A 41,568-nucleotide genomic window follows, 5' to 3' on the forward strand; every position below is an offset into this window, starting at 1 on the left:
GCGTCTTGACGGCTTCCGGATTGTAGGTGAGGCCGACGACCTGAAAGAAGGGGGCAGGGCCCATCGGCTCCTGGGCCTCGGCGATCAGGTCCTTGTAATAGGCGCTCTTCTCGACGGGGTATGGCTCGACCAGATCCTGGCCGATTGCGACCAGGGCCGGGCCGGGATCGTGCAGCATGACGTCAATCGGCGGATTGGCCTTGGCGGCGTTCACCTTGGCGATCTGGTCGACCGAGAGCATGGGGTCGAGCACCATCGCGGCATCGGCGTTCGCCTTGCGAAAGGCCGGCACCAGCACGGCCTTGTGCGCCTCCTCCCAGCTTCCGGTGAAGGTCGCAAACACCAGCGGGCGGGCCTGGGCGTAGCTCAGTCCGGGAAACGCCTTCATGGCGCCGAGTGTGAGTGCGGTCGTCATCAGGCTTCGGCGGTTCATGATCATGGTCGAACTCCCTCTGGACAAAAACTGAATTCAAAGCGTTGCAGGAAAAGCGTTTGCGAGCGACGGGGCGAGCGGCGCGAGGCGCACCGCGGCGCCGCTCTCCAGGGTGCGCGTCTCGCCGATGCGCGCCTGGGAGATCTTGACGCCGGAGCCGTCCGCGGTGGTGACCTCGTGGACGACGGTGGCTCCTAACGGCAGCGACATGCCGACCACGCCGGCAAAGCCGGTCTCGTCGCCAACGAATTGCAGATGCTCGGGGCGTATGCACACGGTGACGCGGCCGCCCTCGGTGAGAGCGCCGCCGGCGGGACGCGCAATGATTTCCGCGCCGGCATCGAGGCGGACTTTTGCGGCCGTGCGGTCTGCCGAGACGACCACGCCGGGCATGCGGTTGCTGGCGCCGACGAACGTGTTGACGAACAGGGTCTGCGGCCGGTCGTAGACGTCCGACGGCGACCCGAACTGCTCGAGCTTGCCGTGGCTCAGGACGGCGACGCGGTCGGCCATCGACAGCGCTTCTTCCTGGTCGTGGGTCACGATCAGCGTGGTAATGCCGGAGACGCGCTGGAGCCGCTTGACCCCGATCTGCATGTCGAGCCGCAGATTCTTGTCGAGCGCGGCAAAGGGCTCGTCGAGCAACAGGATTGACGGCTTGATCGCGAGCGCGCGGGCCAGCGCGACGCGCTGCTGCTGGCCGCCGGAGAGCTGCCGTGGCAACCGTTCCGACATGGTCGGCAGCTGCACCAGATCCAGCAAGCGCTGTGCTTCGCGCTGGCGGGTCGCCTTGTCGATCCCGCGCGCGGCAAGCCCATAAGCGACGTTCTCGCTGATGCTGAGATGGGGGAATAGTGCGTAGTTCTGGAACACGATGCCGACCGCGCGGCGGTTCGGCGGTAGCGCGTCGACGATGTCGTCGCCGATGATGATCCGCCCCTGCGTCTGCGCGATGAAGCCGGCGATGATGCGCAGCAGGGTAGTCTTGCCGCAGCCGGAGGGGCCGAGCAGGGCGATGATCTCGCCCCCTTTGATGTTGAGATTGATGTTCTCGACCGCGAGCGCGCCGCTCGGATAGCGGTGGGTGACGGCGTCGACCACGAGCGATCGGCCGCCTTGCGCTTCAGCCATGGTGTTGCCTCCCGTTGCCCCGGAGTAGAAAGCAAGTCTCATGCCCGCACCGGTCGCTTTTCGCCGCGAGGTTTGGCATGGTGGGGTGATGACGTCGGATCGATCGGTTTGCGACCTCACTGCCACGGCCCTCGCACGCGCCCTCGCGAAGGGCGAACTCTCCTCGCGCGACGCGGTCGAGGCGCATCTGGCGCGGATCGCGAGTCTTGATAGCCAATTGGCGGCCTTCGTGACTGTCGATGCGGAGGGGGCCCGCCGTGCCGCTGATATCTGCGACGCCGCGCCAACGCGGGTCGGCCCGCTGCATGGGGTGCCCATAGGGATCAAGGACCTCACCGACACTGCGGGGGTTGCGACCACGTACGGATCGGCTCTGTTCCGCGATCATATTCCGGCCGAAGACGATCTCGTGGTCGCGCGATTGCGGCGCGCTGGCGCGATCATTCTGGGAAAGACCAACACACCCGAATTCGGCTTCGGCGCGGTCTGTACCAACAAATTGTGCGGGCCGACGCGCAATCCGTTCGATCCGGTACTGACTTCGGGTGGATCTTCCGGTGGCTCCGCGGTTGCGGTCGCGGCCGGCATGGTGCCGTTGGCCCATGGCACCGATTTCGGTGGCTCCGTGCGCACGCCCGCAAGTTTTTGCGACGTCGCCTCGATCCGGCCGACGCCCGGTCGCATCCCGGCGCCGCATCGCCCCCTCGGCTGGGACATGCTCGCCACCCACGGTTTTCTCGCCCGCGGCGTCGACGATCTCGAGCTTGCGCTGTCGATCTGTGGGGGAGGCGATGTGCACGACCCACTCTCGATCGGTGTCGTCAATGAGGATCGGCCGGTTGCAGTGCGTCCCCGGATCGCAGCGACGCCCGATTTCGGGATCGCGGCCGTCGCGCGCGATGTCCGTGCACGTTTCGCCGCGGCCTGCGAGGCGCTCGGAGCCGTGGCCGATGTGGTGCCGTCCGCGCCCGATTGCGGCGGTGCGATCGAGGCATTTCGGACGCTGCGCGCCGCGCACATCGCCAACGGCTATGGCGAGCTGCTGAAGTCGCGCCGCGCCGAGCTGACGCCCACCGTGATCTGGAATATCGAGGCGGGCGCAAAGCTCTCCGCGGAGGACTATCTCAATGCCGAGCGTCGCCGCACCGCGATCTATCGCAGCTTTCGCGAGCTGTTCAGCCGCGCCGATTTCCTGGTAGCGCCGGCGGCGTCCGTTTTGCCCTGGCCGAATGAGATCAGCGACGTCACCACGATCGATGGCGCGGCGCTGGAGACGCCGATCGATTATCTCGCCGTCACCTTCATCGTGTCGCTGGTCGGTTTCCCGGTGCTGACCCTGCCGGCCCCCCGAGCGGAGAACGAGCTGCCGTTCGGTATCCAGATCATTGCACCGCCGGGATGCGAATCCCGCCTGTTTGCCTTCGGCCGTGCGATTGAGAACAAGCTTGGTTTTTCGCATCGCTGGCCGCAGCTCCCCTAGTTATCGCGATGCTCGAGCCGGGCGGCGAGCGCATCGGCAAGACCAAGGGTGGGTTTGGCAGCGGGCCGGCGGTACGTGCCTGCGGTTGCCTTGCGCAGGCGAAGCGCGACCAGGGCCTCGGCCTGCTTCACCGACGCGATGACTTGATCGACGACTGGGACGGGGATCCGGTCGGCCACGCGCTCGGCGAGGCCCGAGAGCGGCGCACCTGCAAAAATCAAGACGTCCGCGTCGTCCTCCACGATCGCGCGCCGGGCGAGATCGACCAGCACATCCTCCTTCTCGGTGCCGACCTCGGAGATCGCCTGGAACGGCGTATCGAGCATGCGGATGCCGGCGCAGCGCTCCCACAGCCCGTGGGCGCGGACGCATTCCTCGTACCAGGGGCCGAGCGCCTGGGCGAAGGTGACGATGGCGAAACGCCGTCCGGCCATGCAGGCGGTCAGCATCGCCGCTTCCGCCATGCCGACCACGGGAATGTCGAAGGTTTCGCGCGCGGCGAACAGGCCGGGGTCGCCGAAGGCGGCGATGATCGCGGCGTCGACCTTGCGATGCTGCCCGGCCAGCATCTCCAGCGCAATGGCACCGCCGATCTGTGCCTCGGTGCGTGTCGAGATATAGGGCACGCCGCGGGTCGCGGTGCAGGGGATCAGCTCGGTCCCGGGCGCAGCCGCGCGCTGCCCGACATCCGTCATCAACTGGGTGACTGCGGTGCTGGTGTTCGGGTTGAGCAGCAGCAGCTTCATGATTGCGCCGCCGTCTGCTTGGCTTGAGAGGCCGCGATGACTTCGAGCAGCGCCGTGCCGGTGCGCCGAACATGGGCGCCGAGCAGGCGTCCTGCGGTTTCGCTATCGCGCGCCTCGAGCGCGGCCAGGACGCCGGCATGCTCGTCGACCGAATTGCTCCAGCGCCGGTCGGCGCCGAGCGCGAGGTAACGCGCGCGCTCGGCGCGGGAGATCAGCGTCACGTGCGCCTCGCGCAGCGGCGTGTTGCGCGCCATGCGGACGATGGTGTCGTGGATCTCGCCGTTGATGGCGAAGTACTCGTCGAGCTTGCCGTTGCGATGATGACCTTCCATGCGGGTCTGAAGCGTGCGCAGGCGGGCGAGATCGCGCTCGGTGGCGCGCTCGGCGGCGAGCTCGGCGGCCAGCCGCTCGATGCCGGCCAGCGCCTCGAACAATTCCGAGATGCCGTCGACGGCGAGGTCGGCGATGCGCGGGCTGCGGTTGGGGCGGAGCTCAATCAATCCCTCGGCCGCGAGCACTTTCATCGCCTCGCGCAGCGGAGTGCGCGATACGCCCAGCTCCTTCGACAGCCTGGTTTCCTGGGTCTGCGATCCCGGCGGCAGCTCGCCGCGAATGATCATCGTCCGCATCCGCGCGGCGGCGCGCTCATGCAGGCCCATCCGTTTGAGTTTGGGCGACTTTCGGCCCGGGTTCGGTTCGGATTTTTGCGGCACGCCGGCCTTCCTGCTGACGTGCGATCGTAGCTAATTTCCTTCACGTGAGGTGCCCAAATAGAAGACGTATGTGGCTCAAAACACGTGCATATCGAATAAATTGTATGCAGCATGCAGATTGCGGGTTGCGTGGACCGATGCGGACGCGGATGATCCTTTTGAGGAAGCCGAGGAGCGCTTTCGCCGCAACGGAGCGACTGCGATCGATGTCAATTGTGCGCAAACGCCTCGGCATGATCACGCCGTCCTCCAATTCGGTGCTGGAGCCCGTCACCAGTGCGATGCTCGCCGGCGTGGCCGATGTCACCGCGCATTTCTCGCGTTTCCGCGTCACCGAGATCGCACTCGACGCCGCCGCGCTGAACCAGTTCGACGCCTCGGTGATGCTGCCTGCGGCGGACCTGCTGGCCGATGCGAAGGTCGATGCCATCGCCTGGAACGGTACGTCCGCAAGCTGGCTCGGCATCGGCAGAGACCGGAGCCTTTGCGAGGCAATCACGGTGCGCACCGGCGTGCCGGCGACGACCTCCACGCTCGCCTGCATCGATGCCGCTCGCGCGCTCGGCGCCAAACGTGTCGGCCTGGTCTCGCCCTATACCGACGACGTGCAGCGGCGGATCGGTCACGTCTGGGCCGAGGAGGGGATCGCCCCGCACGCGGAGCGGCACCTCGGACTGCGCGACAATTTCTCTTTCGGCGAGGTCGCGCCTGCGACGATTGCTGGCATGATCCGCGCTGTGGCGGCTGACGGCGCCGATGCTGTCGTCATCCTCTGCACCAACCTCGACGGCGCCGCGCTGGCGGCTTCGCTCGAACGGGAATTGAATGTCGCGGTGGTCGATTCGGTAGCGGTCACGCTGTGGCGAACCCTGGAGCTCGCCGGCGGCGATGCCGGGGCTCTTGCCGACTGGGGGCGGATCTTCCAGACATCGACGGTCATCAAGTGATGGAGACTCCTGTGACGCAGCTCGATCTTGCTATTCGCGGCAGTACCATCGTGACGGCCAGCGACGAGTTCCGCGCCGATATCGGCATTCGCGACGGCCGCATCGTCAGCATTGCCGATCATCTCGAAGGCGCAGCGCGCGAGATCGACGCGACCGGGCAGCTGGCCCTGCCGGGCGGGATCGACAGCCATGTCCACATCTCGCAGGCCTCCGGCCCCGACGTGGTGATGGCCGACGACTTCGCCTCAGCGACCCGTTCGGCAGCCGCCGGCGGCAACACCATGGTGCTGCCGTTCGCGCTGCAGGAGAAGGGCACGTCTCTGCGGACCTGCGTCGAGAACTACCGCAAGCTTGCCGAAGGCGAGTGCTATATCGACACGGCGTTCCATCTCATCATCTCCGATCCGACCGCGGTCGTGCTCGGGCAGGAGCTGCCGGCCCTGGTCAAGGACGGCTACACCTCGTTCAAGGTGTTCATGACCTATGACGACCTCGTGCTCAGTGACAAGCAGCTGCTCGAGGTCTTCGAGGTCGCGCGCCGCGAGGAGGCGCTGGTGATGGTCCATTGCGAGGGTTACGACGCCATCCGTTTCCTGACCTCCAAGCTGGAACGCGAGGGCCATATCGCGCCCTATTATCACGGCGTGTCGCGGCCACAGGCGGTCGAGCGCGAAGCCACGCATCGCGCCATCAGTCATGCCGAGGTGATCGGCGTTCCCATCATGATCGTGCACGTCTCCGGGCGCGAGGCGATGGAGCAGGTGCGCTGGGCTCAGCAGCGCGGATTGCCTGTTCATGCCGAGACCTGCCCGCAATACATTACGCTGACGGCTGACGACATGAAGGGTCTGAACATGGACATGTCAGGCGCGAAATATGTCTGCTCGCCGCCGCCGCGCGACGCGGAAAGCCAGCAGGCGATCTGGGAAGGCATCACCACGGGCGTGTTCCAGACTTTCTCGTCCGATCACTGCCCGTTCCGTTACGACGATCCCAGGGGCAAGCTGACGCCGAACGGCCGCACCTCGTTCCGCTGGGTGCCGAACGGCATTCCAGGTGTCGAGACCCGGCTGCCGATTCTGTTCTCCGAAGGCGTGTCGAAGGGACGGATCAGCCTGCAAAAATTCGTCGAGCTGACCGCGACCAACCATGCGCGCATCTACGGCCTCTATCCGCGCAAGGGCTCGATCGGCGTCGGCTTCGATGCGGATATCGTGCTCTGGGATCCCAAATTGAAGAAGCCTATTCGGCAGGCCGATCTGCATCACGGTTCGGACTACACGCCATGGGAAGGGTTCGACGTCACCGGATGGCCGGTAACGACGATCGCCCGTGGCCGGGTGGTGTACGAACACGGCAGGATCGTCGGCGACAAAGGCGCAGGCGACATTCTCAGCCGCGGCAGGTCGAGCCTGATCTGATCGGACTCAACGCGTTGCTGCTCAGCTATGGCGCCCGTGCGCGCGGCGCGAGGGCCGTCTCAAGTCCACAGATCATGCCGGTCATATGTTCGTATCCAGCCTTCGCATGCGGCAAAACGAATCTAATCAATTCGGACAAGGTTGTCAGGCCGTCCCCCATAAGGCGACGTCCTTGACACGATTCTCGAAGCTGCCTGGTGGCGTCGTCCGACCTGTGCCGGGCGCTCAGCCGCGCGGAATGAAGCCGTTCAACGAAGCGTCATGGCGCAGATGTTCGACCAGCCCGGCGGCATCGCGGCCGCCATTGCGCTTGGGATCCTTCATTTGCGCGCAGATCTCGGCGCCGCTTTTTCCGAACCGGATGAAGTCAACGGGAGCGAGTTGCCAGTCGATGCCGGCGCGGGGCGGAGCGGGAGCCGGTTCGTTTACTTGCGTCGAAGTCATGTGACAGGTTGAGCAAGGGATCGCCTCCTTGTCTTTACGGCTTTCTCCACCGTGGATGTTCATGCCAGCGGGCAGCATCCGCGCTCTCCTGCATGAACAGTTGATAGACGGTTGCCGGCGCGTCGCCGGCCCTACTTGCCGGCGTGGGCGCGGAGCTGATGTCATGGCTGGATTCTCCCGCACGTCAATTTGGGCAAGTATCAGTTCATTCGGATTTGGCTAGGCGGCCATTCGCAACAGATCGACGATGTCGGCTTCGCTTTTAAAAGGCCGCGGATTGGCCTGCACGAAGCGATGATTGATCGCAATCTTGCTGATCTGCTCGAACTTGTCTTCGCCGATCCCGACGTCGGCAAGGCGACCGGGTAGTCCAAGTCTCCTGGTGAATTCTGCGAAGGCGGCTGCCGCTTCCATGCCCGGCTCGCCAAGAGCCGCTGCTAAGCGCGTTTGCGCATCCTCTGTGAACGCCTTGTTGTAGCGAAGTAGGCTCGGCATGATGACCGGTGTGCAATAATAGTGTGGTACGCCGAAGGTCCCGCCAAGCACGTGGCCGATGCCGTGACTGGCTCCCATCGGGACCCGCGCCTGGAGGCCGAAAGCGGCGAGCCACGCGCCATATTGAGACAGTCGACGCGCCTCCAGATCATCGGGTTGCTGCAAGGTCCGTTGCATTCCCTCCCGAAGCGTGCGGATGCCGGCCAGGACCACCTCGTCGCTAAGCGGCGTGCCGGCGGGTGAGCACAATGCTTCGATGCCGTGGTCCATCGAGCGCGTTCCCGATCCCATCCAGAGCTTCGAGGGCGTATGGACGGTAAGGGCAGGGTCGAGAATGATCGCCACCGGCATCATCAGAGAATGGAAGAAGATCTGCTTCAGCCTGCTGCGTTCATCGGTGACGAGCGCTGCTGCATTGTATTCGCCGCCGTTCAGCGTGGATGGCACCGCGATCTGTCGAACCTTTGGCGATCGGAACGGAGAGACGGTGACGCCCGGGCCCATGGGAAATGGATCGAAACCCGCTTCGTCACGGATGTCATGTTCCATCGCCATGATGACGATCTTGGCGAGATCGATCGCCGAGCCTCCCCCGACGGCGACCACCAGGTCGGCTCCGGCGTCTTTGGCTTGACGGGCAACCTCGGCAGCTTGCTTGCGCGTGGTGTGCTCTGCAATTCCATCGAAGGTCGCGACATGTCTTTCGCCGAGCGCACGCCGGATCTTCTCGATCTCGTCGGTCTTGGTGTTCAAGGTGCGGCTGACGATCAGGAAGACGTGCTTGGCATCCAGCCGCACCGCTTCATCGTTCAAGGCCTCAGACGCAGCTTTGCCGTAAACGACACGGTCGATCGCCGGAAAATTGTGTATCCCTGCTTTGCGCATTTGCGTTCTCCCTGTGAGTTATCAAGCACCGATCTTCAAGCGGCGACAGTGTCGCGAATCTGTCGCGACGCCGTTTCCAGAAAGGCCTGAGCGAGATCGGGATCGTTGACGACGCGTGAGAGTGTCAACGCTCCGACCATCGTCGAAAGAATGGCCATGGCTTTGCTCCTGGATTCCTCGTCGCTCGTTTCGGCAATCAGGCGGCTGAGGATTTCGATATGCGCTTTGATCCCGCCTTCGAACGACGCTTTCACCTCGCTGCTCTGTCTGGCCACATCCGAGCCGAGCGCCACGATCGGGCAACCGTCCATCTTTTCGTCGCGATGATCCGTGCTGAGATAGAACCCCATCACCGCCCCGAGGGGATCCTCAGGGGCCGCGGCGATGGCGGTCGACCATCGCAGCGTGGCGCTCTCCAGCGCGCGCGTCGACGCCTGCGCGGCCAGGTCCTCCTTTGACTCAAACTGCTTGTAGAATGCGCCTTGGGTCAGCCCGGCAGCTTCCATCAGGTCCTTGAGGCCGATGCCGTCAAATCCCCGCGACCGAAACAGGCGGCTTGCGACATTGATGACGTTTTGCCGGTTTTCCTCAGCCTGAATGCGACTCACTCGCATCATTGGTCTCCCCATTTTAGATTGCGTTCGACATCTATTATCCGATATAGAGCTCGAACGCAATCTATCTGGCATGAGGCCACGTTATGAAAAAGCGACAGATGATCGTGCTGGGGAGCGTCCTGATCGCGGGATGCGCGGTGGCCGCATTCGTTACGCTTCGCGCGCCGGCGGCCTCGGCCGTGAGCGATCCGAGGCAAGAAGCCCCGATCGTCAGGATCACGGCCGCGGCGCGGGTGACCGGATCGGAGCGTGGCTTCACCGGCATCATCGGGGCGCGGGTGCAGAGCAGCCTCGGTTTTCGCGTTCCCGGCAAGATCGTGGAGCGGCTTGTGAATACCGGTGAGCAGGTCAAAGCCGGTCAGCCGCTGATGCGGATCGACGAAACCGACCTTCGTCTTGCGGTCACGGCGAAGCGCAACGCCGTTGCTGCCGCGCGCGCGTCCGTCGTGCAGACCGAAGCGGACGAACCGCGATACGCCAAGTTGGTGAGCAACGGCTGGGCTTCCCGACAGCGCTACGAGCAAGCCAAGGCCGCGCTGGATACGGCCGAGGCGCAGCTTGCGAGCGCTGAAGCCGATGCACGGGTTGCCGAGAACGAGGCGACGTACTCGATCCTGGTCGCGGACGCGGACGGAACGGTGGTCGAAACGCTTGGCGAGCCCGGGCAGGTCGTTTCGGCCGGCCAGACGGTTGTTCGGATTGCCAAGGCCGGTCCTCGCGAGGCGGTGGTCGCGCTCCCTGAAACGATCCGGCCGGCAATCGACTCCGTGGCCGAGGCCAGCGTGTACGGAGTAGCCGAAGGGTGGCGCTATACGGCGCGTTTGCGGCAATTGTCCGACGCCGCCGATGCCCAGACCCGAACCTATGAAGCCTGGTATGTCCTGGACGGTGAAGCCGCGGCCGCACCACTTGGCGCGACGGTGACCATTCGGCTACCGAGCCAAACGAGCGAGCCGCAAGTTCAGGTGCCGCTCCGAGCAGTGCTCGATGATGGCCGCAAGACCGGAGTTTGGATCCTCGACAGCGCCACCTCAACCGTACGCTTTCGGCCGATCAAGCTTGTTCGGGTGACCGACGAAACCGCCGTGATCTCCGGCTTGAATTCTGGTGATCCAATTGTTTCGCTCGGCGCTCACCTCCTGCAGGAGGGCGCTCGTGTCAGGACCGCCGCTGAAAGCCGGAGCAACTGAAGAGTCTCAATCGTTCCGCCCCAGCCGCTGGAGAAGCACATGTACAGCTACATCGTCGAGCAGGAAATCCGAAAGACCTTCGACCATGTCAACAACCATCGCTGGGATGAAGCGGTGAAGGCGGTCGCGCCGCACATCCATCACCGTGTTTCCGGCCATCACGCGTTGGGCGGGGAGCGCCACGACAAAGCGGCCCTGCGCCGCTGGTTCGAGCGGCTCGGACGCGTCCTGCCCACGCTCCATATCAGGGTCAACAACGTCTGGGTGAAGGGCTGGCCCTGGAACACCACCGTGTTTGTCGAATGGGACGGCACCGCAACGCTGCTCGATGGCGACGGCTCGTACGTCAACCGCGGTCTCCACGTGTTCACCCTGCGGTGGGGCAGAGTCCATGCCCTCGAGGAATTTCAAGATTCACAGGAAGCCGCGCGCGGGCTTGACGCCCAAGCGGCAGCTGGCCTCAAGGAAGCTGCCGCCCAGCCAATTGTAAGTTAGCAGATGAACCTTAATCTTTCCGCGATCGCCGTTCGCGAACGGGCCGTTACCCTGTCTTCATCATCCTGCGTTCGGGTTCAACGCCATTCTTGGCCTGATCGGACTGGCAGGCATCCTGATGCGCAATACCCTGATCCTGACCGAACAGATCAAGGAGAATCGTGCTGCCGGCCTCGATGACTATCACGCCGTCATCGAAGCCACCGTGCAACGCACCAGGCCGGTGATCCTGACCGCACTTGCCGCCGTGCTGGCCTTCATTCCTCTGACGCATTCCGTGTTCTGGGGATCGATGGCCTATACGCTGATTGGCGGCACGGCAGTTGGCAAGGTCCTGATCCTGCTGTTCCTTCCTGCGCTTTATGTGGCCTGGTTCGCATCAAGCCAGCCCCGGACGAGCTCTATGAGCGTTCGGCGAAGGATGCAGAATTGCGAACAGCAATCGCCGCCGAGTAGGGCTCGGCGAAATCTATCCCTGCTGCGCCGTGGGTGCCTGGCTAGATAAGCCAGGCACTGCGTGGTCTCGCGGCGGCCTTATAGTTCAAAAAAAGAATGTGTGCAGCAGCATGGAAATGCGCCAGCGATCCTGTCCTAGAACAGCCGAAAACGCGGCCTTATACGCAGGATTTAGACCAAATTATTTCCAAGTACGAGGACGGGGCCTGTCGTCCAAGTCACGGCACGTGAGCATCTAATCGCTTGACGAGTTCAAAAAAAGAACTGTAGGCTGCGCACGAGATGGCCGAACGCAACGGCCGCGACGTGCCGGATTTACGGCTGGACCTGTTCTGCGCGATGCCTCTTCGCAAAGGGCGCGACGAGCCGCCACCGGCGCAACAAAACAAAGCCGCACACTCGAGAAGGGGTGCAAGATTGGGAGGACGCAATGCTGGTGAGATGGAAGATCGTCGCGGCTCTGGCTCTATTCCTGAGTGGTCCCGCATTCGCCGCCGACGAGCCGGGAATCTCTGCTACCGAAATCAAGATTGGCGGGGTTTTTCCCTTCAGCGGACCGGCATCATCGATCGGTCTCGTGGGCAAGGGGCTCATGGCCTACGTTCAGGCGTTGAACGACCGCGGCGGCGTCAAAGGACGCAAGATCAACTACATCGCCTATGACGACGGATATAGTCCTCCCAAAGCGGTGGAGCACGTCCGCAAGCTGGTTGAGAGCGACGAAGTGTCGTTCATGTTCGGCCAGCTCGGAACCCCCGGCATCTCAGCCACTGCAAAATACCTTAGGGCCAAAGGGGTACCGAGTGTCGCCATCGTCAGCGGCTCGTCCAAGTTCACGGACGTCGCCGATTACCCGCTGATCACCACGGGTCTTGTCAGCTACGACACCGAAGGAAAAATCTACGCCAAATACCTGACGAGAACGCTACCGAACGCCAAGTATGCCATCCTCTATCAGAACGACGATCTCGGCAAAGATTACCTCGCTGCCTTCAAGGCGTTTCTCGGCAAGGATTTCGACCGCAAGGTCGTCAGTGCTTCCTACGAGGTCACTGAACCGACGATTGATTCGCAGATTACCAATCTGAAGAGCTCGGGTGCCGAGGCCTTGGTGATCGCCGGGACGCCGAAGTTCGCGGCGCAAGCCATCCGGCAAGCTTCGGTGATCGGCTGGAAGGCGACCGTGATCATCAATTTCCCGTCCGGATCGGTCGGAGGCACGCTTGCACCGGCCGGGCTCGACAAATCGGTCGGCGTGATGGTCGGCACGACCAACAAGGATGTCCTGGACGAGACATGGAAGGACGATCCGGGCATGCGGGCTTACCGGGCATTTTTCGACAAGTATCTGCAGGGCGCCGATATCACCAACGGCAGCTATCTGACCGGCTATCAGCAAGGCGTCCTGCTCGAGCAAATCCTCAAGCAATGCGGTGATGATCTGTCGCGGAAGAATATCCTGGCGCAGGCGAAGAACCTGAAAGACGTCGTCGTTCCGACTGTGCTGCCCGGGATCAAGGTCAACACGAGCGAGACCGAGAACATGATCTGGACGCAGATGCGGCTGCAGCGCTGGACCGGCACGACGTGGCAAGCGTTCGGAGACGTCCTGGACGCCAGGTCGGAGTGACGCTTGGCGCAGCCCGTTCTATCCATCCGCGGCAATTCAGGAGATCGTTTTCGATGTCGACGAAGCCATTGACGTTTGCGCCAAGGGAGCTCTCCGTCGAGCGCCGGACCGACGGCACGCTCATATTGAGGTCGCCGCTCGAATTGGGGCCATGTGACTGGCGCGTCACCGATTTTCTGCCGCGCTGGGCAGCCGCGGCTCCGCAGCGAATATTCCTCGCACAGCGCAATGCCAAAGGGGGATGGGACGAGATCACCTATGGCGAAGCATGGTCGCAGGTCCAGGCGGTCGGCCAGAGTCTGATGGACATGGGCGCAAAGCCGGCTGACAGGCTGGCCGTGCTTTCGGGCAACTCCATCGAGAACGCGGTGATCTCCTTTGCGGCGATGTCGATAGGTGTCATTCTGGCGCCTATATCGCCGAACTACACGCTGATGCCCGGCGGCCTTGCGCGCCTCAAGGACATCGCGCAGGTGCTGCGTCCGAACTTCGTTTTCGTTCAGAGTGGACGCGACTTTTCCGCGGCCCGTTCCATTCCCGAATTGGCAGACTCGACCTGGATCAGCGTCGATGGCGCGCCGGAGACGACGCCCTTCCGGGTCCTGACGGATCGAACGGACCGTGAAGGATTCACGCGTGCGTCGGGTGCAATCCCCAGCGACGCCGTTGCAAAAATTCTCTTCACCTCCGGTTCGACCGGCCTGCCAAAGGGCGTGCTGAACACGCATCGCATGATGGCGAGCTCGCTGCAAATGGGGAGCCTGCTGGTGTCGCCTCCGGAGGCGCCGGTTCAGGTCGAATGGCTGCCGTGGCACCATACGATGGGCAGCAACGTCATTCTTCACGGCATTCTCAGGAACGGCGGGACGCTCTACATCGATGACGGTCGGCCGCTGCCTCAGCTCTTTCACAAATCGGTGGCGAACCTCAAGGAGATCTCGCCGACGGCGATGTTCAACGTTCCCGCCGGCTATAACCTGTTGTGCGATGCCATCGAGAACGACTTCGCCCTCGGCGCCAGCATCTTCAAACGGCTGGATCGATTGAGCTACGCGGGGGCTGCCATTTCGCAAGGAACGCTCGAAAAACTCTATCGGCTGACTTCATCGGTCACGGGCCGGCGGATTCCGGTGATGTCGGGGTACGGGACGACCGAAACGGCGCCGACAATCAGCACGACGCATTGGGCAACGGATCGGCCGGGCGAGATTGGCCTTCCCGCGCCGGGCGTGCAGCTGAAACTGATCCCTGTTTCCGACACGTACGAGGCCAGGGTCAAGGGCCCCAACGTCACCCCCGGTTATCTCGGCAGAGCCGATCTGACGGAGAAGGCTTTCGACGAGGAGGGGTTCTACCGCATCGGCGACACCGTGTCGTTTATCGATCCTGAGAAGCCGGAGTTCGGTCTGCGTTTCACCGGCAGAATTTCGGAGAACTTCAAGCTCGCGAACGGCACCTGGGTTGCGATCGGCAATATGCGTGCCGCCATCCTGGCCGCAACGCGCGGCGTCCTACTGGACATTGTCGTTGCCGGAGAAAACCGTGATGCCTGCGCGCTGCTGTGCTGGCTGAATCCAACCGAGGCGGCGCGGATTTCGAACGCGCCGGCTGCGGATTTGACCTGCGACCCCAAGGTGATCGAATTCCTGAGACATCGTTTGCAGGAATACAATGAGGCCGTCGGAAGCAGCGAAAAAATCTGCACGTTCACCCTGCTGAAGGATCCGCCCTCATTGGCCGCGGGAGAAATCACCGACAAGGCCTATGTCAATCAACGTGCTGTGCTCAAGCACCGGGCTGAACAAGCGGACCGTCTCCACTGCAACGAACCCGACGCAGCCGTGATTCGAGTCTGATTCAGTGCCTGACGCCGGTGGCCGGCTCAAGCGGCGCTGCGGCGCGCCTTTGCCTTCGGCTTGTCAGGTGCGGCTGTCGTCAGCGGGCTTTGGGCGCCGGGGCCTGGATGGGTATGAACCTCCTTGGCCGAGAGCGGCTCGCCGCATTCAGAGCACACCATGACCGGGTCGAAGTCCTTTCCGCACTTGCGGTGCTGGTGCAGCAGCGGCCGGCCGCGCTCGTCGACCATGTGAGTGTCGCCCCAATGCACGAGCGCCATCATGATCGGATAAAGGTCGAGACCCTTCTGGGTCAGGATATATTCGTGCCGCTTTGGCGCCTCCTGGTAGGGAATGCGGCGCAGAATGCCCTGCCGGACCAGCTTCTTCAGCCGTTCGGCGAGGAGATGACGTGTAATTCCGAGCGCCGACTGGAATCCTTCGAAGCGCCGCGTGCGCAAAAAACATTCGCGCAGGATCAGAAGGGTCCAGCGGTCACCGATCACGCCGATGGTTCGGGCCATCGAACACGGCTCTTCCTCCAGTTCTTTCCACTTCATCCGTATTCTCCAGTCATCCCAGCGAGACCCGCTCGAATCGCTGCCGAGGCCGCCATATTTGCCTTGCATTCTAGATAGGTACTGAATTCCAAACAATACCCGATGAAACGGTCAAACCAGCATAAATCTAGCCGAATTTGACAGTTCGTTTTTAGAACTGTAGAAGTGAGAACAGGCAAGCCATGCGATTGGATCGCCGGTCCCTGACCATCCAATACGCTCTGCGGGAGAAAGCGGTCATGACCCTCAAGGTTGAATTCCAGTTCGATTTCGGCAGCCCAAACGCGTATCTGGCGGAGGTCGCCATCCCCGGGATCGAGCGGCGGACCGCGGTAAAATTCGAGTACGTCCCGGTCCTGCTCGGCGGGATCTACAAGGCGACCGGCAACATGTCCCCGTTCGACTCGCTTCGCGGGATCAAGAACAAGCCGGAATACCAGGCGCTCGAGACCCAGCGGTTTATCCGCCGCCACAACATCACGAAATTTCGTCAGAATACCTTCTTTCCAGTCAACACTTTGATGCTGATGCGCGGCGCCGTCGCGGCCCAGTTCGAAGGCGTATTCGAACCCTATTTCCGCGCCGCCTATCATCACATGTGGGAGGAGCCCAAGAAGATGGATGATCCCGAAGTGTTCCGGACCGCATTTGCCTCCTCGGGGATCGACATCGACAGGCTGGTTACGCGCGCGCAGCAGGATGACGTCAAAAAGAAGCTGATTGACCTGACCAATGACGCCGTCGCCCGCGGTGCCTTCGGCTCGCCGACATTCTTCGTCGGCAAGGAGATGTTTTTCGGCAAGGATCAACTCCGGGACGTCGAGGAATCGATCGTCGAACAGACCCGGCAGCCCGTTTCCAAGACCGGCTAGTTACCGACTTGGGGTCCGTGCGGGTTGAGGCGAAGGGCTGGCGGTAAGCCGGAGTTTATCCTCAGCCCGTCGGCAGAAAAACAATCCAGGGAGAGTGAAATGGCTGGTCCGCTTAGCGGCGTTCGTGTCCTCGATCTGACCGGCGTGGTGTCGGGCCCGTTTGCGACCATGTTTCTGGCGGACCAGGGCGCCGACGTGCTCAAGATCGAGCCGATCGGTGGCGATATCACCCGTCGCAGCCGGGCCACCATCGACAAGGACGGCGAGTTCTCCGCGCTGTTCATCTCGTCCAACCGCGGCAAGCGTTCGCTCTCGATCGACGTCAAGAGCCCCGCCGGGCACGAGGTGCTGGCCAAGCTGGTCGCGCAGGCCGATGTTCTGGTGCAGAACTTCCGGCCCGGCACCATGGAGCGCCTCGGCCTCGGCGTCGAAGAACTGCGCCGGCGTCATCCGCGCTTGATCTATGTCTCGATCAGCGGCGTCGGCGACACCGGGCCCTATGTGAAGAAGCGCGTCTACGATCCAATCATTCAGGGCCTGTCGGGCTTTGCCGATATCCAGTCGCAGCCGGTCACCAATCGCCCGCAGATGATCCGCACCATCGTGTGCGACAAGACCACCGCCGTGTTCACCGCGCAGGCGGTGGCGGCGGCGCTCTACGCGCGTGAGAAGACGGGGCAGGGGGATCATATCCAGGTCGCGATGCTGGACGCGATGATTTCCTACCTCTGGCCGGAAGGCATGATGCAGTACACGGTGGTCGGAGCCGAGGCCGCTGCCGCCGATCCCAACGACCGCCCGGATCTCGTGTTCAAGACCAGCGATGGTTACATCACGGCCGGCACCATCTCAGATTCCGAATGGCAGGGCTTCTGCCGCGCGTCCGGCGATCCCGAACTCGCCAACGATGCCCGGTTTGCGACCCCGTCCGCGCGTTCGGTGAACGCCACGGCGCGCATCAACAAGATGGCGGAGTATATCGGCCGGCACACGACCGCCGAATGGCTGGAGCGGTTGGACGCTGCGGATGTCCCTTGCGCGCCGATCCTGCGGCGCGGCGAGATCATCCACAATGAGCAGGTCGTGGCGCGCGGAATCATCGCGGAGTTCGACCAACCGAAGGTCGGCCGTGTGCGCCAGCCCAAGCCCGCGGCTCGCTTCGAGGTCAACCAGGCTGCCATCGGCGGACCGGCCCCGCGCGTCGGGGAGCACTCGCGCGAGGTGCTTCGCGAACTGGGCTACGATGATGGCGCGATCGACGATATGGTCGCTGCACGCACGTTACGCGTGGCCATGTAGGTCGATGCACTTCGCGCGTCCGGCGAACGGTTCTCAGGCCTTGGCAGGCGTCGGTTTAATTGGTGCGCGCGGAGCATTCGCGGCAACCGCTCGCTGGTAAGCCTCCCGGCTTCGCATGCGCTCGAGATAGGGCTGCGCATTGTCGCAGATGCCTACCCCGTAGGCGATCGCCCAGTCCAGGCACGTCGTCAGCAGGATGTCGGCGCTGCTGAATCGCTCGCCCATGATAAAATGTCGGCCGTCGGCCAGCGCGACCTCGACATGGCGCAGCTGCGCCCGAAAGTATTCTGCGGCTTGAGCTACGACCTCCGGCGCGACGCCGTAAATTGGGCCGAGCGCATCGGCGCTGTGACGGCGCATCACATACAGGCTGGTGGAGTCGAGCTCGGTGACGATAAAGAAGCACCATTCCAGCCACGCGGCATAGTCGCGGGTGGATTCAGGGATCAATGCACGCTCCGGCGTTGAGTACATCCGCGACAGATAAGCGACGATCGCGGCGCTCTCGCCGATGCGGAAATCACCGTCCTGCAGCAGCGGAATCTTCTGGCGCGGATTGAGCCTGGTATATTCGGCGGTCTTGGTCTCGCCGGTCCGTGGGCCGATCGGTTTGATCTCGTAGGCCAGCCCCAGCTCGTGCATCGCCCAGTGCGGCCGAACGGTGCGGCTTGTCCCGACGCCCCACAAAGTGAGGTCTGGATTGTCGCTCATGTCACCATTTCTCTACGGCGGGGCGAAGATCGAGTTCATGGGTCCAGCCGTCGCGGCTTTGCTGATGGGCAAACCAATACGCTTCGGCAATTGAGGAGGTCTTGGTCAGGCTGTCGGGCGGGATCTCACTGGCCTCGATCCCCCTGGCCGCTTTCATGCGCTGATGAATAGCCTCGCTATCGACGCCAGCGTCGATGATGAGATGGACGACGTGAATGTTCTTGGGCCCGAGCTCGCGCGCCATCGCCTGGGCCAGCGCGCGAAGGCCGAATTTTGCCGACGAGAACGCGACAAATCCCTTGCTGCCCCGGATGCTTGCGGTCGCACCGGTAAAAAGAATGGTGCCGCATCGGCGCGGCAGCATGACGCGCGCGGCTTCGCGTCCGACCAGGAAGCCGGCGTAACAGGCCAGCTCCCAGGCCTTGAAGAAGAGCTTTTCGGTAGTCTCCAGCAGGGGCTTGTTGACGTTCGAACCGGCATTGAACAGGCAGATCTCGATCGGACCGATGTCGCGCTCGACGCCCGCGAATAGCTTCTGGACTTCTGCTTCCTGACGGGCGTCGACGCTGAAGGCGTGGATGTTGTGGCCTTTCGCCCTGAGCTCGTCGACAAGCGCCTGAGATTTGGTCGGATCGCGTCTGCAGATGCAAATAGTGTAGCCGCCGCTGGCAAACCGCCGCGCAACGGCAGCGCCGATGGCATCACCCGCGCCGACCAGCATCGCGACCCCGCGACTTTCTCCCATGCTGCCTCTCCCATAAGTTCTTATTTGATACGCTAGGGGTATCGGTTGGAAGTCCGGTTGTAAACGGTGTTCTCAAGAGCGCCGGAACAGGGCAGCAAGCTTGCCGTTTTCTGATCCGATCGTGACAACAAAATAGCGATTGACGAGTTCTAAAAAAGAACGCATGCTTCGCTTCGAGGCGCAATGCTGAAAAAGGCGCCGATGTTTTTCAGTCGGGAGGCGGTTAGTCGTGGCGAAGCTGTCGCAAGCACTCGGTCTCGATCAAACCGCTTTTCGGTTTGCTGGCCGCATCGACCAATCGACAGATCGCCATCTTGCCAAAGCGGTGGACCAGATCGGGCCGATCGAGGACTGCGCCACGACCATGGTAGCCTCGATCGGCGCGATGGCGAATCCCGATCGTTCTGGTCTCGCTCAAAAAATGTGGTCCACCAGGGCCGATAGAACTGCTTCGCACACAGCGCGCCTAACCTAACTGGGAGAAGTTCCTTGAAAAAGAGAAATGCAACCGTCGCCGTGATCGGCGCGGGCGATTTCATCGGCGGCGAGATCGCCAAGAAATTTGCCTCCGAGGGCTTTACTGTCTTCGCGGGTCGCCGCAACGGCGACAAGCTGGCGCCGCTGGTCAAGGAGATCGAGGCTGCCGGCGGCGAGATCCACGCACGTTCGCTCGACGCGCGCAAGGAGGAGGAGATCGTCTCCTTTCTGAGCGACGCCGACAAGCACGCACCATTGGATGTCTGCATCTTCAATATCGGCGCCAACGTCAACTTCCCGATCCTCGAGACGACCGAGCGCGTGTTCCGCAAGGTCTGGGAGATGGCCTGCTACTCCGGCTTCCTCGCCGGACGCGAGGCGGCTCGGCTGATGCTGCCCCGCGGCCAAGGCAGCATCTTCTTCACCGGTGCGACCGCTTCCTTGCGCGGCGGCAGCGGCTATGCCGCCTTTGCCAGTGCCAAATTCGGGCTGCGCGCTGTGGCGCAGGCGATGGCGCGAGAGCTCGGCCCGAAGAATATCCACGTCGCCCACCTCATTATCGATTCCGGCGTCGACACCGAGTGGGTCCGCCAACGACGTCTGGAAGCGCTCGGGCCCAATGCGCTCGATGATCCGGACCTGCTGATGCCGCCGGCTTCGGTCGCGACGTCCTATTGGCAGCTCTATCAACAGCCGAAGAGCGCCTGGACCTTCGAGATGGAAATCCGCCCCTTCGGTGAGAAGTGGTAGGACGCGCCCGATGGAACTCGCACTGTCTCCAGAAGACGCGGCCTTCCGTGATGAGGTGCGCGCTTTCATCGCCGAAAACTATCCGAAGGAAATGCGCGTCTCCAACCCGGAGACCGACCTGACCAAAGAGCAGTCGTTGCTCTGGCACCGTATTCTCTACAAGAAGGGCTGGATCGCGCCGCTCTGGCCCAAGGAATATGGCGGTCCCGGCTGGTCGATCACCCGGCGTTTCATCTTCGAGCAGGAGACCAGCCGGGCCGGGACGCTGCCGCCGCTGGCGTTCAGCGTCACCATGGTTGGTCCCGTCATTTACACCTTTGGCAATGATGCTCAGAAGCAGAAGTTCTTGCCGCGGATACTGTCGGGTGAAGACTGGTGGTGCCAGGGCTATTCCGAGCCCGGCTCGGGCTCGGACCTCGCCACAGTCCGAACCAAGGCTGTGCGCGACGGCGACCATTACATCGTCAACGGTCACAAGACCTGGACCACGTTGGCGCAGCACGCCGACTGGATCTTCTGCCTGGTGCGTACTGATCCGAGCGCAAAGCCTCAGGCGGGCATCTCGTTCCTCCTGATCGACATGAAGTCGCCAGGCGTGAACGTTCGTCCGATCATCACGATCGACGGATCGCACGAGGTCAATGACGTCTTCCTCGAGGATGTCCGCGTCCCCGTCGAGAACCTGATCGGCGAGGAAAACAAGGGCTGGACCTACGCAAAATTCCTGCTGGGCAACGAGCGCACCAGCATGGCCGGGATCGGCCGGTCGACGCGCTATCTCGACCGGCTGAAGAAGATCGTGAAGGCGGAGATCGCAGCGGACGATCCGGCGCATCTCGAATTTCGCAAGGAGATCGGCCGGCTCGAGCTCGATGTGCTCGCGCTCGAGGCCACCGAGCTGCGGGTCGTTGCCCAGATGGCGCGCGGCATCGATCCAGGGCCCGCGGCCTCGCTGTTCAAGATCCGCGGCACCGAGATCTTCCAGGGCATTACCGAGCTCACACATCGTGCCATCGGCAACTACGGCCTGGCGCTTCGCGAGCAACCGTCGGGCGCAAACCAGTTCATGCCGGGTGCCGATTACGGCCACACAGCGTCGGAGAAATACCTGAACGCGCGCAAGCTCAGCATCTACGGTGGATCAAACGAGATCCAGCGCAACATCATCGCCAAAGCGGTGCTCGGTCTCTAGCAACAGCGCAACAAGAGGATCGGATGGATATCCAGTTCACGGAAGAGCAGGAACTGTTGCGCTCCAGCGTACAGCGTATGCTACGCGACCAATACAGCTTCGAGGCGCGCCGCAAGATCGTGGCCAGCGAAGAGGGCTGGAGCCGCAAGCAGTGGGGCGCTTTTGCGGAGCTTGGCCTGCTCGCGGCGCCATTCTGCGAGGAGAGCGGCGGACTTGGTGGCGGCCCGCTCTCTACTATGATCGTTGCCCAGGAGTTCGGCCGCCACCTTGTCGTGGAGCCGTACATGGAGACGGTCGTGCTGGTCGGCGGCTTGATCGAGCAGGCAGGGACGAAAGAGCAGAAGCAGGCCTTCATTCCCGATATCATCGCCGGACACAAGATCTGGGCGCTGGCCTGGACCGAAAAAACCTCGCGCTTCGATCTCGCCAATGTCGCGGCCACGGCGCGGCGAGAGGGAAAGGACTACACGCTTAGTGGTGAGAAGACCGCCGTCATAGCGGCGCCTTGGGCCGATTATCTCATCGTCTCCGCCCGGACTGCCGGCAAGCGCGACGATTGTGGCGGCGTCAGCCTGTTCGTCGTCGACGCCCGGGCGGCGAATCTCGAATTGCGGAGCTTCAAGACCATCGACGGCCGCCGTGCCGCGGAGATCACTTTCCGCGATGTGCGGGGCGAGTTGCTCGGCAGCGAGGGCGAAGGCGTCGCCCTGCTGGAAGGCTGCCGCGACAGGGCCATCGGCGCGCTCTGCGCCGAGGCGGTCGGCGCGATGGCCGAACTGAACTCCGCGACGCTGGAATACGCCAAGGCCCGAAAGCAGTTCGGCGTCACCATCGGCAGCTTCCAGGTGTTGCAGCACCGGATGGTCGACATGTTCATCGCGCATCAGGAGGCGCTTTCCCTGATGCAGCATCTCAATCTCAGCCTCGGTGCCGGCGAGAGTGGTATCTCGCGCCTCGCCTCCGGCGCCAAGTCGAGGGTCGGCTATGCCGGCAAGTTCATCGCCGACCAGGCGGTGCAGCTCCACGGCGGCATGGGCATGACGGACGAATTGAACGTCGGTCACTACTTCAAGCGAATCTCCTCGATCAATATCCAGTTCGGCGATCCCGCTCACCACTTGCTGCGTTATGTGCAGCTCGACGCGGCAGCGTAACCAAAGAGGCAGCCATGACGACAGAGGCAGTTATCGTTTCCACCGCCCGCACCGGCGTCGGCAAGGCCTATCGCGGTGCGCTGAACAATACCGAGGGGCCGACCATGGCCGGCCATGTGATGGCCGAAGCGGTGAGGCGCGCGGGTATTGAGCCGGGCGAGGTCGAAGACGTGGTGATGGGTTGCGCGATGCAGCAGGGCACCATGGTGATGAACGTCGCACGCAAGGGGGCGGTTCGTGCCGGCCTGCCGGTCACCGTCGCCGGCACCACGATCGATCGGCAGTGCGCCTCCGGCCTGCAGGCGATCGCGGTCGCGGCCCGCTCAATCGTGCTCGATGGCGTCGAGATCGCGATCGGAGGCGGCATCGAATCGATCAGCCTGGTGCAGAACGACCACATGAACAGGTTCCACGCCGTCGACGACGAGCTGATGGCGATGAAGCCCGAGATGTACATGTCGATGCTCGACACTGCCGAGATTGTCGCCGAGCGCTACAAGATCGGTCGCGACCGGCAGGACGAATACAGCCTCGAATGTCAGCGCCGCATTGGTGCCGCGATGCAGGCCGGTCGCTTCAATGACGAGATCGTCCCGATCACAACGACGATGGCCGTCGTCAGCAAGGACACCAGGGAGGTCTCCTATCAGCAGGTGACGCTGTCGAAGGACGAAGGGCCGCGCCCCGAGACCACGGCGGAAGGACTGGCGAAGATCAAACCGGTGTTCGAAGGCAAGACCATCACGGCCGGCAATGCGAGCCAGCTCTCCGACGGAGCATCGGCCTGCGTGCTCATGAGCGACAAGACCGCCGCCAAGAAGGGCCTTAAGCCGCTCGGCATCTTCCGCGGCTTCGTCGCCGCCGGAGTCGAGCCGGACGAAATGGGCATCGGTCCGGTCGCGGCGATCCCGCGCCTTCTCAAGCGCCACGGCCTGAGGATCGATGACATCGATCTTTGGGAGCTGAACGAAGCCTATGCTGTCCAGGTGATCTACTGCCGCGACAAGCTCGGCATCGATCCGGACAAGCTGAACGTCAATGGCGGCTCGATCGCGATCGGCCACCCCTACGGCATGACGGGCAGCCGGCTTGCGGGGCATATCCTGATCGAGGGGCGGCGGCGCAAGGCGAAGTACGGCGTGGTGACCATGTGCATCGGCGGCGGCATGGGCGCGGCCGGCCTATTTGAACTCGTCAACTGATCGGAAAGCGGAGAAAGCGCACGTGAAGACAGCAATCACTGAACTGTTCGGCATCCAGCATCCGATCATCCAGGGCGGCATGCATTATGTCGGCTTTGCCGAGCTTGCCGCCGCGGTCTCGAATGCCGGCGGTCTCGGCATCATCACCGGCCTGACCCAGCGGACGCCGGAGCTGCTGGCGAGGGAAATCGCGCGCTGTCGCGACATGACCGACAAGCCGTTCGGCGTGAACCTAACCTTCCTGCCGAGCTTCACTGCACCGCCTTATCCGGAATATATCGCCGCCATCAAGGAAGGTGGCGTCAAGGCGGTGGAGACCGCCGGCCGCAGCCCGGAAGCGTACATGCCCGCGCTGAAGGCTGCCGGCATCAAGGTGATCCACAAATGCACCTCGGTGCGGCATTCGCTGAAAGCCGAGAAGATCGGATGCGACGCCGTCAGCGTCGACGGCTTCGAATGCGGCGGCCATCCCGGCGAGGACGATATCCCGAACATGATCCTGCTGCCGCGTGCGGCGGATGAACTGAAGATTCCGTTCATGGCCTCGGGTGGCATGGCGGATGCGCGCAGCCTCGTTGCTGCGCTTTCGATGGGCGCCGCCGGGATGAACATGGGCACTCGCTTCGTCGCAACCAAGGAAGCTCCCGTCCACGCCAACGTCAAGCAGGCCCTCGTCAAAGCCACCGAACTCGATACCGTGTTGGTGATGCGCGCGCTGCGTAACACCGAGCGCGTGCTCAAGAACAAGGGTGTCGATCAATTGCTCGAAGTCGAGCGCGAGAAGGGGACGAGCCTCAAGATCGAGGACATCCATGAGCAGGTCGCGGGTGTCTACCCCAGGGTGATGGTCGACGGTGACATGGATGCCGGTGCTTGGAGCTGCGGCATGGTGGTCGGACTGATCCACGATATCCCGACGGTGAAGGAGCTGATCGACCGCATCATGAGGGAAGCCGAGCAGATCATCCGGCAGCGGCTGACTGGATTTCTTGACGGTACTGTCGACGATGTGGCCACGCGCGCCGTTGCTTGACAAAGGCTTGCATGGGAGCGCTTCAGTGCCGAGATCAATGCTCGCTGGTCGCATTGAGCAGCGGATCGGCGTGACCGATTGATCTCTCAAGTCGAGGGGGCGGGCCAGGCTGACAAGCAAGCTGAAATGTCGTTTTCACCGAGGAGCGGCCAATGAAGTACTATCTCTGCAAGTACATTCCGCCCCGGGCGGATTTCCTGGCGACCATGAGCGCCGCTGAGAAACAATGGATGAAGCAGCACGGTGCGTTCCTGGATGATCTGCTCGCAAAGGGGCAGATCGTCGCGCACGGTCCCGTCATGGATCCGCATGGCGGTTATGGCGTGTCGCTCTATCAGATCCCGGATGATCTCGACATCGAGGCGGTCACCTCGGAAGACCCTGTCGTGAAGAATGGCGCCGGCCACTACGAGCATTACCCGATGCTGCATTTGAAGGCGCGCGGCTGAGATCCTCCCCTGGACCAATTTGGCAGGGTGGGTGGCATGACCTTGTGCCAGCACGGGTAGGCCGTCGCGATCGGCGAGACAGCGTTTTGCAAGATGGGAGCCGCGGCGCCGTCGGCATTGGCGGGGAGGCGGCCGGCGTAATGGTGCCGTTGGTGCGGAACGCTGCCTTCAATCCGGGAACTTGGCCGGACGGCGTGCTGCACGTCAAAAAAGTATCAGTTCACATCTGAAATGGTGGTGGCGTGCCTAGGTACTGGTCGCTACTCTGCCAACGAGAGGAAGCGCTGAACCAATCAGCCGATAAGGGAGCGGAGGCGGATCATTACAAGCCGCACCGGCCTGAAGGGAGCGGACATGGAACCGGACCTGGAAGTTGTCCAGATACGGCGCGGCGAGTCGTTCAAGGCGTGGTCGCACGGCTACCCATTCCACACCGTCCGCTGGCATTTCCATCCCGAGTACGAGCTCCATCAGGTCGTGGCCACCGGCGGACGCTATTTCGTCGGTGACTTCATCGGCGACTTCGAACCGGGTAATCTCGTGCTCACCGGCCCCAATTTGCCGCACAATTGGGTGAGCGATCTGCCGGCAGGGTGCGCCATCCCGCTACGCGGACGCATCCTTCAATTCAGCGAAGAATTCATCGGCGACCTGATGAAGGTCATGCCTGAGCTTTCGGGCCTTGCCGCACTGCTGGATTTTTCCCGACGTGGTGCGCTGTTCACCCGCAGCACGAGCGATGCGCTCGTCCCACTCATGGAGGAGATCGTCACGGCGAACGGCGTGCGCCGGATCGAGCTGTTCTTGATGATCTTGGGGATACTCTGTCGCGCCGCCCGACAGGCGCGTCCGCTGTCCAGCCCAAACTATCTGCCCGATCCATCCGGTTACATGTCGGCGGGAATGAACAAGGCACTCGCATTCATCCGGAAGAATCTGACGCAACCTTTCGGCGAAGCGGAGCTCGCTGCGATCGCCGGTCAATCGCAAAGTGCATTTTCGCGCTCGTTCCGCCGGCACACGGGCATGTCATTGGTGCAATATGTCAAGCGGCTGCGTATCAATCTCGCCTGTCAGATATTGATGAGCGACGAGCAGGCTTCCATCACCGACATCTGCTTCGAGGTCGGCTTCAACAATCTCTCCAATTTTAACCGGCAGTTCCTGGCCGAGAAAGGCATGCCCCCTTCGCGCTTCAGACGATTGTTGGCGCACAACATCGATGCGGCGCACGCGGCCTAGTCGCATAGGAGTAAAGAAGGAGGATCGTTACGGAAGAATGACGCGGACACGCCGATGGCGTTCCGCGACAGCAATCGCTCGTCCAGAATTCCGCGCGGCTCGGAGCACCGGCGCTCATCGTGCCGTCGGAAACGGAAGCAGCGAGGGCCTGACTTCGAAGGATCAACGACGACACTCTGACACCCAGTCCGGAAAGGAAATCTGAAATGACAAAGTTCTCTGCTAAATATGCGGGCACAATTGGCATTGCGCTCTCGCTGCTCGGCACAACAGCCATTTCTTCGCGGGCCGCAGAGGTGAAGAACGCGACCGTCGCCTTCCTGATGCCGGACCAGGCCTCCACCCGCTATGAGCAACATGATTATCCGGGCTTCGTCGCAGAGATGAAGAAGCTGTGTGACAGTTGCAAGGTGATCTACCAGAACGCCAGCGCGGATGCCGCGCGGCAGCAACAGCAATTCAACTCGGTGATTTCGCAGGGCGCCAAGGTGATCGTGCTCGACCCCGTCGACTCAACTGCCGCGGCGTCCCTGGTCAAGATGGCACAATCGCAAGGCATCAAGGTCATTGCCTATGACCGGCCGGTCCCCGACGCAAAGGTCGATTTTTACGTGTCCTTCGACAATCAAGCCATCGGCAAGGCCATCTCCGAATCGCTCGTCAAGCATCTTAAGGCCGCCAACGCGACGACGAAGGAGGGCGAAGGCGTACTCGAAATCAATGGATCGCCGACCGATGCCGCTGCGGGACTCATCAAGAAGGGGATCCACGAGGGGCTTGATAAGAGCGGCTATCCAATTCTGGCCGAATACGACACGCCGGACTGGGCGCCGCCGAAGGCGCAGCAATGGGCGAGTGGCCAGATCACCCGCTTCGGCAAGAAGATCCTCGGCGTCGTGGCTGCCAATGACGGCACGGGCGGTGGCGCAATTGCCGCCTTCAAGGCCGCAGGTATCGAGCCGGTGCCGCCGGTGACGGGCAACGATGCGACGATTGCCGCGCTTCAGCTCGTCATCGCCGGCGATCAGTACAACACGATCTCCAAACCCAGTGAGATCGTGGCAGCTGCGGCGGCGCAAGCGGCAGTGAAATTCCTCTCCGGAGAGATGCCCAAGGCGGAAGCTACGCTATTCAATGCGCCATCGAAGTTGTTCGTGCCGGCCGTCGTCACTCAGGAGAACCTGAAGGTGGAGATTATCGATAAGAAGATCCAGACGGCCGATCAGCTCTGCACGGGCCGATATGCCGCGGGTTGCAAGAAGCTTGGCATCACGCAGTGACGACGTCGGTCCCGGCCGCTTCCGGCGGCCGGGGCGAAGGATGAGAGGGCGAATTGGGATTGACCACGATCTCGCATGCCGATGACGCGCAGGGCGGACCGCGCAAGCCGGTCTTGAGTCTTCGCGGAATTTCCAAGCATTTCGGCGCCGTGTCCGCCCTGACCGATGTTGATCTCGATGTGCATGCCGGCGAAGTCGTGGCACTTGTGGGTGATAACGGTGCAGGAAAATCCACGCTGGTGAAGATCCTTGCCGGCGTGCACCAACCCACCTCCGGAACGATCACGTTCGGCGGTGAACATGTTGTCCTGTCCGACCCATCCATGGCACTCGGCCTCGGCATCGCCACCGTTTTCCAGGATTTGGCTCTCTGCGAAAATCTCGACGTGGTCGCAAATATCTTCCTCGGCCGCGAGCTCAACCCGCTGCGGCTCGACGAGGTCTCCATGGAGCTTCGCGCCTGGACCTTGCTCAACGAGCTGTCAGCGCGGATCCCGAGCGTGCGAGAGCCCGTGGCGTCGCTCTCCGGCGGACAGCGCCAGACCGTGGCGATCGCGCGCTCGCTGCTGACTGAGCCGAAGCTCATTCTGCTCGACGAGCCGACTGCGGCGCTCGGCGTTGCCCAAACCGCTGAGGTGCTAGACCTCGTCGAACGCGTTCGCGCACGCGGTCTCGGCGTCATCATGATCAGTCACAACATGGAGGACGTCCGCGCGGTTGCCGATCGGATCGTGGTGCTGCGCCTCGGTCGCAACAACGGCGAGTTCGATCCCGACGTGTCCAATCAGGATCTCGTTACGGCGATTACCGGAGCGGACGAAAATTCTGTCTCGCGCCGCGCCAGGCGGCGCCGCGCCCATCAGTCGCCGGAGCTTGGGCGATGACCGAAGACACGCAACAGGTTTCGACGGCGCGGTTGCTCGACCGCAGTGACGAACGAGTCAAGCACGCGGACACGCTTGGAAACATGATCGGCGCCTTTGTGGACCGTGTGCGGTCGGGTGATCTCGGATCGCTGCCGGTGGTCGTCGGGCTCATCGTCATCTGCGCGGCGTTCGAGACTCTCAACCCTGTTTTTCTCGCGCCGAACAATCTGGTCAATTTGCTTTTCGATTGCGCGACAGTGGGTGTGATCTCGCTGGGCATCGTCTGTATCCTGATGGTCGGCGAGATCGATCTGTCGGTCGGATCGGTGAGCGGGTTCTCTTCGGCGCTCGTCGGCGTGCTTTGGGTCGCTCAGGATTGGCCGGTCGCCGTGGCGATCGTCACGGCGTTGGTGCTGGGCGCTGCCATCGGCGCGCTCTATGCATTTTTGTTCAATCGTCTGGGTATGCCGAGCTTCGTCTCGACGCTGGCCGGCCTGCTGACGTGGCTCGGCCTGCAGCTGTATCTGCTCGGCTCCTCCGGCTCGATCAACCTTCCGTATGGATCGGCGCTGGTCAATTTCGGACAGATGCTCGTCATGCCGTCGATCGTATCCTACGTGCTGGGGGCGGTCGCGAGCGTGGTTATGTTCGTGACCGGCTACCGAACGGCCGCGCGCCGGCGGGCGGCGGGGCTATCGGCCAGTTCGCTTGGCCGCATGGTGCTGAAGGCGCTGCTGGTCACCATCGTGCTCGAATTCGTTGTCTATTATCTCAATCTCGGGCGCGGCATTCCCTGGATGTTTGGTCTGTTCGTCGGCTTGTGCGTGATCATGAATTACGCATTGACGAGAACCAAATGGGGCCGCTCGATGTCTGCCGTCGGCGGCAATCGCGAGGCGGCCCGTCGGGCTGGCATCAACGTCCGCCGGGTCTATTCGACCGCATTCATGCTGTGCTCCACGCTGGCCGCTGCCGGCGGCATTCTGGCCGCAGCGCGGCTGGCATCTTCCAGCCAGCAGGCCGGGACCGGGGATGTGAACCTCAACGCGATCGCCGCCGCGGTCATCGGTGGCACGAGCCTGTTTGGCGGCCGTGGGAGCGCGTATTCCGCGCTCCTTGGCGTCATCGTCATCCAGTCCATCGCGAGCGGCCTCACGCTGCTCGATCTCTCCTCGTCGCTGCGGTACATGATTACGGGCGCAGTCCTTGCCATTGCAGTCATCGTCGATTCGCTGGCACGGCGCTCACGCCTTTCCCACGGCCGAGCTTGAACAACTCTCATAGGAAAAGGACAAGCCTTGGCCCAGGAACTTGCAGAAAAAGTCGCGGCGATCACCGGCGCCGCATCGGGCATCGGTCTCGAATGCGCCAGAACATTGATCGGGGCCGGCGCGCGGGTGGTGCTGATCGATCGGGCGGAGGAGGCGCTGAGCAGCGCCTGCGTTGCGCTGGGCGATCAGGCGATTCCGTTACGTATCGACCTCACCGATCCCCTGAGCATGGAAGCGATGATGCCGCAGGTGCTGGAGAAAGCGGGTCAACTGGACATCTTCCATGCGAATGCTGGTGCCTATGTCGGCGGCGAGGTGCTTGGCGGCGATCCCGACGCGTGGGACCGCATGCTCAATTTGAACGTCAATGCGCTGTTCCGGTCGATCCATGCGGTGCTGCCGCACATGGTTGAGCGCAAGAGCGGCGACATCATCGTCACCAGTTCGATCGCAGGTCTCGTGCCGGTCGTCTGGGAACCGATCTATACCGCCTCTAAGCACGCCGTGCAGGCTTTTGTGCATACTCTGCGCCGGCAGGTCGCGAAACACGGTTTGCGCGTCGGCGCCGTTGCGCCCGGTCCAGTCGTGACCGCGCTCATCAAGGATTGGCCCAAAGAGAAGATCGAGGAGGAAATGGCGGCCGGTGGCTTGATGCAGCCAGTGGAAGTCGCGCAGGCAGTGCTCTTCATGTTGACGCGCCCGAGAAACGTCACCATCCGCGACCTCGTCATTCTGCCGCAGAGCAACGATCTGTAACATCTTCCGATCGGCGATCCTGAGATGAACAAGCAACCCGATAACCGCCATTTCCTTGGCATCGATGTCGGCACCGGCTGCGCACGGGCCGGACTCTTCGACCGCTCTGGCAGGCTCCTGGCGAGTGACAGCGCCCCTGTTGCACTTTGGCGGGAGGCTGGCGACGTCGTCGAGCAGTCGAGCGAGGATATCTGGCGTGCCGTATGCCGCAGCGTGCGTAGCGCGGTGGTGCAGGCGGGTATCGCGGCGGACAGTATCGCCGGCATAGGCTTTGACGCGACCTGCTCGCTGGTGGTGCTTGGCGAGGCGGGTGTGCCGCTGCCCGTCGGGCCGTCCGGCGATCCTGCTCGCAACGTCGTTGTATGGATGGATCACCGCGCTGCGGATCAGGCGCGCCGTATCAACCAGACGGGCGAGAAAGTTCTCGACTATGTCGGCGGAACGATCTCTCCCGAGATGGAGACGCCGAAACTGTTGTGGCTCGCCGAAAACATGCCCGAGACGTTCTCCCATGCGTGGCAGTTTATGGACTTGACTGATTTTCTCACTTGGCGTGCAACAGGGAGTTTGTCCCGCTCCATTTGTACCGTGACGTGCAAGTGGACCTATCTGGGCCACGAAGACCGCTGGGACGATCAATTCTTCCGCAGGATTGGCCTCGGCGTGCTGCCGGATGAGCAGTTCCGCAGGATCGGCACCGAGATCGTGCCCGGCGGGACCAGGCTGGCAGCGGGCCTGACGGCGAAGGCCGCGGCCGATCTCGGACTCGCGATGGGTACGCCGGTCGCCGCCGGCCTCATCGATGCACATGCCGGCGGTGTTGGTACGGTGGGGGCGCGCGGAGCGGCGGGCACGGTGCTCACGCGCATGGCCTATGTATTCGGAACGTCCGCCTGCACCATGTCGACCACACCGGACCCCTTCTTCGTCCCTGGCGTTTGGGGACCCTATTTCTCGGCCATGGTGCCTGGGCTTTGGCTCAATGAAGGCGGACAGTCGGCCGCCGGCGCTGCGATCGAGCATCTGTTGCAGATGCATCCGAATTCCGCGCAAGCGACACAGGCTGCGGGCCAGAAGCAGCAGACGCTTGCGGATTGGCTTGCCTCGGAAATCGAATCACGCGGCGGTGCCGAAATGCTCCCGGAGTTGGTCGGCCAGCTTCATGTCGTCCCCGAATTCCTCGGCAATCGAGCGCCGTTCGCCGATCCCGGCGCGCGCGCACTGATTGCGGGCCTTGATATGCGCTCGGATCTGGAGAGTCTGCTCGCGCTTTATCTTGCCGGGCTTTGCGGCCTCGGCTGCGGGCGCCCGGCAGATCGTTCGCGCTCAGCAAGACAAGGGCATTGCGGTCGATATGATCGTGGTCAGCGGCGGTGCTGCAAAGAGCCGCCTCGTGCGGCAGGTCCTCGCCGATATGACGGGTTTGACGGTCGCTGCGTCGGCCTCTCCGGAGGCCGTCCTGCTCGGCTCCGCGATGCTTGGATCAGTTGCCTCCGGCGACCATACCGACCTCAGCGAGGCGATGCAGGCGATGTCGGTCTTGGGAGACATCCATCAGCCCCAGGCCGCTTTGGCAGGCTGGGTTGATCAGCGCATGGGAGCCTTCGAGGCTCTGCAGAAGGTCGGCCGGGCAATTAGAAGTGCTTCTTAGCTCTTGCCAACTGGACCCGGCACCAAGCACGGCATCTGACCGGGCCGAGCCGCGATCCTAGACCATCCGTGGTTCTGAGAGCCCATGGGGCAAGGTCGTTGCGATCGTGAACGGTGAGCGCCAATGAGGCAGGACCGCTGCATCCCGGCACGACGCATCTGGTCGCGGACCTGACGGAGAAGTTCGACGCCATCAACTGGCTCGTCGCGGCCCAAGGCGGTCGCCAGCGTCAGGGGGCGGCTGAAGGGATCCTGTGGGCGGGGAGTAACCCGGGTCTCGCCCCGCTGTAGGCGGGGCGAGATGCCTGCTTTTCTCAGATGAGGAAGTCGGTCGGGTGCAGGCTCGCGGCGTGGACACCGTCGAGTGTAATGGTGTCGCTCGCCGATACATGAATCACGGCATCGCCGTCGGCATTGTCGCTGATCAGCTTCGACAGCGCCGTCCAGTCCGCAAAGCCGTAATCGTGCAGGTTGATCAGATCGTGCTCGGTCACGGTGCTGCCGACCGCCTTGTTTCCTTGATCGAAGTCGGTGATGAGGTCGTTGCCGGAGCCGGTGTTGAAGACGAAGGTGTCGCTGTTCCCGCCGCCCGAAAGCTGGTCATTTCCGGCGCCCCCGTTGAGCATATCCTTGCCGCCGGTGATCGAGCCCGGTGTTGCGGGATCATAGACCTTTGCATCGCCATACAGAAAGTCGGTGGCCGCTCCGCCGATGAGGATATCGTTGCCGCCATGGGCATTGCCGGACATGGTCGGAGCGTCGCCGAACAGCATATCGCGCGCATCGTCGGTGTACTCGGTGCTGATCTTGACCGTGAGGATGTCGTCGCCACCCTGTGCGTTGTCGGTCAGGGACGTGGAGGAATCTCCCGACAGCGACGCACCGGCCCAGACGTTTTCGCCGCTCATGGTCAAGATGATGTTGTCGTTGCCGCCATGCGCATCGCCGCTGATGGAGCCGATGGCATCGCCGCTGGCTCTCGCTGAACCCTCCCGGGTGTTCAAGCTGATGTCGAGCGTGTCGTTGCCGCCCTGCGCCGTGCCGCTCATGGAGCCACCGGCATCGCCGGCGTACACATTGTCGAAGCCTCGCCAGCCCACAGCGCCCGTGATGGTGTCACTGCCGCCGTGCGAATTGCCGGACATGTCGCCGGCGACATCGCCGAAAGCATGCACGTTGGTGTACATCGAGTGGTCTTGGGTATCGATCGTGTCGTTGCCGCCCCTGGCGTCGTCCGTCATCGCCTGGGCATCGCCGACCACGAGGGCGGCGTTCCAGCCGTAGTTGACGTTGACCGTGAGCGTGTCGTTGCCGCCGTGGGACTGGCCATGCAGCGTCGTGTTGTCGTCGCCAAAGATCGTGACCTCTGCTTCGGGCTGAGTGATGGTTGCGGTCACGGTGTCGTTGCCGCCCCAGGCGTCCGTTGTGGTCGGAAAGTTCGGATCTCCGATGGCGGTTTCGATTTGGCCAAATTGGTCGAGCAGGATGTCGATGGTGTCGTTCGGCAGATGCTGCATGGCGTAACTCCCATTTCATTGTCGGAGGCGGGCCTGACATCAGCAAAACTCTTGAGCGACGTGCCGTGACCACGCTTCACGGAGACGAATCTAGTTTTTGTCGATGGCGGAGATTTGCTGGAATTCGGGACAGAGTTTGTTCGCGACAGGTTTCGCTGCGCCGTGCGGCGAAACTGGTCGTTGCGCACTCGCGATTGCGATGTCGCCCCGCGCGTCGGGGTACGACATCGCCGCTTTGATTTAATTCCCTCAGATGATGAAGTCGGTCGGATGCAGGTTCGCCGCGTGAATCCCGTCCAGCGTGATCGAGTCGTTGCTGGAGAGATGAATCACGGCATCGCCGGAAGCATTGTCGCTGATCAGGCTCGACAGCGCCGCCCAGTCCGCGAAGCCGTAATCCTGCACATCGATCAGATCGTGTTCCGCTGCGGTGCTGCCGACGGCCTTGTTGCCCTGATCGAAGTCGGCGATCGTGTCGTTGCCGGAGCCGGTGCTGAAGGCGAAGAAGTCGCTGTTTCCTCCGCCCCACATCCAGTCGTCGCCCGCTCCGCCGTTCAGCGTGTCGCTGCCGCCGGTGATCGAGCCTGGCGTCGCCGGTTCATAGATTCCTGCATCGCCATACATGAAATCCCGGCCGACGGCGCCATTGAGGATATCGTTGCCACCATGAGAATGACCGGCCATGGTCGGCGCGTCGCCGTACACTGACGAGACCGCATCCGCGTACTGGCCTTCGATCTTGACGGTCAGGACATCGTCGCCGCCCTGGGTAAGATCCATCAGGGACGTCGACGAGTCCCCCGACAAGGTCGCGCCGGCTATGGCGCTGTCGCCGTTCAAGGTGACGGTCATATTGTCATTGCCGCCTTGCGCAAGGCCGCGCAGGGCGCCGATGGCATCACCGCTGACAGTCGCCCCGCCGTCCATGGTGAGCACGCTGACATCGAGCGTGTCGTTGCCGCCGTGCGAGGTGTCGATCATGGAACCGCCGGCATCGCCGGCGAATTGGTTGGCGCCACCGCGCCACCCGATCGAGCCGGTTATGTCGTCATGGCCGCCCTGCGCGTTGCCCGACATGTCGCCCGCGACGTCGCCGAAGGCCGAGACAGTGGTGTAGACCGTGCCATGGGCATCCGCGACGATGGTGTCGTTGCCGCCGTTGGCGTCGTCGATCATCGATTGGGCATCGCCCACCACGAGAGCGGTGTTCCAGCCGCCGCCGATATCGGCGAACAATGTGTCGTTTCATGTTCCCTCCGTCTCGGAACGCTGGAACCTACCTGTGTTGCGGCGGCTTTGTTCCCTGAAAATGTGTCCAAAAGTGAACATAGGCCGATCCGAGGCCCCGGGGAGCTGGCCGGCTGCATGGCGGATATCAAGGCCGACGAGACGGAGCATGGGCACACTCTCAATCTTCCGTGGTGGAGGACGTAGCGCCGATCCGGCATGATGGTCTGCGACATGCTGGAGGAGTTGGGCCACAAGGTGATCGCCGAAGCAGGCACCCTGAAGGAAGCAATCGAAGTCGCGCGGGTGGCTGACTTCGATCTGGCCATTCTCGACCTGAGGCTTGTCGATGAAACAACTGAACTGGTGGCGGAGATCACTCCTGGTCGCGGGTTGCAATTTTTCGTCCTGACCGGCCACACATCCGATGGATTGCTGGACGGCTTCCGCAATGCTCCCCGATTGGAGAAGCCCGTCCTCTGCTCCGCGCTCGCGAAGATGATCGAAAACCGCGCCAGGTCTTGACCAGCGAACAGGCCGCTCGCGGCGAGCTTCACGCTGCCAACTTGCCCTTCGCCAAGCTTTCAAGATGTTTCCACGCCAAAGCGGCCCTCAACCACTTCAAACGCTCGGCAGCACAGGTCGCGGCGACCGCTTTGCGCATTGCGGCGATGGCCTCTGCTTGATGGTCGAGGTCTCCGGTCATCGGAGCGATCATTCGCTCGAACTATTAAAGCCGACGAAAATTTACGGCCCGGAAAACTACCGGCTTGCCCCGCCGTGGAGCCTCCATCCGAGCCTGTGCTCGCTCAGTCCGGCGCCATCCGCTCGCCTCGTCCTGCGAGACAGGCATCATATGTTGCGGCGCGACTCAGCAATTGCAGCCCAGGATAACCTGGCAACAGGCTGGGGACGCCGGGCGATGGCACAGTCACGCTATCCGTTGATCCGGAGGTGGACACCGGAAGAGCATCAACAACTGCTGGCGATGGCGGCGGCTGGGCGCCGACCCGACGCGATCGCCCAGGCGCTCGGCAGGACAGAGCCGGCTGTGCGGGGCCGCGCCAACCTGCATAACATCCCGCTGCGGCTGGTGACGCAAAAAGCGGAAAAACCCATGATCAAGGGCGCGTTTATGGGCCAATGCCGATGGACTATTTCGTGTGGCTGGTGAGGGGAGGCGGCCGCATCTTCGTCACCGACATCGGGTTCAATGCCGAGGTCGCGAAGTAGCGCAGGCGAAATTACCTGCGCTGCCCGGTAGAGACGCTTGCCGCGTTCGATATCGACGCTGCCCACGTCAAGGACGTGATTCTCACGCATCTGCACTATGACCACGCCGGCAATTTCGACCGATTTGCGCATGCGCGGTTTCACCTTCAGGAGCGCGAGCTTGCCTGTGCGACCGGGCGCTACATGCTTTATCCTCGGCTGTCGCATTCGTTCGAAGTCGAGGATGCCGGGAAGCGTAGCTGTGCACGTTACATCGGTGCGGTCGCTGCTCGCCGACGAGACCTCGACCAAATGGCTCGATGCTGCCGTGAATACCAGGCTGCCTTGGGCCGCAGGGTACCGGACCCGCTGCCGGGCGCCAGGGCGCCGCCATTCGTGCCGGTGCTGCCGATGATGCCTGTACCGCCGAGTATACCGCACCGTCTGGCTGCTGGCTGCGAGTGCCGATGAAAGGATCGGGTAGGTCCGACGACCTTTCGCACCGCCCGGTCGCTCCCTTCGGAAGGCGGCGCCAAATGTCGGTTCGTAGACGAGGACCGAGGTTTGCAACGCAGCGCCAAGCCGACGCGACTGGCTCATCCTCAATGGAAGTTGGCGCTCGGTCGGCGTGTTTGCTCACGGAGGGCGATGACCGAGGAACTCCAGACTCTATTTGGCGTGCGACAAGATCCTTTATTGCCAATCAGCCCGGCGCTAGTCTCGAGCCCATTGATGAGGCGCCTTAAACTTATTCCAGCCGCGAGTTGAGGGGCGTTCGATTGCATCGGAAGGAAGATGGATGAGGGCAGTGATCGTCGGTGCGGGAATGGGCGGGTTGATGACGGCCTTGGCGCTGCGTCAGTCGGGAGTGTTCGCATCGGTCGATGTCTACGAGCAAACGAAGGTGCCTAGCACCGCAGGCGCCGGGTTGAACATCCCGCCCAACGGGGCGCGAATATGTCGTTGGCTAGGCGTCGACCTGGATGGGGGAGATTCCAAAGGCCCCGACGGGGTCATTGACGGCGGCCGCGCGGCGATCCTGGAGTCGACACGACAGTTCAACGCAGATGGGAGCGTGACAAAGAGGCCATTCGATCATGTCACCGCCGCAGGCGACGGCGCCGGCTTTCATCACATGCACAGGCTGGACCTTTTGATGTGCCTGTACAAGCGAGTGTCCGACTTCGGTATCGACAGCGGCGCGCCATGCCCGATCGCGGTGCACATGGACTGCAGACTGACGCAGCTGCGTCAGACCGCAGGCGAGGTAATAGCGACCTTTTCGAATGGTCGAACCGCCACGGGAGAGCTTCTCGTAGGTGCGGACGGGATCAACTCTGCGACGTTACAGCTGGCGTGGCCGAATTCGCGTCCCAAGCGTTGGACGGAGGTAACCTGCTTTCGAGGACTCATTCCGCGGACGGGGGTTGCGTCCCTCCGCAAAGCGAACGGTAACCCGCTGGACCACAATCCCATCAACTCCTTCAGCATGGACCGCCATCGGGCGGATAGGAGCGGCGCGACCACGTACTGGGTACGCGGCGGCGAGTTGTTGAACGTGTGGATCGCGCGTTATGAGCCTGAGTCCGCCGCGTTCGAGCAGGAGGAGGGCGACTGGTTTCCCGTCAGTCAGCAGGAGATCGTTCGCGAGGTCGGCGAGGCATTCGCGGGCCATCCCAGCAGAGACGACCTCATCGCTCTGTCGGGGGCGATCGTTCGTCCTACCAAGTGGGGTCTCTACGATCGCGATGCGCTCGAAACCTGGGTGCAGGGCCGCATCTGCCTGCTCGGTGACGCGGCGCACCCGATGCTTCCCACATTCGGTCAAGGAGCTGCTCAGTCCTTCGAAGACGCCGCCGCCCTTGCCAGCGCCTTTGCGCTTCGCCAGCGCGATGTGCCTACAGCCTTGTTGCACTACGAACGCGTGCGGCATTACCGCGCTACCCGCTTTCAATTGGGATCCAAATTCGCCTTCGACCATTTGCGAGCGAAGGATACCGCTGAGCAGAAGGCGCTACTGGAGAGACTCGATGAGCGTGTGAGTCCTGCCTTTGCCCATGATAAGCGCGGCGGCGAGGACGATTCCTGGATCTACGCCTACGATGCCCGCAAGATCGGCAGCGAGTTGCCTGCCAAGAGGCTAGGTCCGTGGGACTTCCGCCGAACCGCCAAGGTAAGGTACGGTGGGATCAAGCTCTGGATGCCCGCCAATCCGGCGAAGGGTACGCGCCGCGTCACGCGCGAAGAGGTCGCTCTGCACAACACACAGAACGACTGCTGGATCATCATCTCGGGAAAAGTTTATGACATCACCGAGTGGGCCCCTCATCACCCTGGCGGCGCTGGAATCGCACGAATGTACGCTGGCAAGGAGGCCACTGCCGAATTCGGTGACTATCACAGCACCGAGGCCGTCGCGCACATGGCAAATTTTTGCGTGGGCGCTCTCGTCGAGAATTGAACCACCTCGTCGTAGCCGGGCACCTGGCGGCACTGCCGTAGGCCGCATCCGAGCCGCGCCATCGACCCGCCTCGCACATCGCGAGGAGCATTCCGACAACCGGTAGACTTCCAAATATCGTGCCGTCTCGCGACGGCTGAGGCGCACGACTTTCGCGGGCCAACGCACTTACCGTCACGCGAGACGACCGCATCGGTCGCCGAGGCGAGTAATGCCATTCGAGTTCTGGTCGTGGAGGATGAAGCTCGGATCTGCAGCTTGATCGAGGACGCCTTTTCGACGGCGGTTTCGAGGTGCCTACTTGATCAATTCGGGGGACGGTCGCGCGGACGACGAACCGGCCGCGCGAGTAGCCGGCGGAAACCGAGGCTCGCAATCCTCGACCTGCGCCTCGAGGAAGCCGTTCGCGACAATGAGCGCCTTGACCGCCTCCCGGGTGTCTCGACCGCAGGCAGCGATGGCCTGGTCGGCGGCAGCCTCCAATTCGAACGGTGCCGGTCGGGATGGCTCCCGATCCCGATTCACTAACCCAAGTCTACCTAAGTATGGTCACTTCATACCTGCGCGCGATGGCGCCGACCAAGGGCTAATGTTACTGATACATCCAGACTGAAAAGTAACGGAACCGGCCCTGCGAGCCGGCAGTTGCGGGACGAGACCGGCGGCGTAGCGCCCGCCGGCCCTTCTCCCGATCTAGCGGCGCTTCGCCGCTCAACTGACGCTTACGGCCGTAGTTAGTGCAGAGAGTCCGCCATGAGAAACATCGCCGACCTCCTGATGTGGTTCAGACGGGGAAGCCAATGCGTGTCCAATACTCAGGTTGCAGCTATGGCTGAAGATCGATCCAGCATGGCTGATTTTGTCCGGATCCTGCAGGCCTGCGATCAAGCCCAGTAAGACAGGGGTTTGGTGCGAGCGCGGCAGTCCGTGATGCGGACGTCCGAGCAAACCAAAGCCAAGACCTCACACCACACCGCGTCCAGCTGTTTATGCCTAGCACGTCCGTTCAGGGTCAAACGGCGACAAGAGCAGTGGACTCTGATTTGCAGCTTCGGGCAAACTGCGGAAGTCACTCGGCTCCAGCCTTGGTTCAGTTCGGCGCTGATGTCAGTCAGCCCCAACGGTTCGCGCGCCGCATACAATGAAGCTAGCGCGGGATTCTGCTAGGCCCGGGCCGGGCCCAGCAACCGCCTGCCGAGACATCCAATGACTTCGCACTCTTGATTGGCCCCGCGCCGCGCTGCCAGCAACATGAACCGCCTGCATGTCCCGTTCCTGCAGGGCACCCGCCGCATTGACAACGACATCAACGCCGGCAAGAGCGTCCTTCCATTTCGAAGCGTCGGTGGTCCGACCATATCGAGGGTGATGTGGTGCGTATTAGGTGCCGGTGGGTGGCGCGACACCAATACGCATTCGGGCCCTTCGGCGGACAGTCTGGCCTGGATTGCCGATCGAACAAGCCCCGTGCCACCAACGAGACGGATGCGCATTGACTGGTCCTTCGATCGGCGGCGGCTTTCGCAAACTGCTGATCGAACAATTAAAGGTGCGGACGGTTAAAGCACGCTGACGCAATCGTTCCTCGCGGCGGAACAGGTGAGTTGGCCGCAAGCAGCGCCTTATCGTTGGCAAGCATCGCTTTTCGAGCGCACGACGATCGCCATCGACGTTGCGGCGTCATCGATATCGGCGGCAGGTCATTCAATGGGCCAGATCCGGCATTACGGCTTCCACTTCGTGCCGCTTAGTCGAAGATCTCTTGAATTGGTGACATGTCGGCTTTCGGCGGCAAACCACAAGTAAGTTCAGCCTAGCATCTACCGCTGCTGTTGACTCCAAGCAGATGAAGCCTTGGGATGGGTATACGACTGCCGAACCCGTCGAACTGGGCCAGGGACTTGCGGGAGCACAACCACATTCTTGGTGAGCTCTTAGCCAGTGTTTCTGACCGCCTCTGCCAGCATGGAGTAGAGCTGCTGCTTGCTGAATTCCTTGGGCGGCTGCCTCTGCACTGCGTTCCGCGACACCTTCCGTGCGACTGGACGGGCGCAGGCAGCCGACGAGGTCGGCCTCAGCTTCGGGCGCGGCCTTATCTTGGGCGTTGCTGTGGGCGGCTTGTGGCCGCGCTTCAAGCCCAGACGGGTCAGCATGCCGCAGACCGCGTTACGACTGCACCCGAGACGACGCGCAATCTGCGCCGCGCTCTGTCCTGCGGACCAGAGCCTGTTGAGGAGCGCTATGTCTTTCGCATCCCAGCCCATGAGAGATATTATAGCACCGGCTGCCGAACACGCCAGGCTAGTCTTCGTCCGGCTCGCGCACGACCGGCGGTTCGTCAGCGTCATCTTCCTCTTCGTCGTCCTCGTCGTCTTCATCGGGATCTCTTGGCGGCATCGCGGTGCCCATAAGCACAAGCGGTGTCCAGTAGATCGCGGCGGTGGAAAATGCTTCGAAGGTATGTTGCTTCATGTGGCTGCTACTCCTCGAAAATGCGCGTAGTCGCATATTCATGGCGGACGGCACGCGCGTCCAGGGCGCGATCGGTGCAAACGAGATGGAACATCAAGTCGACGACATGAGCAAAGGAGGGCAACGGCACGCAAATGGCGGCGTTTTCAGCTACTTTATGTCCGAGAACTCATTCGGCTCTATGTTCACCAAAACCTCGCCGGTGGTGATTTCGGGAACTCCAAGATCGAGGTCATGTAGACTTGCTTGAAC

At 62.5% G+C, this 41,568-nt stretch carries 39 protein-coding genes and 3 pseudogenes (1 of these 42 cut by a window edge); 28 read left to right on the forward strand and 14 right to left on the reverse strand.

Annotation, left to right across the window (positions count from 1 at the left end):
• On the reverse strand, window positions 1–439 hold the 5' end (the start) of the coding sequence (locus tag IVB13_RS20700) for an ABC transporter substrate-binding protein (protein WP_007608710.1). Its footprint begins 608 nt before the window's first position; only the first 439 of its 1,047 coding nucleotides appear in the window; it begins with the start codon at window positions 437–439; its stop codon lies beyond the left edge, outside the window.
• A gap of 30 nt (window positions 440–469) precedes the next feature.
• A complete protein-coding gene (locus IVB13_RS20705) occupies window positions 470–1,564 on the reverse strand; it encodes an ABC transporter ATP-binding protein (RefSeq protein ID WP_247490210.1) in 1,095 nt (364 codons plus the stop codon).
• A gap of 88 nt (window positions 1,565–1,652) precedes the next feature.
• On the opposite strand from IVB13_RS20705, the gene IVB13_RS20710 reads away from it, so the two are divergent.
• Window positions 1,653–3,044, forward strand: a complete 1,392-nt coding sequence (locus IVB13_RS20710; RefSeq protein WP_247370667.1) for an amidase — start codon at window positions 1,653–1,655, stop codon at window positions 3,042–3,044.
• Here the strand turns inward: IVB13_RS20710 and IVB13_RS20715 are convergent.
• Together IVB13_RS20715 and IVB13_RS20720 are read right to left on the reverse strand one after the other, a co-directional pair.
• Window positions 3,041–3,790 (reverse strand): aspartate/glutamate racemase family protein, encoded by a 750-nt coding sequence (locus tag IVB13_RS20715; RefSeq protein ID WP_018458756.1) that lies wholly within the window; start codon window positions 3,788–3,790, stop codon window positions 3,041–3,043. The genes IVB13_RS20710 and IVB13_RS20715 overlap by 4 nt on opposite strands.
• A complete protein-coding gene (locus tag IVB13_RS20720; RefSeq protein WP_018458757.1) occupies window positions 3,787–4,503 on the reverse strand; it encodes a GntR family transcriptional regulator in 717 nt (238 codons plus the stop codon). The genes IVB13_RS20715 and IVB13_RS20720 overlap by 4 nt, the downstream gene beginning before the upstream one ends.
• A gap of 206 nt (window positions 4,504–4,709) precedes the next feature.
• On the opposite strand from IVB13_RS20720, the gene IVB13_RS20725 reads away from it, so the two are divergent.
• Together IVB13_RS20725 and hydA are read left to right on the forward strand one after the other, a co-directional pair.
• Window positions 4,710–5,450, forward strand: coding sequence for an aspartate/glutamate racemase family protein (locus IVB13_RS20725; RefSeq protein ID WP_018458758.1), 741 nt, complete (start codon window positions 4,710–4,712; stop codon window positions 5,448–5,450).
• Window positions 5,450–6,871 carry a dihydropyrimidinase gene (gene hydA / locus IVB13_RS20730; protein ID WP_201263813.1) on the forward strand — a complete coding sequence of 474 codons (1,422 nt, stop codon included), beginning with the start codon at window positions 5,450–5,452 and terminating at the stop codon, window positions 6,869–6,871. Before IVB13_RS20725 ends, hydA begins: the two co-directional genes overlap by 1 nt.
• 225 nt (window positions 6,872–7,096) lie before the next feature.
• Here hydA and IVB13_RS20735 read toward each other — a convergent pair whose 3' ends face one another.
• From IVB13_RS20735 to IVB13_RS20745, 3 genes are all read right to left on the reverse strand, one after another.
• Window positions 7,097–7,393, reverse strand: coding sequence for a hypothetical protein (locus IVB13_RS20735; protein ID WP_247337509.1), 297 nt, complete (start codon window positions 7,391–7,393; stop codon window positions 7,097–7,099).
• 141 nt (window positions 7,394–7,534) lie between these two features.
• A complete protein-coding gene (locus tag IVB13_RS20740; protein WP_247490213.1) occupies window positions 7,535–8,695 on the reverse strand; it encodes an iron-containing alcohol dehydrogenase in 1,161 nt (386 codons plus the stop codon).
• A 35-nt stretch (window positions 8,696–8,730) separates the two neighbouring features.
• Window positions 8,731–9,309 (reverse strand): TetR/AcrR family transcriptional regulator, encoded by a 579-nt coding sequence (locus tag IVB13_RS20745; RefSeq protein WP_026233656.1) that lies wholly within the window; start codon window positions 9,307–9,309, stop codon window positions 8,731–8,733.
• Between the two features lie 86 nt (window positions 9,310–9,395).
• On the opposite strand from IVB13_RS20745, the gene IVB13_RS20750 reads away from it, so the two are divergent.
• The 5 genes and pseudogenes from IVB13_RS20750 (at window position 9,396) to IVB13_RS20770 (ending at window position 14,939) form a co-directional block, all read left to right on the forward strand.
• Window positions 9,396–10,502: an efflux RND transporter periplasmic adaptor subunit gene (locus IVB13_RS20750; RefSeq protein ID WP_247337507.1), complete on the forward strand. Its 1,107-nt coding sequence runs from the start codon at window positions 9,396–9,398 to the stop codon at window positions 10,500–10,502.
• 39 nt (window positions 10,503–10,541) lie between these two features.
• A complete protein-coding gene (locus IVB13_RS20755; RefSeq protein WP_231188679.1) occupies window positions 10,542–10,997 on the forward strand; it encodes a nuclear transport factor 2 family protein in 456 nt (151 codons plus the stop codon).
• Window positions 10,998–11,067: 70 nt separating this feature from the next.
• Window positions 11,068–11,453 (forward strand): annotated as a pseudogene (locus IVB13_RS20760) (efflux RND transporter permease subunit); the annotation flags it as partial.
• A 430-nt stretch (window positions 11,454–11,883) separates the two neighbouring features.
• Window positions 11,884–13,083 carry an ABC transporter substrate-binding protein gene (locus IVB13_RS20765; RefSeq protein WP_247490215.1) on the forward strand — a complete coding sequence of 400 codons (1,200 nt, stop codon included), beginning with the start codon at window positions 11,884–11,886 and terminating at the stop codon, window positions 13,081–13,083.
• 53 nt (window positions 13,084–13,136) lie between these two features.
• Entirely contained in the window at window positions 13,137–14,939 is a 1,803-nt protein-coding gene (locus IVB13_RS20770) for an AMP-binding protein (protein ID WP_085362429.1), read from the forward strand.
• 26 nt (window positions 14,940–14,965) lie between these two features.
• Here IVB13_RS20770 and IVB13_RS20775 read toward each other — a convergent pair whose 3' ends face one another.
• Entirely contained in the window at window positions 14,966–15,478 is a 513-nt protein-coding gene (locus IVB13_RS20775) for a helix-turn-helix domain-containing protein (protein ID WP_018458768.1), read from the reverse strand.
• Between the two features lie 239 nt (window positions 15,479–15,717).
• Between IVB13_RS20775 and IVB13_RS20780 the strand changes: the two genes are divergently transcribed.
• Window positions 15,718–16,350, forward strand: a complete 633-nt coding sequence (locus tag IVB13_RS20780) for a 2-hydroxychromene-2-carboxylate isomerase (RefSeq protein ID WP_085351026.1) — start codon at window positions 15,718–15,720, stop codon at window positions 16,348–16,350.
• 99 nt (window positions 16,351–16,449) lie between these two features.
• Window positions 16,450–17,649: a CaiB/BaiF CoA-transferase family protein gene (locus IVB13_RS20785; RefSeq protein WP_085350859.1), complete on the forward strand. Its 1,200-nt coding sequence runs from the start codon at window positions 16,450–16,452 to the stop codon at window positions 17,647–17,649.
• A gap of 33 nt (window positions 17,650–17,682) precedes the next feature.
• Here IVB13_RS20785 and IVB13_RS20790 read toward each other — a convergent pair whose 3' ends face one another.
• Entirely contained in the window at window positions 17,683–18,360 is a 678-nt protein-coding gene (locus IVB13_RS20790; protein WP_247490217.1) for a glutathione S-transferase family protein, read from the reverse strand.
• A 1-nt stretch (window position 18,361) separates the two neighbouring features.
• Window positions 18,362–19,105, reverse strand: a complete 744-nt coding sequence (locus IVB13_RS20795; protein WP_026233658.1) for an SDR family NAD(P)-dependent oxidoreductase — start codon at window positions 19,103–19,105, stop codon at window positions 18,362–18,364.
• 229 nt (window positions 19,106–19,334) lie between these two features.
• Here IVB13_RS20795 and IVB13_RS20800 point away from each other — a divergent pair, with 229 nt between their 5' ends.
• The 14 genes and pseudogenes from IVB13_RS20800 to IVB13_RS20865 all read left to right on the forward strand — a co-directional run bounded on the left by IVB13_RS20800 (window position 19,335) and on the right by IVB13_RS20865 (window position 32,718).
• Complete coding sequence (locus tag IVB13_RS20800; RefSeq protein WP_157643067.1) at window positions 19,335–19,580, forward strand: hypothetical protein; 246 nt, start codon at window positions 19,335–19,337, stop codon at window positions 19,578–19,580.
• Between the two features lie 14 nt (window positions 19,581–19,594).
• The gene (locus tag IVB13_RS20805) at window positions 19,595–20,332 is read left to right on the forward strand and encodes an SDR family oxidoreductase (protein ID WP_247490219.1); all 738 of its coding nucleotides are present in this window, start codon (window positions 19,595–19,597) and stop codon (window positions 20,330–20,332) included.
• A 10-nt stretch (window positions 20,333–20,342) separates the two neighbouring features.
• Window positions 20,343–21,524 (forward strand): acyl-CoA dehydrogenase family protein, encoded by a 1,182-nt coding sequence (locus IVB13_RS20810; RefSeq protein ID WP_247490221.1) that lies wholly within the window; start codon window positions 20,343–20,345, stop codon window positions 21,522–21,524.
• A gap of 23 nt (window positions 21,525–21,547) precedes the next feature.
• A complete protein-coding gene (locus IVB13_RS20815; RefSeq protein ID WP_247490223.1) occupies window positions 21,548–22,678 on the forward strand; it encodes an acyl-CoA dehydrogenase family protein in 1,131 nt (376 codons plus the stop codon).
• A 14-nt stretch (window positions 22,679–22,692) separates the two neighbouring features.
• Window positions 22,693–23,880, forward strand: coding sequence for an acetyl-CoA C-acyltransferase (locus IVB13_RS20820; RefSeq protein WP_247490225.1), 1,188 nt, complete (start codon window positions 22,693–22,695; stop codon window positions 23,878–23,880).
• Window positions 23,881–23,902: 22 nt separating this feature from the next.
• Window positions 23,903–24,913, forward strand: a complete 1,011-nt coding sequence (locus IVB13_RS20825) for a nitronate monooxygenase family protein (protein ID WP_247490226.1) — start codon at window positions 23,903–23,905, stop codon at window positions 24,911–24,913.
• A gap of 152 nt (window positions 24,914–25,065) precedes the next feature.
• A complete protein-coding gene (locus IVB13_RS20830; RefSeq protein ID WP_247490229.1) occupies window positions 25,066–25,362 on the forward strand; it encodes a YciI family protein in 297 nt (98 codons plus the stop codon).
• A 354-nt stretch (window positions 25,363–25,716) separates the two neighbouring features.
• The gene (locus IVB13_RS20835) at window positions 25,717–26,604 is read left to right on the forward strand and encodes an AraC family transcriptional regulator (RefSeq protein ID WP_247490231.1); all 888 of its coding nucleotides are present in this window, start codon (window positions 25,717–25,719) and stop codon (window positions 26,602–26,604) included.
• 206 nt (window positions 26,605–26,810) lie between these two features.
• The gene (locus IVB13_RS20840) at window positions 26,811–27,884 is read left to right on the forward strand and encodes a sugar ABC transporter substrate-binding protein (RefSeq protein ID WP_247490233.1); all 1,074 of its coding nucleotides are present in this window, start codon (window positions 26,811–26,813) and stop codon (window positions 27,882–27,884) included.
• A gap of 59 nt (window positions 27,885–27,943) precedes the next feature.
• Window positions 27,944–28,768 carry an ATP-binding cassette domain-containing protein gene (locus IVB13_RS20845; RefSeq protein ID WP_247490235.1) on the forward strand — a complete coding sequence of 275 codons (825 nt, stop codon included), beginning with the start codon at window positions 27,944–27,946 and terminating at the stop codon, window positions 28,766–28,768.
• Window positions 28,765–30,021 carry a sugar ABC transporter permease gene (locus tag IVB13_RS20850; RefSeq protein ID WP_247490237.1) on the forward strand — a complete coding sequence of 419 codons (1,257 nt, stop codon included), beginning with the start codon at window positions 28,765–28,767 and terminating at the stop codon, window positions 30,019–30,021. The genes IVB13_RS20845 and IVB13_RS20850 overlap by 4 nt, the downstream gene beginning before the upstream one ends.
• Before the next feature lie 27 nt (window positions 30,022–30,048).
• Window positions 30,049–30,777 (forward strand): SDR family oxidoreductase, encoded by a 729-nt coding sequence (locus tag IVB13_RS20855; RefSeq protein ID WP_018458784.1) that lies wholly within the window; start codon window positions 30,049–30,051, stop codon window positions 30,775–30,777.
• Between the two features lie 24 nt (window positions 30,778–30,801).
• Window positions 30,802–32,428: pseudogene (locus IVB13_RS20860) on the forward strand (FGGY-family carbohydrate kinase).
• 113 nt (window positions 32,429–32,541) lie between these two features.
• Window positions 32,542–32,718: a hypothetical protein gene (locus IVB13_RS20865; protein WP_247490239.1), complete on the forward strand. Its 177-nt coding sequence runs from the start codon at window positions 32,542–32,544 to the stop codon at window positions 32,716–32,718.
• Between the two features lie 23 nt (window positions 32,719–32,741).
• Here the strand turns inward: IVB13_RS20865 and IVB13_RS20870 are convergent, their stop codons facing one another.
• Together IVB13_RS20870 and IVB13_RS20875 are read right to left on the reverse strand one after the other, a co-directional pair.
• Window positions 32,742–33,944, reverse strand: coding sequence for a hypothetical protein (locus IVB13_RS20870; RefSeq protein ID WP_247490243.1), 1,203 nt, complete (start codon window positions 33,942–33,944; stop codon window positions 32,742–32,744).
• 249 nt (window positions 33,945–34,193) lie between these two features.
• Window positions 34,194–35,180: a hypothetical protein gene (locus tag IVB13_RS20875; protein ID WP_247490245.1), complete on the reverse strand. Its 987-nt coding sequence runs from the start codon at window positions 35,178–35,180 to the stop codon at window positions 34,194–34,196.
• 210 nt (window positions 35,181–35,390) lie between these two features.
• On the opposite strand from IVB13_RS20875, the gene IVB13_RS20880 reads away from it, so the two are divergent.
• From IVB13_RS20880 to IVB13_RS20895, 4 genes and pseudogenes are all read left to right on the forward strand, one after another.
• On the forward strand, window positions 35,391–35,696 hold the full coding sequence (locus IVB13_RS20880) for a response regulator (RefSeq protein WP_247490247.1): 306 nt from the start codon (window positions 35,391–35,393) through the stop codon (window positions 35,694–35,696).
• Between the two features lie 157 nt (window positions 35,697–35,853).
• Entirely contained in the window at window positions 35,854–36,345 is a 492-nt protein-coding gene (locus IVB13_RS20885; protein WP_247490249.1) for a hypothetical protein, read from the forward strand.
• A pseudogene (locus tag IVB13_RS20890) lies at window positions 36,321–36,590 on the forward strand (MBL fold metallo-hydrolase); the annotation flags it as partial. The gene IVB13_RS20885 and the pseudogene IVB13_RS20890, both read left to right, overlap by 25 nt.
• Window positions 36,591–37,182: 592 nt before the next feature.
• On the forward strand, window positions 37,183–38,844 hold the full coding sequence (locus IVB13_RS20895) for a cytochrome b5 domain-containing protein (protein WP_247490252.1): 1,662 nt from the start codon (window positions 37,183–37,185) through the stop codon (window positions 38,842–38,844).
• Between the two features lie 1,934 nt (window positions 38,845–40,778).
• On the opposite strand, the gene IVB13_RS20905 is transcribed toward IVB13_RS20895, so the two are convergent.
• Both IVB13_RS20905 and IVB13_RS20910 read right to left on the reverse strand, forming a co-directional pair.
• Window positions 40,779–41,222 carry a GcrA family cell cycle regulator gene (locus IVB13_RS20905; protein WP_346732286.1) on the reverse strand — a complete coding sequence of 148 codons (444 nt, stop codon included), beginning with the start codon at window positions 41,220–41,222 and terminating at the stop codon, window positions 40,779–40,781.
• Complete coding sequence (locus tag IVB13_RS20910; RefSeq protein WP_166517563.1) at window positions 41,146–41,316, reverse strand: hypothetical protein; 171 nt, start codon at window positions 41,314–41,316, stop codon at window positions 41,146–41,148. Before IVB13_RS20910 ends, IVB13_RS20905 begins: the two co-directional genes overlap by 77 nt.
• Window positions 41,317–41,568: the final 252 nt, after the last annotated feature.

It is taken from the genome of Bradyrhizobium sp. 17, assembly GCF_023073515.1.
GTDB lineage: Bacteria > Pseudomonadota > Alphaproteobacteria > Rhizobiales > Xanthobacteraceae > Bradyrhizobium > Bradyrhizobium canariense_D.

What these genes read in the sequence shown, in the direction of transcription:
- IVB13_RS20770 (WP_085362429.1), top strand. Translation starts at nt 13,137, where the DNA reads ATGTCGACGAAGCCATTGACGTTTGCGCCAAGGGAGCTCTCCGTCGAG.
- IVB13_RS20705 (WP_247490210.1), bottom strand. Translation starts at nt 1,564, where the DNA reads ATGGCTGAAGCGCAAGGCGGCCGATCGCTCGTGGTCGACGCCGTCACC.
- IVB13_RS20880 (WP_247490247.1), top strand. Translation starts at nt 35,391, where the DNA reads ATGATGGTCTGCGACATGCTGGAGGAGTTGGGCCACAAGGTGATCGCC.
- IVB13_RS20815 (WP_247490223.1), top strand. Translation starts at nt 21,548, where the DNA reads ATGGATATCCAGTTCACGGAAGAGCAGGAACTGTTGCGCTCCAGCGTA.
- hydA (WP_201263813.1), top strand. Translation starts at nt 5,450, where the DNA reads ATGGAGACTCCTGTGACGCAGCTCGATCTTGCTATTCGCGGCAGTACC.
- IVB13_RS20910 (WP_166517563.1), bottom strand. Translation starts at nt 41,316, where the DNA reads ATGAAGCAACATACCTTCGAAGCATTTTCCACCGCCGCGATCTACTGG.
- IVB13_RS20895 (WP_247490252.1), top strand. Translation starts at nt 37,183, where the DNA reads ATGAGGGCAGTGATCGTCGGTGCGGGAATGGGCGGGTTGATGACGGCC.
- IVB13_RS20905 (WP_346732286.1), bottom strand. Translation starts at nt 41,222, where the DNA reads ATGAAGACGACGAGGACGACGAAGAGGAAGATGACGCTGACGAACCGC.
- IVB13_RS20810 (WP_247490221.1), top strand. Translation starts at nt 20,343, where the DNA reads ATGGAACTCGCACTGTCTCCAGAAGACGCGGCCTTCCGTGATGAGGTG.
- IVB13_RS20850 (WP_247490237.1), top strand. Translation starts at nt 28,765, where the DNA reads ATGACCGAAGACACGCAACAGGTTTCGACGGCGCGGTTGCTCGACCGC.
- IVB13_RS20775 (WP_018458768.1), bottom strand. Translation starts at nt 15,478, where the DNA reads ATGAAGTGGAAAGAACTGGAGGAAGAGCCGTGTTCGATGGCCCGAACC.
- IVB13_RS20870 (WP_247490243.1), bottom strand. Translation starts at nt 33,944, where the DNA reads ATGCAGCATCTGCCGAACGACACCATCGACATCCTGCTCGACCAATTT.
- IVB13_RS20740 (WP_247490213.1), bottom strand. Translation starts at nt 8,695, where the DNA reads ATGCGCAAAGCAGGGATACACAATTTTCCGGCGATCGACCGTGTCGTT.
- IVB13_RS20715 (WP_018458756.1), bottom strand. Translation starts at nt 3,790, where the DNA reads ATGAAGCTGCTGCTGCTCAACCCGAACACCAGCACCGCAGTCACCCAG.
- IVB13_RS20840 (WP_247490233.1), top strand. Translation starts at nt 26,811, where the DNA reads ATGACAAAGTTCTCTGCTAAATATGCGGGCACAATTGGCATTGCGCTC.
- IVB13_RS20790 (WP_247490217.1), bottom strand. Translation starts at nt 18,360, where the DNA reads ATGAGCGACAATCCAGACCTCACTTTGTGGGGCGTCGGGACAAGCCGC.
- IVB13_RS20795 (WP_026233658.1), bottom strand. Translation starts at nt 19,105, where the DNA reads ATGGGAGAAAGTCGCGGGGTCGCGATGCTGGTCGGCGCGGGTGATGCC.
- IVB13_RS20755 (WP_231188679.1), top strand. Translation starts at nt 10,542, where the DNA reads ATGTACAGCTACATCGTCGAGCAGGAAATCCGAAAGACCTTCGACCAT.
- IVB13_RS20745 (WP_026233656.1), bottom strand. Translation starts at nt 9,309, where the DNA reads ATGCGAGTGAGTCGCATTCAGGCTGAGGAAAACCGGCAAAACGTCATC.
- IVB13_RS20710 (WP_247370667.1), top strand. Translation starts at nt 1,653, where the DNA reads ATGACGTCGGATCGATCGGTTTGCGACCTCACTGCCACGGCCCTCGCA.
- IVB13_RS20750 (WP_247337507.1), top strand. Translation starts at nt 9,396, where the DNA reads ATGAAAAAGCGACAGATGATCGTGCTGGGGAGCGTCCTGATCGCGGGA.
- IVB13_RS20780 (WP_085351026.1), top strand. Translation starts at nt 15,718, where the DNA reads ATGACCCTCAAGGTTGAATTCCAGTTCGATTTCGGCAGCCCAAACGCG.
- IVB13_RS20735 (WP_247337509.1), bottom strand. Translation starts at nt 7,393, where the DNA reads ATGCTGCCCGCTGGCATGAACATCCACGGTGGAGAAAGCCGTAAAGAC.
- IVB13_RS20835 (WP_247490231.1), top strand. Translation starts at nt 25,717, where the DNA reads ATGGAACCGGACCTGGAAGTTGTCCAGATACGGCGCGGCGAGTCGTTC.
- IVB13_RS20765 (WP_247490215.1), top strand. Translation starts at nt 11,884, where the DNA reads ATGCTGGTGAGATGGAAGATCGTCGCGGCTCTGGCTCTATTCCTGAGT.
- IVB13_RS20820 (WP_247490225.1), top strand. Translation starts at nt 22,693, where the DNA reads ATGACGACAGAGGCAGTTATCGTTTCCACCGCCCGCACCGGCGTCGGC.
- IVB13_RS20830 (WP_247490229.1), top strand. Translation starts at nt 25,066, where the DNA reads ATGAAGTACTATCTCTGCAAGTACATTCCGCCCCGGGCGGATTTCCTG.
- IVB13_RS20725 (WP_018458758.1), top strand. Translation starts at nt 4,710, where the DNA reads ATGTCAATTGTGCGCAAACGCCTCGGCATGATCACGCCGTCCTCCAAT.
- IVB13_RS20785 (WP_085350859.1), top strand. Translation starts at nt 16,450, where the DNA reads ATGGCTGGTCCGCTTAGCGGCGTTCGTGTCCTCGATCTGACCGGCGTG.